49 protein-coding genes, 2 pseudogenes and 1 riboswitch (1 of these 52 only partly in view) are annotated in these 57671 nt (G+C 43.0%); of the genes and pseudogenes, 43 read left to right on the top strand and 8 right to left on the bottom strand.

Going from position 1 to position 57671, the window contains the following annotated elements; genetic code table 11:
* The 19 genes from BLQ82_RS18890 to BLQ82_RS32085 all read left to right on the top strand — a co-directional run.
* Positions 1–557, top strand: partial view of a CpsD/CapB family tyrosine-protein kinase gene (locus BLQ82_RS18890; protein ID WP_020430232.1) — the 3' portion only. Its footprint begins 130 nt before the window's first position; only the last 557 of its 687 coding nucleotides appear in the window; its start codon lies off the left edge, out of view; it ends in the stop codon at positions 555–557.
* Between the two features lie 39 nt (positions 558–596).
* Positions 597–2429 carry a polysaccharide biosynthesis protein gene (locus BLQ82_RS18885; protein ID WP_062523325.1) on the top strand — a complete coding sequence of 611 codons (1833 nt, stop codon included), beginning with the start codon at positions 597–599 and terminating at the stop codon, positions 2427–2429.
* A 24-nt stretch (positions 2430–2453) separates the two neighbouring features.
* Positions 2454–3164: a hypothetical protein gene (locus BLQ82_RS18880; RefSeq protein WP_062523324.1), complete on the top strand. Its 711-nt coding sequence runs from the start codon at positions 2454–2456 to the stop codon at positions 3162–3164.
* A 2-nt stretch (positions 3165–3166) separates the two neighbouring features.
* Complete coding sequence (locus BLQ82_RS18875; protein WP_062523323.1) at positions 3167–4201, top strand: copper amine oxidase N-terminal domain-containing protein; 1035 nt, start codon at positions 3167–3169, stop codon at positions 4199–4201.
* Between the two features lie 103 nt (positions 4202–4304).
* A complete protein-coding gene (locus BLQ82_RS18870) occupies positions 4305–4901 on the top strand; it encodes a sugar transferase (RefSeq protein ID WP_062523322.1) in 597 nt (198 codons plus the stop codon).
* A gap of 41 nt (positions 4902–4942) precedes the next feature.
* Complete coding sequence (locus tag BLQ82_RS18865; RefSeq protein ID WP_062523321.1) at positions 4943–5794, top strand: NAD-dependent epimerase/dehydratase family protein; 852 nt, start codon at positions 4943–4945, stop codon at positions 5792–5794.
* A 17-nt stretch (positions 5795–5811) separates the two neighbouring features.
* Positions 5812–6645 carry a glycosyltransferase family 2 protein gene (locus BLQ82_RS18860; protein WP_062523320.1) on the top strand — a complete coding sequence of 278 codons (834 nt, stop codon included), beginning with the start codon at positions 5812–5814 and terminating at the stop codon, positions 6643–6645.
* A 58-nt stretch (positions 6646–6703) separates the two neighbouring features.
* A complete protein-coding gene (locus BLQ82_RS18855; RefSeq protein WP_074648405.1) occupies positions 6704–7576 on the top strand; it encodes a glycosyltransferase in 873 nt (290 codons plus the stop codon).
* Between the two features lie 7 nt (positions 7577–7583).
* Positions 7584–8516 carry an alpha-1,2-fucosyltransferase gene (locus tag BLQ82_RS18850; protein ID WP_074648403.1) on the top strand — a complete coding sequence of 311 codons (933 nt, stop codon included), beginning with the start codon at positions 7584–7586 and terminating at the stop codon, positions 8514–8516.
* Between the two features lie 44 nt (positions 8517–8560).
* On the top strand, positions 8561–9676 hold the full coding sequence (locus BLQ82_RS18845; protein ID WP_074648401.1) for a glycosyltransferase: 1116 nt from the start codon (positions 8561–8563) through the stop codon (positions 9674–9676).
* A gap of 24 nt (positions 9677–9700) precedes the next feature.
* On the top strand, positions 9701–10615 hold the full coding sequence (locus tag BLQ82_RS18840; protein WP_074648399.1) for a glycosyltransferase: 915 nt from the start codon (positions 9701–9703) through the stop codon (positions 10613–10615).
* Positions 10596–12062, top strand: a complete 1467-nt coding sequence (locus BLQ82_RS18835) for a lipopolysaccharide biosynthesis protein (RefSeq protein WP_074648397.1) — start codon at positions 10596–10598, stop codon at positions 12060–12062. Before BLQ82_RS18840 ends, BLQ82_RS18835 begins: the two co-directional genes overlap by 20 nt.
* A 734-nt stretch (positions 12063–12796) precedes the next feature.
* Positions 12797–13321, top strand: coding sequence for a hypothetical protein (locus tag BLQ82_RS31565; RefSeq protein WP_143013492.1), 525 nt, complete (start codon positions 12797–12799; stop codon positions 13319–13321).
* 61 nt (positions 13322–13382) lie between these two features.
* On the top strand, positions 13383–14549 hold the full coding sequence (locus tag BLQ82_RS18825; RefSeq protein ID WP_062521400.1) for a nucleotide sugar dehydrogenase: 1167 nt from the start codon (positions 13383–13385) through the stop codon (positions 14547–14549).
* A 28-nt stretch (positions 14550–14577) separates the two neighbouring features.
* Positions 14578–15456 (top strand): glucose-1-phosphate thymidylyltransferase RfbA, encoded by an 879-nt coding sequence (gene rfbA / locus BLQ82_RS18820; RefSeq protein ID WP_062521398.1) that lies wholly within the window; start codon positions 14578–14580, stop codon positions 15454–15456.
* 21 nt (positions 15457–15477) lie between these two features.
* Positions 15478–16038, top strand: a complete 561-nt coding sequence (gene rfbC / locus BLQ82_RS18815) for a dTDP-4-dehydrorhamnose 3,5-epimerase (protein ID WP_062521396.1) — start codon at positions 15478–15480, stop codon at positions 16036–16038.
* A 34-nt stretch (positions 16039–16072) separates the two neighbouring features.
* Positions 16073–17068: a dTDP-glucose 4,6-dehydratase gene (gene rfbB, locus BLQ82_RS18810; protein WP_062521394.1), complete on the top strand. Its 996-nt coding sequence runs from the start codon at positions 16073–16075 to the stop codon at positions 17066–17068.
* A 2-nt stretch (positions 17069–17070) separates the two neighbouring features.
* Positions 17071–17718 (top strand): YdcF family protein, encoded by a 648-nt coding sequence (locus BLQ82_RS18805; protein WP_062521393.1) that lies wholly within the window; start codon positions 17071–17073, stop codon positions 17716–17718.
* Positions 17719–17848: 130 nt separating this feature from the next.
* A complete protein-coding gene (locus tag BLQ82_RS32085) occupies positions 17849–17998 on the top strand; it encodes a hypothetical protein (RefSeq protein WP_157243774.1) in 150 nt (49 codons plus the stop codon).
* A 118-nt stretch (positions 17999–18116) separates the two neighbouring features.
* Here the strand turns inward: BLQ82_RS32085 and fliB are convergent, their stop codons facing one another.
* The 4 genes from fliB to BLQ82_RS18790 form a co-directional block, all read right to left on the bottom strand.
* A complete protein-coding gene (gene fliB / locus BLQ82_RS18800; RefSeq protein WP_244280875.1) occupies positions 18117–19322 on the bottom strand; it encodes a flagellin lysine-N-methylase in 1206 nt (401 codons plus the stop codon).
* Between the two features lie 95 nt (positions 19323–19417).
* Positions 19418–19573, bottom strand: coding sequence for a hypothetical protein (locus BLQ82_RS32080; RefSeq protein WP_157243773.1), 156 nt, complete (start codon positions 19571–19573; stop codon positions 19418–19420).
* A 55-nt stretch (positions 19574–19628) separates the two neighbouring features.
* Positions 19629–21104: a Kelch repeat-containing protein gene (locus tag BLQ82_RS18795; RefSeq protein WP_074648393.1), complete on the bottom strand. Its 1476-nt coding sequence runs from the start codon at positions 21102–21104 to the stop codon at positions 19629–19631.
* Between the two features lie 420 nt (positions 21105–21524).
* The gene (locus tag BLQ82_RS18790) at positions 21525–22640 is read right to left on the bottom strand and encodes an acyltransferase family protein (RefSeq protein ID WP_062521387.1); all 1116 of its coding nucleotides are present in this window, start codon (positions 22638–22640) and stop codon (positions 21525–21527) included.
* Between the two features lie 281 nt (positions 22641–22921).
* On the opposite strand from BLQ82_RS18790, the gene BLQ82_RS18785 reads away from it, so the two are divergent.
* The 16 genes and pseudogenes from BLQ82_RS18785 to BLQ82_RS18710 all read left to right on the top strand — a co-directional run bounded on the left by BLQ82_RS18785 (position 22922) and on the right by BLQ82_RS18710 (position 43416).
* Entirely contained in the window at positions 22922–24022 is a 1101-nt protein-coding gene (locus tag BLQ82_RS18785) for a hypothetical protein (RefSeq protein ID WP_062521384.1), read from the top strand.
* On the top strand, positions 24009–25046 hold the full coding sequence (locus BLQ82_RS18780) for an acyltransferase family protein (protein ID WP_074648391.1): 1038 nt from the start codon (positions 24009–24011) through the stop codon (positions 25044–25046). Before BLQ82_RS18785 ends, BLQ82_RS18780 begins: the two co-directional genes overlap by 14 nt.
* A gap of 38 nt (positions 25047–25084) precedes the next feature.
* The gene (locus BLQ82_RS18775; protein WP_074648389.1) at positions 25085–26263 is read left to right on the top strand and encodes a WD40/YVTN/BNR-like repeat-containing protein; all 1179 of its coding nucleotides are present in this window, start codon (positions 25085–25087) and stop codon (positions 26261–26263) included.
* Positions 26264–26546: 283 nt separating this feature from the next.
* Entirely contained in the window at positions 26547–27131 is a 585-nt protein-coding gene (locus tag BLQ82_RS18770; protein WP_062521378.1) for a CueP family metal-binding protein, read from the top strand.
* Between the two features lie 658 nt (positions 27132–27789).
* A pseudogene (locus BLQ82_RS33225) lies at positions 27790–27992 on the top strand (response regulator); the annotation flags it as partial.
* Between the two features lie 28 nt (positions 27993–28020).
* Positions 28021–28119, top strand: a complete 99-nt coding sequence (locus tag BLQ82_RS33220) for a winged helix-turn-helix domain-containing protein (protein ID WP_425281081.1) — start codon at positions 28021–28023, stop codon at positions 28117–28119.
* Positions 28109–28561: a histidine kinase dimerization/phospho-acceptor domain-containing protein gene (locus BLQ82_RS32710; RefSeq protein WP_074648387.1), complete on the top strand. Its 453-nt coding sequence runs from the start codon at positions 28109–28111 to the stop codon at positions 28559–28561. Before BLQ82_RS33220 ends, BLQ82_RS32710 begins: the two co-directional genes overlap by 11 nt.
* A gap of 139 nt (positions 28562–28700) precedes the next feature.
* Positions 28701–29144, top strand: coding sequence for a sensor histidine kinase (locus BLQ82_RS32705; RefSeq protein WP_244280864.1), 444 nt, complete (start codon positions 28701–28703; stop codon positions 29142–29144).
* A 119-nt stretch (positions 29145–29263) separates the two neighbouring features.
* Positions 29264–30874 carry an RHS repeat protein gene (locus BLQ82_RS18745; RefSeq protein ID WP_062521372.1) on the top strand — a complete coding sequence of 537 codons (1611 nt, stop codon included), beginning with the start codon at positions 29264–29266 and terminating at the stop codon, positions 30872–30874.
* A gap of 346 nt (positions 30875–31220) precedes the next feature.
* The gene (locus tag BLQ82_RS18740; protein WP_062521370.1) at positions 31221–32261 is read left to right on the top strand and encodes an RICIN domain-containing protein; all 1041 of its coding nucleotides are present in this window, start codon (positions 31221–31223) and stop codon (positions 32259–32261) included.
* Between the two features lie 91 nt (positions 32262–32352).
* A complete protein-coding gene (locus BLQ82_RS18735; protein ID WP_163704273.1) occupies positions 32353–34335 on the top strand; it encodes a PA14 domain-containing protein in 1983 nt (660 codons plus the stop codon).
* A 38-nt stretch (positions 34336–34373) separates the two neighbouring features.
* Positions 34374–35792, top strand: a complete 1419-nt coding sequence (locus BLQ82_RS18730; protein ID WP_244280863.1) for a GBS Bsp-like repeat-containing protein — start codon at positions 34374–34376, stop codon at positions 35790–35792.
* A gap of 98 nt (positions 35793–35890) precedes the next feature.
* A complete protein-coding gene (locus BLQ82_RS18725) occupies positions 35891–41461 on the top strand; it encodes an RHS repeat domain-containing protein (RefSeq protein WP_244280862.1) in 5571 nt (1856 codons plus the stop codon).
* Positions 41462–41471: 10 nt separating this feature from the next.
* On the top strand, positions 41472–41840 hold the full coding sequence (locus tag BLQ82_RS18720; protein ID WP_062521364.1) for a hypothetical protein: 369 nt from the start codon (positions 41472–41474) through the stop codon (positions 41838–41840).
* A 209-nt stretch (positions 41841–42049) separates the two neighbouring features.
* Positions 42050–43165 (top strand): hint domain-containing protein, encoded by a 1116-nt coding sequence (locus BLQ82_RS32700; protein ID WP_062521362.1) that lies wholly within the window; start codon positions 42050–42052, stop codon positions 43163–43165.
* Positions 43166–43167: 2 nt separating this feature from the next.
* Positions 43168–43416 (top strand): CPCC family cysteine-rich protein, encoded by a 249-nt coding sequence (locus BLQ82_RS18710; protein WP_039832911.1) that lies wholly within the window; start codon positions 43168–43170, stop codon positions 43414–43416.
* A gap of 85 nt (positions 43417–43501) precedes the next feature.
* On the opposite strand, the pseudogene BLQ82_RS18705 reads toward BLQ82_RS18710, so the two are convergent.
* Positions 43502–44721: pseudogene (locus tag BLQ82_RS18705) on the bottom strand (IS256 family transposase).
* 687 nt (positions 44722–45408) lie between these two features.
* On the opposite strand from BLQ82_RS18705, the gene BLQ82_RS18700 reads away from it, so the two are divergent.
* The 4 genes from BLQ82_RS18700 (at position 45409) to BLQ82_RS18680 (ending at position 48962) form a co-directional block, all read left to right on the top strand.
* Entirely contained in the window at positions 45409–45684 is a 276-nt protein-coding gene (locus tag BLQ82_RS18700; RefSeq protein WP_062521360.1) for a hypothetical protein, read from the top strand.
* Positions 45685–46024: 340 nt separating this feature from the next.
* Positions 46025–46918, top strand: coding sequence for an RHS repeat-associated core domain-containing protein (locus BLQ82_RS18690; RefSeq protein WP_157243772.1), 894 nt, complete (start codon positions 46025–46027; stop codon positions 46916–46918).
* 40 nt (positions 46919–46958) lie between these two features.
* On the top strand, positions 46959–47474 hold the full coding sequence (locus BLQ82_RS18685) for a hypothetical protein (RefSeq protein ID WP_062521354.1): 516 nt from the start codon (positions 46959–46961) through the stop codon (positions 47472–47474).
* A gap of 441 nt (positions 47475–47915) precedes the next feature.
* On the top strand, positions 47916–48962 hold the full coding sequence (locus BLQ82_RS18680; protein WP_062521352.1) for an HD-GYP domain-containing protein: 1047 nt from the start codon (positions 47916–47918) through the stop codon (positions 48960–48962).
* A gap of 66 nt (positions 48963–49028) precedes the next feature.
* Here BLQ82_RS18680 and hpt read toward each other — a convergent pair whose 3' ends face one another.
* From hpt to BLQ82_RS18665, 3 genes are all read right to left on the bottom strand, one after another.
* The gene (gene hpt, locus BLQ82_RS18675; protein ID WP_062521348.1) at positions 49029–49559 is read right to left on the bottom strand and encodes a hypoxanthine phosphoribosyltransferase; all 531 of its coding nucleotides are present in this window, start codon (positions 49557–49559) and stop codon (positions 49029–49031) included.
* A gap of 75 nt (positions 49560–49634) precedes the next feature.
* Complete coding sequence (locus BLQ82_RS18670; RefSeq protein ID WP_062521345.1) at positions 49635–51149, bottom strand: IMP dehydrogenase; 1515 nt, start codon at positions 51147–51149, stop codon at positions 49635–49637.
* Between the two features lie 33 nt (positions 51150–51182).
* Positions 51183–51743 (bottom strand): phosphoribosyltransferase, encoded by a 561-nt coding sequence (locus tag BLQ82_RS18665; protein WP_062521343.1) that lies wholly within the window; start codon positions 51741–51743, stop codon positions 51183–51185.
* 150 nt (positions 51744–51893) lie between these two features.
* A riboswitch (purine riboswitch) is annotated at positions 51894–51996 on the bottom strand.
* Positions 51997–52169: 173 nt separating this feature from the next.
* Here BLQ82_RS18665 and BLQ82_RS18660 point away from each other — a divergent pair.
* The 4 genes from BLQ82_RS18660 to BLQ82_RS18645 all read left to right on the top strand — a co-directional run bounded on the left by BLQ82_RS18660 (position 52170) and on the right by BLQ82_RS18645 (position 57420).
* Positions 52170–53012 (top strand): protein phosphatase 2C domain-containing protein, encoded by an 843-nt coding sequence (locus BLQ82_RS18660; RefSeq protein ID WP_074648385.1) that lies wholly within the window; start codon positions 52170–52172, stop codon positions 53010–53012.
* Positions 53013–53281: 269 nt separating this feature from the next.
* Positions 53282–54673 (top strand): glutamyl-tRNA reductase, encoded by a 1392-nt coding sequence (gene hemA, locus BLQ82_RS18655; protein ID WP_062521339.1) that lies wholly within the window; start codon positions 53282–53284, stop codon positions 54671–54673.
* A 5-nt stretch (positions 54674–54678) separates the two neighbouring features.
* The gene (gene ccsA / locus BLQ82_RS18650; protein WP_062521416.1) at positions 54679–55500 is read left to right on the top strand and encodes a cytochrome c biogenesis protein CcsA; all 822 of its coding nucleotides are present in this window, start codon (positions 54679–54681) and stop codon (positions 55498–55500) included.
* Between the two features lie 1272 nt (positions 55501–56772).
* Positions 56773–57420 carry a precorrin-2 dehydrogenase/sirohydrochlorin ferrochelatase family protein gene (locus BLQ82_RS18645; protein WP_062521337.1) on the top strand — a complete coding sequence of 216 codons (648 nt, stop codon included), beginning with the start codon at positions 56773–56775 and terminating at the stop codon, positions 57418–57420.
* The last annotated feature ends 251 nt before the right edge of the window (positions 57421–57671 follow it).

Below are 57671 nucleotides of genomic sequence, written 5' to 3'. Positions count from 1 at the left end.
TTATGGTTACCTCCTCCGGCCCTGAAGAAGGAAAGTCTACGGTTACAGCCAACCTTGCGGCAGCTTATGCCCAAGCGGACAAAAAAGTTTTGCTGATTGATGGGGATTTGCGCAAGCCTACAGCTCATAAAACATTTTCGTTAAGCAACCGTGCTGGACTGTCTTCGCTGCTGTCGCAGCAGGCTGATCTGGAGGATGTCGTTCAGGATTCAGGTGTAGCTAATCTCTCCATCATGACTTCAGGTCCAATTCCCCCAAATCCGGCAGAAATGATGGCCTCCAACCGGATGAGTGCTGTGCTGCAGGAGCTTCGTCAGCGCTACGATATGATTTTGTTCGATACTCCGCCCCTTTTGGCTGTCACAGATGCACAAATTATCGCCTCCAAAAGTGACGGAGTCATTATGGTGGTCAGCTATGGCAAAGTGAAGCGGGATATCGCAGCCAAGGCCAAGGCTAACCTTGACCGAGTTGGTGCGAAGATGCTAGGGGTTGTACTGAACAATGTGAAGCGCAAAGCCAGTGAAGGTTATTATTACTACTACTACGGGAATTAAGTTGTTTAGAGAAAAATGTTATTTTTGGAGGCACTGAAAATGACAGCGAAAACCAGAGTTTATTTATTATTCCTCATTGACCTTGCGATCATCTGGTTCAGTATCGTGACTTCTTATATGTTCCGGTTTTCCAAGGGCATACCTGACGAATATACGCTTCAGATGCTGGTGTTCGGTCTTATTGCGACAGTAACCTTTGGAGGCAGTCTGATCTATTTTGGCTTGTACCGCAGATTATGGCAGTATGCCAGCATTGATGAGATCATTTCTGTATTCAAAGCGATCGTTGTAGGAGCTGTTCTTTCTTTTGTGGCGGCATTTATCATTTTGCCGGAACGGGTCCCTCTCAGTATTGAGGTACGCGCGATGGAAACGATCCTGCTCCTGGTGGGCGGAGTCCGCTTCTGCTGGAGAATTTTCCGCAATGATCGAATTAACTCCAAGGATACAGAGACTCATACCCTGATTGTGGGTGCCGGTGACTGCGGAATACTGATCGCCCGGGAAATGATGGGTCCTTCATTTGCCCATACGCGAATTGTCGGCTTCATTGATGACAGTGCAGATAAATACCATCTGTCTATCTTGGGGGTACCCGTTCTCGGCAACCGTTATGATATTCCCCGGCTTGTGAAGGAACTCGAAATTCATGAGATTATTATCGCTATGCCTTCTGTATCCAGAACGGAAATCTCCGAGATTATTAACCTGGCGAAGGCCACCGGGGCCAAGCTGAAGATTATTCCTGCACTTAATGACTTGATTGCCGGCAAAATTTCGGTAAAAAAGCTGCGTGATGTCAGCGTAGAAGATTTGCTCGGACGCGAACCGATTGTGGCTGACATGAACAGCATTCTCGGGTATGTACATAACAAGACGGTATTAGTCACCGGAGCCGGAGGCTCGATTGGCTCAGAGCTATGCCGTCAGATCTCCCCTTTTGCACCAGACAAGCTGTTAATACTCGGACACGGTGAAAACAGTATTTACACGATCGAGATGGAACTACGGAAGAGCTTCCCGGATCTGAACATTGTTACCGTAATTGCGGATGTTCAGGACCGCACGCGGATGATGGAAGTATTCCAGAGTCATAGCCCGCAGGTAGTCTTTCATGCGGCAGCGCATAAACACGTTCCTCTGATGGAACGCAATCCTTCCGAGGCCATTAAGAACAATGTCTTCGGGACCCGTAATGTTGCTGACTGTGCTGACAAATATGGAGCGGAACGGTTCGTGTTAATCTCCTCGGACAAAGCCGTTAACCCAACCAGCGTGATGGGAGCGACCAAACGTATCGCAGAAATGTATGTGCAGAGCCTCAACACATCCAGCCCAACCAAATTCTCAGCAGTACGTTTCGGCAATGTCTTGGGCAGCCGGGGCAGCGTCATTCCAGCTTTCAAGCAGCAGATCGCTGCGGGCGGACCGGTTACCGTGACCCATCCCGAGATGGTACGTTATTTTATGACAATTCCGGAAGCGGTACAACTGGTCATACAGTCTGGATCATTTGCGAATGGCGGAGAAGTCTTTGTCCTGGATATGGGCCAACCTGTGAGGATTCTGACACTGGCGGAAGACCTGATTACCTTGTCCGGCTATGAGCCTTATAAGGATATTGAGATTACCTTCTCCGGAATACGGGAAGGCGAGAAGCTGTATGAAGAACTGTTGACAGCCGAGGAGAATCTGGGTTCCACCCAGCATAACCGGATCTTCATTGGCAGACCCAACGTCCTCAGCCAGAATCAGCTGGAGTTGGAGTTCAAACGCTTGGAACGTGTACTGTCCGAAGACGGAGACGCTATTCGTGAAGTCATTAACCAGATTGTACCGATGCAGCCGGTAGCTCAAGCTGCGATTAGCTAATTCAATCCTATGGAGGTACCTGAAGTGTTCAACAAAAGATGGAAGAAAGTATTGTTCTGGACGCTGTCGGTGATTGTCGTGTTAGGAGTTGCGGGCCTGTTCGCAGCCAACTATGCAGTAGATAAGCTAATGAATTCAATGGCTGACGGCTTCGATGTAGAAGCAGACGAGACTACCAGTAATGTAACCCAAGGAGAAGTTGTTGAACCTCCTGTAGCTGCGGGTGATCCGACTGCGGAACCAACGGCTTCAGCAGCGCCAGGATCCAAAGTGGAGCCAACATCCGCGGTATCACCTTCGAGTACTCCGGCCTCAGATGGTGCCGGTGATAAAAAAGCGGATAATGGAGAGCAAGCGGCTGCTAGTACTAATAAGCCTGCAAGCAGCCCAGCCCCAACACCAGAGGGTAAGGATGGAATAGCTCATATTTCACCAGACAAGGCGAAGGAAGTTCAAGGCAGTGTATCGATAAAAGATAAAGCTGACGTTGCAGCTATAGTGGCACAACAACTGAGTGTATCAGATATCAAAAAGCTTCAAGAATTAGCCGCTGGTGGACTGACTAACGAAGAGAAACGTGAAGCACGCAGCATCATTCTTGGTAAAGTTTCAGAAGAACAATATAACGAGCTGGTACAGGTCGCTAAGAAATATGGTCTGAGCCAAGGAAAGTCACGTGACCAAGTTTTAGCTGAAGAAGAAAAAGCAAAAGCTCAAGAAAAAGGAAGTGAATAATCGTGTCTAAAGCGAAATTTCCAGCGGCGGCGTTGCTGCTGCTTATGCTGGTAGGAATTGCACCATTAACAGCATCGGCGCCATTGTCCGCATCAGCATCTACAATCAGTGATTCGATCAAAGTTCCCACTATGGATGTGAAGATGGTCTTTGACGGAGTCACAATACAGCCGCCTCCCGGACAATATGTATTCATGCATAACAATACTACGTATGTACCTCTGCGTTTCATGTCGTATGCCTTGCAAAAGAGCGTGAGTTGGGACGCCAAGAATGTAAAAGTTACAGTGGCTGAACCAAGCAGCTCGGAATTGGTAGTGATCAAGGAGTACTTAATGAATGCCGGGAACGGAAGCAGTGCAGTTACTACGGGCAAAAACATCGTATTAGGTAAAGTAAAAGCCAGCTATGTATTTAGTGGTTCAGCTAAGGCGGTTCCATCCGGTCAAGGCAGCTATTTACTGAATGGATCGTTATATGTCCCTCTTCGCTTTTTATCGGAATCTGTAGGTAATTCCATTAGCTGGGATCAGAAAAATAAGACGATCACAGCTGCTTCCAAAACTTATCAAAAGCAATCGGCTGGGAGTGCTAATGGAACAGGCCAAGGCAATCCTGGAGCAACAGCAACCCCTGTAGCCACTACTATGCCAAATGCGACATCCACACCAGCTGCTTCGGCTGCACCTGGTGCTGCGGGAGGAGCCACAGGCGGTGGATCTTCCAATGGTAAGGTATCTTATGAGGCTATCACCAGTGAAACTGAAGACAAGTTGAATGCATTGAAATCCGAAGCCCAATCCTCACTTGGCGGTCTTGCTTTTGAATATTTGGCAGCAACAGATGATGCCACAAGGAATGCACTAATTGCCAAAGGCAAGGAACAACTCGCCTCATTTACATCCAGTTTTAATAGTATAGTTGCTGACGCTGAACAAAAACTAAACAATAATGGCTATAGCACAGCGATCATCGCTGAGTATAGAAAAGCATTTAATGCGTCAGTGCAGCAAGGATTGTCAAAGCTTGGGGGATAAGTCACAAGAGTTACCTTTGATTAATTACTGAGTATCTCCCATCACTTCATCGGATAAGTGATGGGAGTGCATAGTGAAGAGTTCTTAAGGGTTAGGTGAACAAATGAGACCTTATATCGTAATAAAACAACTCGTAGATTTTATGATGGCTCTAATCGGAATACTCCTATTATGGCCTTTTTTCTTGATAATTGCAGTGGTAATCAAGTTCACTTCAAAAGGGCCAGTACTATTCAAACAAAAGCGGCTAGGGAAGAATAAGAGTGAATTTTATATTTTGAAGTTTAGAACCATGCGTACGGATACACCAAGTGATATGCCTACTCATTTGCTGCAAGATCCTGACTTTTTCATCACTTCAGTCGGCAAATTTCTTAGGAAAACAAGCTTGGATGAACTTCCTCAGATTATAAATATACTTAAAGGCGAAATGAGTATTGTTGGTCCGCGTCCTGCATTGTGGAATCAGTATGATCTTATAGCTGAACGTGATAAATATAAAGCAAATAATATAAAACCTGGACTAACTGGTTGGGCGCAAATCAATGGCCGAGATGAACTGCCTATTGAAGAGAAGGCTAAGTTTGATGGTGAATATCTAAATCTTTTATCTTTATCTTTTGATTTTCTAGTTTTTTTTAAGACGATATACAATGTTGTTAAGAGAGAGGGAATTATCGAAGGTAACAAGCAATCTTAGAACATTATAAATAAATAGATTCAATGATTCGGAGATCCTATATGAAAATACTTGTAACAGGTCAAAATGGTTATATAGGGAAGAAATTTGCAGCTTGGTTAAAACAGTGGCCAAAAGAATATGAAGTGGATTTTATATCTGTTAGAGACGATGAATGGAAGAAACATAAGTTTTCTGATTATGATGTTCTATTTCATACGGCTGCACTAGTGCATAAAAAAGAAAAGCAAGCAATGAGCGAATCATATTACAAAGTTAATAGAGATTTGACAGTTGAACTTTCTAAAAAAGCAAAAAAAGATGGGGTTAGCCAATTTGTATTCCTAAGTACAATGGCAGTTTTTGGAGTGGAGGGAAGCACTAAAAATGTGGTGGTAATTGATAAACAAACTGTAGAGAGACCAAATACTTTATATGGAAAATCAAAGTTTCAAGCTGAGAATGAAATTAGAAAAATGGAAGGAGAGAATTTCAGAGTAACAGTCATTAGGCCTCCTATTATTTATGGACCAGATTGTCCTGGGAATTACTCGAAATTAAAAAGATTAGTGCTTTGGTCTCCGCTATTCCCTGAACTTAATAATAAAAGAAGTATGCTTTATATAGATAACTTATGTGAGTTTATTAGGGGAATAGTAGATAGAAAAGAAGCTGGTGTCTTTCATCCCCAAAATAAGGAATACGTTGATATTCAAGTGCTTGTTAAGCATATCGCATCAAATAATCATAAACAAGTAAGATTTTCGAGGAGTTTAGCTAATATTTTGATTATTATTCCTGAATTCGGAATTCTTAGAAAACTATTTGGTTCATTAGTTTATGATTATGAATTGACAGGAGATTACATGGTTGATGTTGAGGAATTTGAAAGTTCAATTAATAAAAGTAACTAATAATTGGAGTACGTGCTATGAAAAATACAAAGTATTCTGTACTAATGTCTTTATATTATAAAGAAAATCCCAGTTATTTGCGTGAAAGTATAGAAAGTATGCTGCAACAGACTCTTAAGCCGGACGAAATAATTATAGTTAAAGATGGTACTTTAACACCATCACTTGAGCAGGTTTTGAATGAGTTTGCTAACGAGCCTTGTTTAAAAACTATACCGTTAAGGGAAAACAAAGGACTGGGCGAAGCTTTAAATATAGGAATGAATTATTGTAAGAATGAACTTATAGCTCGTATGGATACGGATGACATTTCTAAGAAAGATCGATGTGAGAAACAAATAAAAATGTTTGAAGAAAACGAATTACTCTCAATAGTGAGTTCATCAATCATGGAATTTGAGGTTAATACTGATAAGGTCAAATCAATAAAAAGACTTCCATTAACACACGAATCAATTCTTAAGTTTGCAAAAAAAAGAAATCCCTTTAACCATCCTGCTGTAATGTACAAAAAATCAGTAGTCTTACAAGCTGGGGGATATAAGCATTTTGAGCTATTTGAAGATTACTATCTATGGGCAAGGATTCTTATGAATGGAGCGATAAGCGCCAATATTGATGAACCTTTACTTTATATGCGTGCTAATAGAAATATGTATAAAAGACGAGGGGGCGTTTCGTATTTTAAATGCATTATTCTCTTTAAGTGGCATCTTAGAAAAATAGGTTTTTATTCACTTTTAGACTTTTTTTTGTCAGCTTTAGCTCAAGGGGCGGTAGCTGTGTTACCAAATGGTATTAGAATGAAAATTTACAAGGTGTTTTTGAGAACTGATGCTCAGGGGAATTAATATCTTTGGTATTTAGATGATTTTATCGTGTTTTTGGATGAATGTGAGGGGATAATAGATGGAGCTATGTTTGGGAGTTGTTTTATATTATCCCAGCCAAGAAAATATAAACAATATACTATTGTATTCAAAATTTATTAATAAGATATATATATATGATAATACAGAGGAGCCAGATTCAAAAATTCCGGAGGCATTTTCAAATGAAAAATTTTATCATTATATGCCTCAGAGAAGCAATATGGGAATGGCAAAAGCATTAAACGATTTATGTAATAAAGCAATTAAAGATGGATTTGATTATATCATAACTATGGATCAAGACAGTGTTTTTGAAAATTCGAGTTTAAATATTTTAATGGAGTTTATTTCAAATAACGATTTAACAGATGTTGGTATTATAGCACCGAAGATAATATTCTTAAATTGGAAATCTAACAAATCAAAAAAAGATTCCATGGCAAGTTTAGGCACTAATTTGTCTAATAACGTTAAATGGGTTATTACCTCAGGTAGCGCAATCAATCTTAAATCATACTTATACACTTCAGGGTTTGATGAAAACTACTTTATTGACAGATTAGATTATGATTACTGCATGCAGTTGAACACATTAGCCTTAAAGATAGTTGTTTTGAATAATTCTTTCTTGAATCAAAGTTTAGGTGAAGGTACTAGGAATTTATTTGGGTTTCAATATTCGGAACATAATACATTGAGGAACTATTATATTTTCAGAAATAGACTTTATTACTCAGATAAATATCTTAAAGGATTAAGAAGGTTTTCTTTTAGGTTCCTGGGAAGCTTAAAACAGATTATTTTTATTATATTTTTTGATAAGAATAAATGTCAGAAAATCAAAATGATAAATAAAGCATATCATGATTATGCACAGGGGAGAATGAATAAGTATAATTCAACTAGGTGATGATGAAATGAAAGGGTCAGTGAGTGAGAACAAAAAGATAATAATCCGAGTTATGGGTGGATTGGGAAATCAATTATTCCAATATGCATATGCAAGATATTTACAAGAAATATATAATGCAGATATTTATTTAGATTTAAGAGGATATCGAAATTATAAAGTAAGAGAATTTTCATTAAATAAATTCCAACTAAATGATAAAGTTCATATTTTTAGCGCGGCTATGGTCCCTTTGAATGATAGATATAGGTATGGTTTAACTAGGAGAATTTATCATATTGTACAGTTTATGATCAAAAAAATCAGACGGAAAAATAAAATGGGAACTCTACTGTTTCATTTGATGGCTAAGTGGGGATTTTTCTATAATTTTGATGCTTTTTATTACCCCACTCCAAAGTATAAGGGGGGGGGGGATTTATTTGTATATGGTTATTTTCAAAGTCCTTTTTACTTTGATGCAGTTAAAGATGTACTGCTGAAAGAATTGGTGGTTAAAAAAGACTTTCTGATTAAAACTCAAAATATCGTTGAGGAAGTAATGTCGGTTAACAGTGTTGCAATCAGTATTAGATGTGGTGAAGACTATTTAAATAGTAATTTGAATGTTTTTTCTGAGGGGTTCTTTTATAAGGGAATAGATTATATAAAAAAACGAGTGAATAATATTAAAATATATATTTTTAGTGATGATATAAATAAATGTAAAGCCCTTTTTTCATTTGGTCAGGAAGTAACATATATTGAAGACGCGTCTGACTATGAAGGAATAACTATTATGAGTAAATGTAAACATTTTATTATATCTAATAGTTCATTTTCTTGGTTTGGTGCTTATTTGTCAAATTATGAAGAAAAAATAGTTATTGCACCTGAGAAATGGTATAAAAACAAAAAAGAGGGAGAGGATATTTATTTTCCTAATATGATAAGAATGTAGTCATTTTCTATATTACTATCAATCTTTTGAAAGGGAACATAAAAATGAAAAATGCAATATATATTGTTTATGATTTTGAAAGTTATAGGAACAAAATATTAGGGCAAATGAGTTCTCTGAGGAATTTTGGATATGATACTTATCTATTAACAATTTGCGAGAATGGAAGCTGCGAGTTTAGTAACTTCACTAATGGAGAAATGATGACTTTAGAAACCTTCAAGCTTCAGAATTACTCAAAATATACTTTGAAACCAAGATATGAGTTGAGTTCTTATATAGATCGGTTAATAAGCAAGTACGACTTTAAATTATTCTATTTTAGAAGACTTGGTTTAGATATAACAGGTTGGTCGCTAATCTTTAAAAAAATTAAAAAAAATAACTCAAGGGAAATATTATATGAAATACCTACGTACCCCTTTGATAAAGTCAATAGAATTAAAAGTATTATTGCTACTTTTGCTGAAAATTTCTATTTTCAAAGGTTTATTTACAAGTACATAGATCGAATTCCAGTAGTCGTACAAAATGATTGTGTATTAGATCATAAAATGGTTGAGTTTAACAATGCGATAGATATATCTTCTATAAAACATTTATATGCAGAGCCGAAAAAGATTGGAAAGGAATTCAATGTTATGGCTCTGGCTCATGTTAATTACTGGCATGGTTATGATAGAGCTTTACGAAGTTTAGCTGCGTATAAAGGAGAAAAAGAAATTTATCTTTATATCATTAGCAATGAGACTAAGGAACTCAATAACCTAAGAAAACTATCTTCTGATTTGAATATTGAAAAAAATGTGATTTTTAAAAAATATAGAGACGTTGAAGATATTCAGTCGGAAGTAAGGAATTATCATGTAGCACTAGGAGGCTTAGGTTACTATAGGAGAAACGCTAAATATGATACCTCCATAAAAAATAAAGAATATTGTGCTTTTGGGTTACCTTTCGTGATAGCAAACCCTGATAAATCTTTTCCTAAGGATTTCAAATATCAATATAAGGTATTGGAAGATGAGAATATATTTGATTTTAATAATGTTATTAATTGGTTTAAAGAAATATCAGCAGAAGATTACAAAAAAGAGATGATTAAATATGCATGTGAGAATCTAATATATGATTTACAAATGGTTAAATTACTTAAATAATTTTTGAGGCAATAGGAGACTGAAATGGATAAGGTATGTTTTGTAGTACTGCATTATAAAGATGAAAAGGCTACATCAGATTGCATTAACTCATTGATCGATAATATCTTACGAGAAAATGTTCATATTATTATTGTTGATAATGGATCTAGTGATGGTTCGGGAGAATTTATTAAAAAAAGCTTTGAGGCTTTTGATAATATCCACACTATAATTAATAAAGATAACATTGGGTATGCAAAAGGCAATAATATAGGGTATTGCTATGCCAAAGAGGAATTGCAGGCAAATTACATTATAATACTTAATAATGATACATTGATAAAGCAATCTTTGTTTGTCGAGAAAATAATTCAATTATATAACGAGAAGCAATTTTATGTTATGGGACCAGATATTCTTTCATTAAGTAGGAGTCTTCATCAAAGTCCCTTAAGGGCCAAACCGTTATCTAGTAAAGAACTGAGAGAATATTTGAAGGTTTGGGATGACTTTGAAAATAAAATAATTAGAAATAGATTAAAATATATAATGAAAGGAATAGTTGGGAAAAAATCACTTCAATTTTATAGGAAGGTTAAGAATTCAAGAAATATGAATGATAGTGATATTTTGTATAAATACGAACAAGAAAATGTAGTGCTTCATGGAGCTTGTGTTGTATTTTCACCATTGTACGTGTCTAGAGAAAAAGAGGCTTTTTTTTCGGAAACTTTTTTGTATTTTGAAGAAGATATTCTGACCTATCTTTGCAACAAAAAAAACATGAAAATAATATATTCACCTATAGTACAAGTATTGCACTATGAGGATCAATCAACAAATAAAGTAGTAAAAAAGGAGTTTGATAAGGAATTATTTAAAATAAACCATCAACGGCATTCAGCAAAAGTTTTTTTGAATTTGATGGGATTAAGTCATGGGGAGAAAGGTATTTGATACTGTGGGAAAACTTCGAAATGGAATAATAGTAACAATTATCTCTAAGTATTTATATATCATAATCATGTTTGTTGTAACCATGATCTTATCTCGAGTGCTCAGTCCAAGGGATTTTGGAATAGTGGCAGTGCTTACAGTGTTTACAAATTTTTTTCTTGTAATTGGAGACATGGGTATAGGAGCAGCAATAATTCAAAAAAGGGATTTATCTGATCGAGATATTTCCAATTTCTTTTTTATAATGATTATTCTGGGTTTACTATTTGGTATAGTTTTTATAGGGATTACTGAACTAATTGTATTGATATATGATGATTCTGTTTATCGTTTAATAGGGCATTTACTGACTTTTTCTGTTGTGTTTAGTATATGGAATATTATACCTCAAGCTGTATTACAGAAAAAAAAGGAATTCAAATTAATGGGTTTTATTACTATTTCAACCACTCTGTTGAGTGGAACAATAGCAATAATTAGTGCGCTATCTAAAGTTGGCTATTTTTCAATAGTCTATCAATCAATTTTTTACGCAATGCTCTTATTCATTTTTAATTTGTATTATAGCAAAGTTAAATTTAAGTTAGAATTTAATGCTAAACCATTAGAAAAAATTAAAGAATATTCAATGTATCAAATGTTGTTTAACCTGATAAATTATTTTGCTAGAAATCTTGATAGCTTTCTAATTGGAAAATCTATCGGTGAAGCGGCTTTGGGTTATTATAATATGGCATATAAATTGGTATTGATGCCAGTACAGTACTTAACTAATGCTGTTACACCAGTTTTACACCCGGTGCTCTCTGATTATCAGAACAATTATAGTATGATTTATAAACAGTTTCTTAAAGTTGTAAGAGTACTGGCTGTATTAGGAGGATTCATTTCGATTGTATGCTTTTCATGTGCAACTGAAATTATTACAGTGTTGTACGGATCTCAATGGAGCGGAAGTATTGTTCCCTTCAAAATTATGTCCTTGTCGATTGGCTTTCAAATGATAATGTCAGCGAGTGGTTCAATATTTCAAGCTTCAGGAAACACGAAGTATTTATTTCTTTCAGGTTTAGCATCTTCTACATTAATTATTAGTGGTATAGTATTTGGAGTTCTAAAAGGTGAAATAGTTTATGTTAGTATTGGAATAACCATTGCCTATATAATAAATTTTTTTCAAACCTTTTATGTACTGATAAACGTAGTACTAAAGCAAAGTTTAAGAGAATTCATAGTTGTAATTAGATGGACTGTGATTTCAGTATTTATTACTTATATTGCAAGTGGGAATTTCAAATTATCGGGTACCCCCTTATTTACTTTGGTTTTAAAAATTACGCTCATAGGATTGGTTTACTTAGGAATACTTTTAATTTCTGGTGAGCTAAAGAGAGTAATAAATATATTAGTGCCCCAAAAAAGACCTGAGAATATGGTGAAACAATGAAAAAAATATATCAATTTATTGTAATTTTCCTACTTTTAATTGAAACAAATTTCTTTTCCTTGATTAAATTGCCGACCTTCATTAGCGCATTGACATCGTATCACACAAAGCAACTAACTTTAATCGTGTGCCTTTTTTCATTTGTTTTATGGTTTTTATTTGAAAAAATGTCACGCCATACTGTGTCGAGGTATTATAATACGCCGATTGTCATTTTTTTATTCTCAACGATAGTTATTAGTATTATGAGCATGCTTATTTACAATCAATCAATTTTGAGTGTTTTAAGAGTTAGCTACTTCTACTATATTATATTGTTGTTTTATTTTTTATCTTATTTTTGTTGGAAAGATAAAAAAAACTATCATTTTCTGATAAATAGCATTATTTTGTTTGGTACTATATACAGTATTTTGCTTATAGTTCAATACTTATTTTTTAAAAGTGGGTTAGATGCATTTCTAATCTTCAATGATGAAAATTTAGTTGTATTATCCAAAAGTATTAACCCGAGGATCGCACGTCCAGCGGATTTTATAGCGTTTTCTTCCGTGCTATTATTTTCTAAGATAGTTACTGGGAATGCGTTTAGTATAAATAAATCGAAATTATGGATACTATTGTTAATCGAATTAATCTATATTCTTTTGGTTTCACAAACACGTATGTATATAATTGCGTTACTGATTTCTTTCTCTATATCCGTTTTATTCATTAAAAGAAGAAATCAAGGCATGAGCATAGTTGTCTATATAATCTTGGTGCCCGTTATATTTCTAATGGCTAATGATTCTTTATCTAAATTTTTCTCCTCATTTATGACAGGTGATAGAGTTAGTAGTACTCTTATAAGAAGCCAAGAAATTTTGTTTTATTCTAGACAAATATTTAGCAATGGAATAATTGGTAGAGGATTTATAGATATATCTTCTCCAGATTATGTTCTCTTAAATCATGGGCCTTTTGGAACTTATAACACTTCTGATATTGGAATAATTGGATTTTTATCTATTTATGGACTTTGTGGAGGCTTATTTCTTGTATTTACAATAAGGAAAATTATCAGAACTTTAAAGAATAACAAAGAAAATGCATTACAATTAAAAAGTATTGAACTTATCACCCTCTGTCCATATTTTTTACTTGTTTCCTTAACGTTATTTTATACTGATATTCAAAGAATTATTTATTTACCTATTATATTGACTATTTTTGAATTTGCTCATAAGGAATCAATTGAAAAAGCAAGGGATTCTTAAAGCAGAGTTAGGACTATCCCAATCCTACTAGTGTATATTATGTTATAAAGGTGGTTAAAGCGTGAAGATAACAGTTGCTGGCACAGGTTATGTAGGACTTTCAAATGCTGTATTATTAGCTCAGTATAATGAAGTTATTGCAATTGATATAATTCAGGACAGAGTTGATATGATTAAAAAAAAGAAATCACCAATAGCAGATAAAGAAATTGAAGAATTCCTATCTTCAAAAAGCTTGAATCTCGAAGCTACTTTAGATGAAAATAAAGCATATAAAGATGCTGAATTTGTTATTGTTGCAACACCTACAGATTATGACCCGGAAAAAAATTATTTCGATACAAAAAGTGTGGAGAGTGTTATCTCTAAAGTATTAAGAATTAATCCAAAAGCAACTTTGGTGATTAAATCCACTGTTCCAGTAGGGTACACAGAAGAAGCCAAGATAAAATTTAATACACAAAATATTATATTTTCACCTGAATTTTTACGTGAAGGTAAGGCACTATACGATAATTTGTATCCTTCAAGAGTAATAGTAGGAGAAAAGTCAGAAAAAGCAGAAAGATTTGCAAATTTATTAATTGATGCCGCTTTAAAAAAAGACATACCAATCTTATTTACTAATTCAACAGAAGCTGAAGCAATTAAGCTTTTCTCTAATACTTATTTGGCGTTACGAGTTTCTTACTTTAACGAGTTAGACACATATGCTGAATTAAGAGGTTTGAATACCAAAGAGATTATTGAGGGGGTAGGACTTGATCCTAGAATAGGAAATCACTATAACAATCCTTCTTTTGGGTATGGGGGATATTGTCTTCCAAAGGATACAAAACAATTAAAAGCAAATTATCAAGATGTTCCTAACAACATTATAGGAGCGATTGTAGATGCCAATAGAACTCGAAAAGATTATATCGCATCAAAAATAATAGAAAAGAATCCTAAAATTGTAGGTATATATAGACTTACTATGAAAACTGACTCTGATAATTTCAGAGCTTCATCAATTCAGGGAATAATGAAAAGAATTAAAAGCAAAGGCATTGAAGTTGTGGTATATGAACCGGTATTAAAGGATGAATTATTCTATGGTTCAAGAGTAGTGAAGGACTTAAAAGAGTTTAAATATTTAGCTGATGTTATAGTGTCAAATAGACAGTCAAGTGAGCTTTCAGATGTTATAGGAAAAGTATATACCAGAGATATATATAATACTGATTAAAATTACTAAATCAAAAGGAGGAAGCATTTTGAAAGGCATAATCCTAGCCGGAGGCAACGGAACCCGCCTCTACCCATTAACCATGGTAACCAGCAAACAACTGTTACCTATTTACGACAAACCTATGATCTACTACCCTTTATCCACTCTAATGCTGGCGGGAATTAATGATATCCTGATCATCTCCACGCCAGAAGATACGCCTAGATTCGAAAGTCTCTTAGGGGATGGATCTCAGTTCGGCATATCCTTACAGTACATAGTGCAACCAAGTCCTGACGGGTTAGCTCAGGCTTTTCTTTTGGGTGAGTCTTTTATTGGAAATGACTCGGTGGCTATGATTCTTGGCGACAATATATATTATGGCAACGGTATCCGGAAAATGCTGAAACGGGCTTCGGACAAAGCGCAAGGTGCGACCGTATTTGGGTATCATGTGCAAGATCCTGAGCGTTTTGGTGTGGTGGAGTTTAATGAAGATGGTAAGGTGCTCAGTGTGGAAGAGAAGCCTGCACAGCCTAAATCTAATTATGCTATTACTGGTCTGTACTTCTATGATAACCGGGTAGTCGAGATTGCGAAGAATGTTAAACCCTCCTCTCGGGGCGAACTTGAAATCACCTCAATTAATGAAGCCTATCTCAACCTAGGTGAACTGGATGTTGAATTATTGGGTCGCGGTTTTACGTGGCTGGATACGGGAACTCATCAAAGTCTTGTGGATGCAACTAACTTTGTTAGAACCATCGAGGATCATCAAGGGATTAAGATTGCTGCTCTTGAAGAGATTGCCTATATTAATGGCTGGATCACTAAAGAGCATTTATTGAACTGCGGACAGAAGTTGAGTAAAACAGGGTATGGCCAGTATTTAATTAAGGTGGCTACCGGGAAGATCCAATATTAAGTTTCGAAGGTGTGAAGAGAAATGAAATTAACAGAAACGGCTTTGCCTGGCGTTTTTATCGTTGAACCTGCGGTATTTGGCGACCATCGCGGATGGTTTATGGAAACATTTAGTGATGCGAAGTTTAAGGAGCAAGGAATAGATATTACTTTTGTCCAAGATAACCAATCCTATTCTGCTGTAAAAGGAACCCTTAGAGGGCTCCATTATCAATTGAACCCTAAAGCGCAGACGAAGCTTATCCGCTGTACACGTGGAGTAATCTACGATGTAGCTGTAGATATTAGAAAAGGCAGTCCTACATACGGTAAATGGTTTGGTCTTGAGTTAAGTGCGGAGAACAAGAAGCAGTTGCTGATCCCGAAGGGTTTTGCACATGGATTCCTGACTCTTACTGAGAATGTTGAAGTTCAATATAAATGTGATGAGCTGTATGCTCCCGAATGTGATGGTGGTATTCTGTGGAATGACCCCGCCATTGGTGTTGAATGGCCAATACACGTGGTTCCTGTACTATCTGCTAAGGATGAGAAGGCTCCTTTGTTGAAGGATGCGAATTTGAATTTCACATATGGCGGCTAGGGGATTATTAATAGAGAGTTCTGAGGTGTAGATAATGAGTAAGAAAAAATTGCTGATTACTGGTGGTGCCGGATTTATCGGCGGAAACTTTGTCCATTACATGGTTGATAAATATTCCGATTACGATGTAGTTAACCTGGATTTGTTGACCTATGCTGGTGATCTGACCAAGCATAGACAAATCGAGAACAAAGCGAACTATCGTTTCGTACAGGCAGATATTGCAGATCGGGAGGCAATCTTTGCTCTTTTTGAACAAGAGAAATTCGATTATGTGGTGCATTTCGCTGCGGAAAGTCATGTGGACCGCTCCATTACCGATCCGGCTGTATTCGTTCGTACGAATGTTATGGGGACACAAGTGTTGTTAGATGCTTCCAGAAAGATAGAGCTGACTAAATTTGTTCATGTCTCCACGGATGAGGTTTACGGTGAACTGGATTTTGATCCGACTGTGTTCTTTACCGAGGAAACTTCCTTGCAGCCGAACAGCCCTTATAGTGCAAGCAAAGCAGCTTCAGATCTGCTAGTCCGGTCTTACCATGAAACATTCGGCTTGCCGATGAATATTACCCGCTGCTCTAACAATTACGGCCCTTACCATTTCCCAGAGAAGCTGATTCCGCTAACAATCTCTAAGGTTCTGAATGGACAGAAGGTTCCCGTTTACGGCGATGGCAAAAATATTCGTGACTGGCTTCATGTCTATGATCACTGTGCTGCGATTGATCTCGTATTGCACGAAGGTGTAAGTGGTGAAGTGTATAACGTAGGCGGCCATAATGAGCGCACGAATCTGGAAGTGGTAAAGACCATCATCCATACTCTGGGTAAGTCTGAAGATTTAATTGAATTCGTTGCAGACCGGTTGGGGCATGACAAGCGTTACGCTATCGATCCTACCAAGCTGGAAAAATTGGGCTGGAAGCCTACGTACACTTTTGAGACTGGAATTGCGCAGACGATACAGTGGTACACGGCAAATGCAGCGTGGTGGGAGCAAATTCTTAGCGGCGAGTACCGGAAGTAGTTATGAAGAGTATAGATGTTAAAAAGACGGGCAAGCGTAGAAAGAGAATTCTTTTTCTTTACTTGCCTGTTCTGTTAGTTCTTACTTTGTGCTTCTTCGGTGCAGGGCGTTTTCTTCTATTCAATCAATCTCCACAGCAAGCAGAGGTAATAATTGTGCTTAGCGGTGGGGGCACGAATAGGATTGAGAAAGGAATCGAGTTATATAAAAATGACTTTGCCCCATATATTCTCCTTTCTAACGCTAAGGAACCTGCGGGTACCCCTGGTGATATGCTTCAAACTACACTTGCATTAGGAATTTCACAAGAAGATGTTTTGACGGAGAATGAGGCTCAAAGTACTTACCAGAATGCAAAATTCACTCTGTCTATTATGGAGAACAAAGGCTTTACGTCTGCTATTGTTGTTTCTTCCGACTTCCACATGAGAAGAGTGAGGTTTCTTTTCGATCATGTCTATAAGAACTCCGGGATTGAACTTACTTATGTAGGATCTATTTCAGGCTATGATGCTAATCATTGGTGGAGGGGGAAGTACAATCGTGAGGTAACGATTACCGAATACACTAAAATGATAGGCAATACCTTCGGTTATAATGGTTCTGAGGCAAAAAAAGTGCTTGAAAAATTCAAGAGTTGGTTGCCGTAGAGTTTATTATCACGACTCCCAACAAAACTACCAATATTTCACCCCCCCTCCCACAAACCGACAAACAAACTAGGTATCCCGGTCTATAATTAGGGTCAAATCTATTTTGTTACGGTAGGAGAGAAGTCCCATGCCGAATTATTATTTTAAGGAAATCTGGACGCCTTTGCGATGGATACATATTTGGTTCTATCGGGATGATGCGGGGCGGTTGTGGGTGAAGCATGGATCGAAGCGGCGGCGACTGGTGGGGAAGCAGGAAAGTGAGACGGAGGCCTAAGGGCCTCCGTTTTTTGGAAATAAGAATTTATGTGCTTCCCGCCATACACTATTCTTCTATTTCTCGCTGAAACGGCTACCTCAAATTCTGATAGTAACACTCCCGACTTGTATATCGGCTACTTTACCAGTAAGGACATTCCCCCGAGGGTATAATATCCCTGATCTTTTAGATCTCTAAGTATTGCGCTGAGGAATTTGTTGGAGAACTTGTAGTTTTTCGTATACGACTGGATAAGCTTGACGACCATATCATCATTTAGCTCTTGTCTGTTCGCCGCCATTCCAATGAGGTGAAGCCGAATGAAGGAATAATCTGCAACGAGCTTCACGAAGAAGTCGAACAGGCTGTCCCCTGCATAGATATCAGTCATGAAATTCTGGTACACATGATTAATCGTATAATTCTCAAAAATGAACTCCTTCTCCCGGAGGTAGGGTTCATAGATTTCCTCGCGTACACTACGGTAAGTATGTAACGATTCACTCAAGCTGCTCCCGTTGCTCTGTATGCCTTTGAGGTATTCATTCTTGCATTCATTGTAGCGGGCATTCCATAAAAACTCACTTAGGTGCGCCATTAGGGTATTGTTCAGAACCTGGAATTGGATCTGATCGTTTGAGGGAAATACATCATAGTTGCGCAGTTCCTCGTTAGTAACCAGTTCACCTCTGAATTCATCCACGAAAGAGAGAACATTATCATATGCACCCGAACGAAGCAGTTCGTCAGTATTATCCAATAGTACTCCAATTATAATTAATCGGTGCTGAAGAGAGAACTGGCGATCGCTCAAAATCTCCAGCGTGATATCCCGCAAGTTCCGAAGGCATTGTTTTTTCTTGTCGGTTAGACTAGCTAGTGGGTTGATGCGCAGATTCGGTGTATGCAGTTCATTGGTCCGGGTAAAGTTCATGGCGTCTTCTGAGAGAAGCACCAAGCGGGCGATCTCCGGACAGGACAAGAGTGCAGATACTTCAATCTCATCGGCCTCATTCAGAATTCGCGGGTAGGTCGAGCAGGTCTGTGAGAGGAAGGTCTCTCCTATCTTGGCTTGAATCGTGCAGAGGCCGTCACAGAGCATGGAACAATTGCCGGTTTTTTGGTTCATTTTAAAAGAAGCGTATGACTCTCTGCTTTTTTTATTACGCACAAGATTCTTGTTAATCTTTGCGTGAAGGCTTGTGTCAGGAATCTGCTTGTACTTTTCATAGGTTGATTGGTCTATGGTTATTTCCCATAAAGAGCAGCAAGTGTCTTCGCAGGCCGCCCCCGTACATTGGAATTGCCGTATATATTGAGGAGTCAGATACTCCTTCTGCATGACCCGCAAAAAAAAACCTCCTTGTGTCTCTGCTATAAGCAAGTGCATCACTTACTATATCGGGAAGAAGGAGGTAAATCTTTAATTGGCTAAGACTAGGAAACGGCCCTCTCTACATAGCTCCATGGAGGCGGAACTTTCTTTCTTGTCCTCCCCAGCACAAACCCCATTCCCGGCACCCGCTTAACCACCATACTCAGCAGCAGTGACCCCGCCACCGCAATGACTGTCGAAGACGTATTATAGGCCATGATTTCCTGACCTCAAAACAAGACCCCACCAGCAATCGCCGCGGGGTCTTTATAATTATTCAGCTACTTCATACTCATTTACTTCAAAGGTTAGTATCTTATCAAAGACCAAATAATCCTTCCTGCTCTTGAACGGTCCTTTGTTGTTATCATGCTTGTCAATGGTAAAGGATGCTGTGCCGGTTCCCGCAGCCCTAACTTCGTACCAAGAAATAAAACTATTTATTTCTTCCATGGAGAGATCAAATTCTTTTTCCAGCCCTGTGTTAAGGGTTACTACTAAAATAGCACGGCCAGTTTCAGGCTGTTCAAATGGACCTTGTGGAGTTGCTGAAGCTTCATTCGAATTAGCACTCTCCCCTGCTGTATTCGTTGCTGTGATTACATAATAATAGGTTGTTCCATTTGTAACTGAATTATCGATGTATGAATTGCCCGTTACACTGGTAATATCAGTATAAGGACCTCCAGGTGATGTTGATCTTTTCACAGTATAACTCGTTGATCCAGTTGCGCTTTCCCAGGTTAATTTATTCATAGAATCCCCTGGAGTTGCAACAAGATGAAATGGAGAAGCTGGTGTTTCATTTACTGTTAATGTTTCTGATGTTAACGTAAAATTGGAGAATGTTGTTCCTCCACCAAATACTGTTATTTTTCCTCCAACTAATGCTGCTTCGCTCCCCCATCTAGGCAGGTTTAAATTAGGTCCAGTTGTCCAAGTATCCGTTTTAAAATCATATTGTTCAACTACATTGGTTATTGAACCTCCACTAATTCCTCCAATAGCATAAATCTTACCGCCGCTATAGATTGTAGATAATGAATCTCTTGGAGTATTCATACTTAATTTTTGATCCCAAGTATTGGTTGTTGGATCGTACTCCCAAAAAGTATTTTGTTGGTGGTATCCAGTATCCCCGCCAATTAAATAGATTTTATCATTGGCTACGACACTGGATGGAGAATGTAACGCCATAGGCATAGTTTCACTTGACCAAGTATCATTTGTGGTATCATAGATATCTAAAATGTTGGTTGCATTTGAAGATGCCGTAAGTCCACCAAACACATAAATCTTTCCTTTGTAGGCAACAGCATTAGTCCAACTCCGTGCTACAGGTAAAGATGCCTTAGTTGTCCAAACATCATTGATTGGGTCATATTCCTCTACTGTAGACAAATGGCTTCCGCCACTTAGATTAACTGCATCCCCTGAATATCCACCAATGGTATATATTTTACCATTAACCACTGCTGTTCCGAATGCAGCTCTGGCAGTTGTCATGCTGGCTTTTGTTGTCCACTTCTTTGTGTTCGAATTATAAATTTCTACCTTGTTTAAAGCACTCGAATTTTGACCACCGATTAAATAAATATTACCATTGACTGTAGCAACTCCAAATGCTGCCCTTGAACTAGTCATTTCATCCGAATAAACCCATGAAGATTGGCTTGCAGACACAGAGTTTGGGACAATAACAACCATTAAAATTAATACGCTAAATAATACTGATGTTAACTTATTCAATTTACTCTCTCCTATTAGTTTGAATGAATATTATCATACATTTAAGGAATGATATAGTCTAAACATATATAGGATAATTATGTAATTCATGTTTATTAAAGTTTAGTGCACAAAATGATCACAAATATAGAACATTATACCTGATCAAATCAGTGGGGCGTTTTGTTTCATTTAAAACTTCTTGACCGGATGCCTTCCGGAGTTCATCAGCTAATTATGCTGCCAATCCCTGTGTCACACCGGCACCAAGTAAAGAATACTTTACAGTTGTCCATGTAGTTGGAGTACACATAACATACCGAACGGCGGAGCAGAGAATATTTCTGTTCTGCCGTTTTTTGGGCCGATGATAGAGGGGAAGAACAAAGTTAGCAATGAACTCGTGGGGTTGAAAAGGATTAGGGACTAGATGCTGCTGGCTCAAACCTTCCCCATAGCCAACTGCTCCCTGGTTGCGTTTTTTGCAGGTTGTTTTCTTGTCCTCCCCAGCACAAACCCCATTCCCGGCACCCGCTTAACCACCATACTCAGCAGCAGTGACCCCGCCACCGCAATGACTGTAGTCGGAAACCAGCCCAGGTAGCTGTCGAAGACGAAGCGTTCCACGAAGTTCAGCAGGAGGATGAAGATGCCGTAGTGGAAGATGAGGATGGCGAGTGATTCCTGGCCGATGTAGGTGAGGGTGGCGGCGAAGAATCTGGATGTGGAGAGAAGCTGGGTCATTTTGATGGCGAGCAGGCTTCCGGCGATTCCGGCGGTGTAGAAGAGGAACAGATTGCCGTATTCTCTGTTGTTCATGTCGACATAGCTGTTGAGGTAAGCGGCTGTGAGGAAAAGCGCCATCCATACCAGGGTGCCCAGGTTGAAAACGCGGATCTTGCCGAGCAGTTGACGCTGCTTGAGCTGGTAACCGATGAACACGAAGAGTTGGGCGACGAGCGCAACGTCAATGTTCCAGGGCAGGAAGACCACGGTGCTTAGAGCATAACCGGACAGGCTTAGGCCGAGCATGGCAGCAAACTGCAGCAGCAGCGGGCGTCCGCTCAGGTAGCGCATGCTGAGGCAAAAGATGATCTGGGTCACGAACAGGCAGGTCAGAAACCAGATGGGAATGTTCAGCAGAAGTCCGCCGGAATAGGTGCCGTTGGCGATTGCCAGCAGAGGTTCGTGCCAAGCAATATCTGGACTGTGATTGATTTCGATGCTTCGGAGAATGAGCCAGAGCAAGTAGCTTAGAAGTCCGGCAGAGAGATAGGGGATAACGAGGGTAAGGATACGGGTACGAAGCAGTGCAGTGAAATTGTCAAAATATTTGGAGGCGCTGAACAGATAACCGGAGACGATGAAGAACAGCGGGAGCCGGAAATCTCTGAACATATCGTTCAGCACGACCGGAGTCAGACCGGCATGTCCCACAACGACGAGCAGAATGGTAATGCCTCTTACCATGTCGATTACTTTGAGCCGCGGGGTCCTGGAGATAGCGGAAGCTGATTCCGCTGCAGTTGTCACTGAAGTCGTATCTGGAGCTTGCATGGCTTGGCGGCAGCCCCCTTCCCTATAAGTTATCAATAGGTTATAGGAAATAATAGGCAAGAACAATGGTACAAACTAGTTATTTCAATATACTACCTTAGTTGGTTGATATAATTTAGTGATAGTAATATAAAGAAGGGTAGTTGGCACTGTACGTACAGAATAAATTGCATATACATGCAGAATTCATGTGAAATCTTACACTTTAGAGGGGTGGGAGATCGCAGGATTCATTTTATAATGAAGTGAAATCCATAAGAACGGAAAGGAAAGTGAGGGGAATGAAGGAATATGACTATTCATTGGATGCGATTAAGGGGATTAGCTGTATTTTGATGATCATGGCGCATATTCCGCTTTATTTTAACGGCAATGAACGGGTGTTCCAGATTGTTGCCGGTGTGGCCCCGGTCCTTTTCTTTGCGGTCTCAGGTGTGACTACCACCCTGCAGGTGCGAAGGCGCAGTTTCGGATCGCTTTTCGGTTTTTACGTGCTGTTCGCTCTAATCGGGTTTTCCTACAATCTGATGTGGAGGCCGGAGATTCAGGCTTTTCGGATTATGGACGTTCCCCAGATCATCGCGCTTGGAGTGCTTAGTGTGTACCTCTTAGAGAAATATCTCAAACCTCCACTCTATTTATATCTCCTGTTGTCGCTGCTGGTATTTGCGGTACATTCGTTCATTGGGCACCGTTTGCCGGACTTTCCGCTTCAATCCATTTTGTTCACAGAAACGGTCGGGTTTACGTATTTCCCTTGGATGTTTGCGTTTGCGGCGGGGGTCTTTGCCTATCGGTGCAACAATCGGGTGAACCTCATGGCGGCTGTAGCTGCCGGGGTGCTGCTGGCCATCGTCAGTTATGGGGAAGTGCGCGAGACGGATTTTGTGAAATACAATATGTCCATGCAATATCTGCTGCTGTCTCTGTTTGTGCTGTTTGGGGTCTTTTACCTCTTCAGAAGTAAAAAAAGCTACTCTCCCTCCAATCTGATTTTGTATTTCGGCAAGCATTCGTTTTTATTTCTGTTTACCCATCTGTTCCTGATCCTCGCTTTTGACCGGTTGGGTCTGGGACGCCTGTATATTGTGTGGATGTGGGGGCTGGTGCTGGTCTGCACTTATGTGGGGATGAACGTTCTGCTGTGGATTAACCGTTTCATAGCGCATTACTTGGAACACCCGGTGTCTTGGGCGCTTGTCGTCATTGGTGTGGTTGCGGTTCCGCTGGCAATCCCGAACAGAGATCTGATTATTCTCGCGGAGGCTGCGCTGGGTATGCTGTTCGCGATGAATTACAAACAGCTCTCCAGCCTGATGTCTGCCAAACCGTCAGCCAGCCGTCAGCCGCCCCTTCCGGAGGTTGTCCATGAACAAGTTTAATTACAAAGCGGTCAGCACATACCGCACCCAGCTCATGGGACTGGCGATTCTGTGGGTGATGCTGTATCACTCGACGGTGAGTTTCTCCTCTGTTCCAGTGCTGGGCACTTTGCAGGCCTATGGATACGGCGGGGTGGATATCTTTCTGCTGGTGTCGGGCTTGGGACTGTATTACGCATATCGTAAAAATACTGGTACAGTTACCTTCTACCAAAGAAGGCTGCAGCGGATTCTGCCCACGTACCTTCCGGTTGTGCTGATCTTTTGCCTGCTGTATTGGGGGATGGGGGAGATGCCCTTTACGGACGTGCTTCTGAATCTGTCTACACTTAGCTTCTGGCTTGGGCTGGACAGCCGGTTTGACTGGTACGTCCCTGCGCTGCTGGTGCTGTATTTGCTTACGCCGCTGTTTATGTATTTTTTCAGGGGGCCAAACAAGTTGGTTACGGTTGCTGGGGCCAGTTTTATCGGGCTGGTCATTAGCGTGGTTCTATCGGGAACGTCGCTCGCTTATTTGCTGATTTTTACGATAAGAATCCCGATATTCTTCGTTGGCGTATGGGTGGGTTACCTGATCGACCAGAAACAGACCATCTCGCGGGTGAATGGGATGCTGTACCTGGGGATGCTTCTGTCCGGTGTAGTGCTGCTGGCAGCAAGCCAGCAATATATGAGCGAATATGTGTGGACCTATGGGCTGTGGTGGTATCCTTTTATGCTGATTACATTGCCTTTGTGCCTGCTCACGGCGGGGGGGCTGAATGGGATCGGCGAGCGCAAATGGACCCGGTATCCCTTCCTTACATTCTGTGGCACGCATAGTCTGGAAATATACCTGATTCATGAACGGGTGTTGAAGATATTGGCGGATCTCCGGCGGAGCCTGGAGCTGCCTGTGAACGATTTTGTCCTGAATGCGGCGGGCATCCTGCTTACCTTGGGACTGGCCTTTGTATTGAAAAAAGCAGTCACCGGGTTCAGCGCCCGGATAAAATCCGGCACGACAGCGGCCGCCGCTTCGTGATTGCCGGGAAGGGTAAATATACCCTAGGAGGTGTAGCAATGAACTTTACTAGAAAATTGCAGCAAAGAGCTGTAACCATTCTCTCTGCGGGTCTGCTCGCCTTTGCGGGCTGGGGAACCTTAGTGTCTCCGGCACAGGCGGCAGCGCCCGCCACACCGGCATCGTCCTGCAGTACGGGAGATCACGGAATTCTGCAGGATTTGCAGAAGAAGCAGACGGCTAAGGGGGAGGACCCGCTTACTCTTACCACAGTGGACTTTCTCAGCGCAGATACGGGACGGGCGGCCGGCAACGGCTTTGTGATTGGGACTTCGGATGGCGGATGCCACTTCCAGGAGATTTATCAGGGACAGTGGAGCTTTCAGCAGATTGAGTTTCCGGATAATGTGTATGGCTGGGCCCTCGCCTCCGTGAAGGGTGGTCAGGCCAAATATTTGATCCGTACCACAGATGGGGGTTCCACCTGGAAGCGGCTGAGCCAGAGTCCGGCAACCTTTGAGCGTATAGAATTTGTAGATGGTACAACCGGATTCGCTTATAACCGCACTTCTGCCTATTATACAAAAGATGGCGGAAGCACCTGGACCCGGATTCCTACTCCGGCCAATACGCGCGGGGCGGACTTCACTACCCGGAGCAGCGGCTGGGCGGTCGTGGTTGCTCAGGGCAGCGGCTACCAGATCATGAGAACCACCGATGGCGGGGCAAGCTGGAAGCAGCAGAAAAAGGTGGCCTATCCAAATCCGCTATACGCCCAGGTCTACGCTAACGCCTCTCAGGTATATACGGTGCTCTATGGCGGTTCGGGAATGTCGCAGACCTCGTACTCCCTTTATGGCAGCTCCGATGCAGGCGGCAGCTGGACCCGGATCATTGCCCAGGCAACAGCCGGCGGCGGTCCGGCTCCCGGAAGCGGAGCAGCCGAGCAGGAGAAGGGGCCGGCTTCAGGCAGTCCCGGAAATATGCAGGTCATCGGCAAAACCACAGCCTTCCTGGTCGGCTATCAGCCCGCAGCCCAGATGGTCGGCACCGGCATGACCCAAAACAACGGCCGGACGTGGAGCAACTCCAAGACGGTCCTCGGTTTTGAAGGCGTGATCTCCTTCACCGATCCTAATCAGGGCTGGTTGGCAGTACGGAATATGAACAGCTCCACCCTGTATGCCACCAAAGACGGCGGCGCGAGCTGGAAGGCTAAGTTTGCTTTTGAGTTCTGAGGTGCAGGTTGAAGAAGACAAGGGCAAGTCTCTGAATGGCGGGGGCTTGTCCTTTCTTTATGATTAAGGAAATTTTCCCGAGAACATATGATATAGCTTAGATAGAACATACAGCAGCAACTAAGGCAGATTTCCCGGTCATACAAGGGGTTCGCTTTTTTTGCGTATGGCGTACTCTTTGGCCGGCCGTTGCCTGCTTGGCACATTTGTCACGTTTTCGTCTTGTCTACCATTGTATGGGCTAGATTATAATAGGGAAAGAAACAGGAGGAGGATTGCCCGGATGAGAAATAAAGTACTTGCAGCTGCCGGAATAGTGGTTGTGATTGCCATGGGAACATACATGTTAGCAGGAACCAATGACTCAAAAGAGACTGGGAAATCAGATACGGCAAGTGTTGAAACGGATGCACAAAGCATTAAAATGGACACGCAAGGCCTAAAACAGATGGTGCAGAGTTACAGTATGCGTACTGCAAAAGCGGAGTCTGCGTCCATTTCATCCACACAACTGATTGTGAAGGAGAGCGACGGCAAGTCGGCAGCCTACGCATTGCCGGCCGATGAATTTTTTGTCTCTATCGCGCCTTATGTGGACCAGACTCATCCGTGCGCCACACATAGTCTGACCGGCTGCCAAGGGGAGATGGTGGAGGAAGCGTTCAACGTCTCAGTTACAGACGCGGATGGTAAGGTAATTATGGACAACGAAACGGTGAAATCCCAACCTAACGGCTTCATTGATCTCTGGCTGCCGCGGGACCAGACCTATCAAGTTACCATTGAACATGACGGCAAACAAGCAGAGTCCGAGATTTCCACGTTTGAGCAGGATGATACTTGTGTGACTACTATGCAGTTGGGGTGAAGTCCGACCCTGGCAGCGAGTGGAACAACGGTCTGTTTGCGGACAACCACATAAGTTCCGAAGTCTATCCTACTCAATCCAACGAGGGTTGTCCCGAGCCAGCTCATGGCTGCAGGGATAACCCTCATTTCTATTATTTAGGATACTATGATTTCCCTTTCTTATGAATAAGATGAGCACCAACCTTTTTCCAAGTAGCACTTGGGAATAAGCAGGTAAGCAGTGTTAGTTGGAAAAAGGGAGCTTATTTCTTCCGAAAAACAGCATTTATGAGGTTTAAGTGGAAAAAGGAAACTTAATAGGGTCATATTCCCTCGTCAGGAGCGAAATGAGCTGAATTAGTTACCCTTTTTCCACTTAGCTTGCGGCGAATAGGGTGTACGAGCAAATCAGTTATCCTTTTTTCACTTGGTATGGCCGAAGGACCGAAGGATTCGTAGTAAGGAGTTCTCTAGGCAACGTCGAAACTGAAATTCACAACAGCTACGTTGTCCGGTGAGGGACGGCCCAGCCGTTTCTACTTATGGGGTACTGCGTAAGGGGAGTTCAGGATATTTTAGGATAATCTTAAGAATTTAACAAGAAAAATACTACATATATACCTGGGGTTTTCTGATACAATGGCTATATTTCATGCAATAAAGGAAGGTGATACCACATGATTGAAAATATCCTGGTGGTGGATGACGAGCAGGCCATCGCCGATCTAATCGAAATCTACTTAAAAAATGAAAATTATAAGGTTACGAAGTTTTATAACGCGCAGGATGCTCTGAAGTATATTGAAAGCGAAAAGGTGGACTTAGCCATTCTGGATATTATGCTCCCGATATGAACGGTTTTGCACTGGGGCAACGAATATTACAATAAAAATAACAATACCATCACTGTGCATATCAGGCATCTACGGGAAAAAATGAATGACTCGGTAGATCAGCCGAAATGGATCCGGACGATATGGCGGGTGGGGTACAAAATTGAAAAGTAATAAACAGATCAACATGAATTATGCAAAACTTAGAATGGAAGTGATCATCATGCTGATAGCCATATCGGCTTTTTTTCTTATTTTCTTCTACTTTTCGTTATCGTGGTTCACCAAATATTTTAATGAAGTCAATGCAGGAATTGATGCCTTAATTAAGGATGAAGCAGACATTAAGCTGTCGCCGGAGATGTCCTCGATGGAGCAGAAGCTGGTATTCGTTAAGCAAACCCTCCAAAAACGTGAGCTGGAGGTACAACTGTCGGAGCAAAATAAAAGAGATTTGGTGATGTATCTGGCTCATGATATAAAAACGCCGCTTACCTCCGTCATTGGCTATTTGAGTTTACTTCACGAAGCCCCTGATATGCCTAAAGAGCAAAAAGAGAATTATACGAAAATAACCCTTAGAAAAGGCGTATCATCTGGAGCGTCTGATCAATGATTTTTTTGAAGTCGAAAGATATAACCAGCAAACGATCCAGCTTAAGAAACAGAACGTTGATCTCTCCTATATGCTGATCCAAATGCCGGATGAATTTTATCCCTCTCTCACGCCTGCCGGAAAAAGGATGATTGTTAACGTGGAAGATACTATAACTGTGTATGGTGATTCCGAGAAGCTGGCGCGGGTCTTTAACAATATTCTCAAAAATGCAATTGCCTACAGTGATGATAACAGCACCATTGAGGTGTCGGTAAAAGTTCAGAAGGATATGGCAACCGTTACCTGTACGAATACCGGAACAACGATACCGCTGGATAAGCACAATCAAATATTTGATAAGTTCTACCGCTTGAATGATGCCCGTTCGACGAATACGGGAGGTGCAGGTCTGGGCCTTGCCATTGCCAAGGAAATAGTTACACTGCATGAAGGACAAATCGACATGCAGAGTGAAAACGGAAAAACCGTATTTAGTGTAAAGCTGCCGCTTATTGCACAAGGAGGTCACCATGCCTTCGACAAAACATATTTCGATTCGACAAAATACGGCCGTTTGAAAAAAATAGAACGTGACTTATGATTGGTAAGAAGATTGTCTTAGAAAATCAGAAAAATCGAAAGGTAAATGTAATTATATTGAGGGCTGTAAGAATGATTTATAAAAGAGTTTCTATTTGAGACATAATGAGGAGTTGTAATATGAAATTCACATTTAATCGATGTATTTTTATTTTTGGCATTGCATTGTTTATGTTTTTAGATGTTACCTCAAATTCTGCATTGGCTATGAAGTCATATTTTTACGATACGAATGGAAGGTTGGTTCAAGAAAGCGCTCTAACAGGTGAAACAATTAGATATTCATATGATCAGAATGGAAGTCTTATATCTAAAAGTTCAGGGGAATCTTTCTTTCAATATCTTTCAGCCTTCAGCTCAGAACAGGGGCAAAGCAATTGGTATTACCAAATATGGAACGGTACACGTTACGAAGATATGACATGGGATGCTGTAGAATCAAGATGGAAAGGGAAGAAGGATTGGGACATCATCAGCAAAGAGTGGATGCATCCGGACGGTAATGATGTAGCGCTGAAATGGGTCGCACCACAGACCGGCTCAATACGGATAACGGGGAAAGTAGCTAAACATCCTATCAACCTGCAAGGGGACGGTGTCCGGGTAAAAATAATGAAAAATAACACGCAAGTTTGGCCAGCATCGGGGTGGCAGAATATAAGTGGCAATGATTCTGTTGGAGTTACTCCCACTGTTAACGTGAATGTAACAATAGGAGATACCCTCTACTTTATTGTTAACCAAAACGGTAACAATGGGTACGATGCTACGACATGGAATCCAGTAATAACCTATATCGAAAAATTTTCATCTGCCTTTAGCTCACAACAAGGCAGGAATAATTGGTATTATCAAACTTGGAGCGGTATGCGTTACGAAGACATGGCTTGGGATGCAGCCGAATCGAGATGGCAGGGTGGAAAGACTTGGAACATCATTAGCAAAGAGTGGATGCATCCGGACGGTGATGTAGCGCTGAAATGGGTCGCACCACAGACCGGTTCCATCCGGATAACGGGGAAAGTAGCTAAACATCCTATCAACCTACAAGGGGACGGTGTTCGGGTAAAAATAATGAAAAACAGCGCGCAAGTTTGGCCAGCATCGGGGTGGCAGAGTATAAATGGCGATGATTCTGTTGGAGTCGCTCCCAGTATTAACGTGAACGTAACGATAGGAGATTCCCTTTATTTTATTGTTAACCAAAACGGTAACAATGGGTACGATGGTACAGCATGGAATCCAGCGATAATTTATATCGAAAAATTCTCATCCGCCTTCAGCACAGAACAAGGAAGAAACAATTGGTATTATCAAATATGGAACGGTACACGTTACGAAGATATGACATGGAATGCTGTCGAATCAAGATGGAGAGGGAAGAAGGATTGGGATATCATCAGCAAAGAGTGGATGCATCCGGACGGTAATGATGCAGCGCTGAAATGGGTCGCACCACAGACTGGTTCCATACGGATAACGGGGAAAGTAGCTAAACATCCTATCAACCTGCAAGGGGACGGTGTCCGGGTAAAAATAATGAAAAATAACACGCAAGTTTGGCCAGCATCGGGGTGGCAGAGTATAAGTGGAGATGATGCTGTTGGAGTTACTCCCACTGTTAACGTGAATGTAACGATAGGAGATTCCCTTTACTTTATTGTTAACCAGAATGGAAACAATGGGTACGATGGTACGACATGGAATCCAGCGATCAATTATATCAACTAAATTAAAAAACTAAATATGTTTTTTACTTTCAGTTATAAAATAAAATCACAAGCCCTTGGGATATCTCAAGGGTTTTGGTTTCCGGAAAAACAGTTTTTTTACTCATAAATACAAAATATTGATGTTCTATTTAAGATGTGACTAACTTATTGACGAATTCGACAAAATGAATACTATTTCGACAAAATACAGCTATTTTAAAAGATGGGAGAGTGACTTATGATTACTGAGGAAGAATTTGAGATTTATTTTAGAGTGCGCTTAGGAGTGTGAATATCAATTGAAAAGAACTAGAATTTCTAAGGTTCTGCTGCAGAAAATATAAAAAAATTAGAGGATGCATTTTATGAAAAAGTATATATCATTTCTATTTATTCTCATTTTAATCATAGTTAATTCCCAGACAGCAGCTGCCATGAAATACACCTATACCAAAACAGGAGCGTTAAGCCTGGTGAGTATATCTGAAGGTAAATATGTGAATTTTCAGTATGATAACAACGGCAACCTGATCGGGAAGAAGAATCTAAGCTGCAAGCCTTCAGAATATAAATTAATGAATGTGAACAGCAACAAGGCTCTGGATGTTTTTGCGGGAAATACAACCAATGGCACAAAAATTCAGATCGAATCAGATAACGGAACAGATGCACAGCGGTGGTTGCTGTGTAATACATTGAATAATTCCATTAAGCTTATCAATGTAAATAGTGGAAAAGCCCTCGATGTGGCCGGGGGAGGAACTACGGACGGGACAAACATCCATCTATGGAATGATAACGGCACAGAAGCTCAGGCATGGAACATTGTAGATAAGGGTGACGGCACATATGAGCTTGTAAATATACATAGCAACAAAGTACTTGATGTAACAAACGGATCAACAACAAATGGAACCCCTGTGCAGATATGGACCCGGAATGGCACAACCGCTCAGAAGTGGAGACTCGTCAAGGCGATTTCAAATGGAGCTGAGTATAAGCTATTAAATGCTGGTAATGGAAAAGCGGTGGATGCCACAGGAGGAAATACTGCAGATGGAACACCGGTACAAATTTGGACAGATAACGGGACGACTTCTCAAAGATGGCAGGTTTATGATAAAGGCGGCAATAAGTATAAATTGATTAATGTGAATAGCGGGAAGGCTCTGGAAGTATCAGGTGGCGGCACAGACAACGGATCAGCCGTTCAAATCTGGACAGATAATGGAACAACATCGCAGGAATGGATTTTTAGAGAGAATGCAGATGGCTCAATGAGCTTAATAAATGTTAATAGTAACAAAGTACTGGATATACCCGGAGGAAGCACTGCGGATGGTACGCGCTTGCAGATTTACACTGACAACGGAACAAGCTCGCAAAGTTGGAAGCTGGTCAAATAATAGAATTGGAGAAATATGTACTAAAATGGCCATCATCAAGTGCCAAAGGAGATTCCATGCGAGAATACAAGTTGGCTTTATACGAGGGAGAATGAGTAAATTGAAACTAATAAAACGGACATCTGGGTTAGTAATTATGCTTGTCCTGCTTTTCAGTTTCATGGATATTTTTCTTAATCAACATTATTTAAGCACTAATAAAGGGATAGCTTCAGCAGCGGAGAGCAATGGGTTAAAAGGGGAGTACTATGATAATCTGGATCTCAATGGACTTAAATTAACACGAACGGATGCGAATATCAATTTTAATTGGGGTGAAGGTTCACCAAACTCTGCAATTGGAGTAGATACATTCTCTGCTCGGTGGACAGGCACCATTAAGCCCAAATATAGCGAAACCTATACGTTTTATTTGGTTGCAGATGATGGTGTCAGACTTTGGGTGGATGGCCGATTAATACTGGATAAATGGGTGCCGCAGGCCAGTGAATTAACCAGTCTGCCGATTGCGCTAACCAGTGGGAAAAATCATGATATACGGATAGAATATTTCGAAAATGACGGAGGAGCGACAGCCATTTTACAATGGTCGAGTACCAGTCAAAATAAACAGGTTGTGCCTCAAAGCCAGCTGTATACTCCCGCTGAATCTCCTGGTATGGGTCTAAAGGGAGAGTACTATGACAATCTGGATCTCACTGGACTTAAGTTAACACGCACGGATGCCAATGTTAATTTCAGCTGGGGCTTAGGTTCTCCAAACTCCACTATAGGAGAAGATACATTCGCAGTAAGATGGACAGGGACCATTAAACCTAAATATAGCGAAACCTATACCTTTTATGTGGTTGCAGATGATGGTGTCAGGCTATGGATCGATGGTCGATTGATTTTGGATAAATGGGTGCCGCAGGCCAGTGAATTAACCAGTCTGCCAATCACACTGACAGCTGGACAAAACTATGATATACGCCTCGAATACTTTGAAAATGATGGAGGAGCAAATGCAATATTACAGTGGTCGAGTGCCAGTCAGGTCAAGCAAATCGTGCCCCAAAGTCAATTGTATCTTCCAGCTGAAGTTCAAGGGACCGGTCTTAAAGGGGAGTATTACGACAATCTGGAGCTAAATGGATTAAAACTGACAAGAACAGACGCTATCGTTAATTTTAATTGGGGAACTGCTTCGCCGGATAGTTCTATGGAGCCGGATACTTTTTCTATTCGGTGGACGGGAAAGATTAAGCCAAAGTATAGCGAAACCTATAGATTTTATATAAATGCAGATGACGGAGCACGTGTATGGATTGACGGGAAGCTTATTTTGAATCGCTGGTTGAACCAAGCTGGTCAATTTGAAAGCCAGACTATTAACTTAGTTGCAGGCAATCAATATGATATCCAAATCGAATATTTTGAAAATTTAGGCGGTGCAGCAGTTGGACTGTTATGGGAAAGCCCCACTCAAGTGAAAGAGTTCGTGCCTCAAAGCCAGCTGTATTCATCAGCTGTTGGATTTCAAGGTGTGGGGCTTAAGGGAGAATACTATGACAATACGGGTTTAACAGACTTTAAACTCTCACGCACGGATGCCAGCATCAATTTTGGATGGGGTGAAGGTTCGCCGGATGCCTCCATAGGAGCAGATACGTTTTCAGTCAGGTGGACAGGAACCGTACGGCCGAAATACAACGGAACCTACACTTTCTATGCAGAATCAGACGATGGCGTACGCCTTTGGGTAAACGGCCAATTACTTATCGATAAATGGGTGCCGCAGGCCAGTCAATTGACATGTCTCCCTATTAACCTGATCGCAGGACAAAACTACGATATACGCATTGAATATTTTGAAAATGGAGGCGGTGCTTCCTTTAAATTGTCCTGGTCAAGTGAGGCTCAAGTGAAGGAGGTCATTCCACAAGCCCAGTTGTATTTGCCCGTAAGATCTTATACTCCAGAAGAGTATCATTATGATGCTAATGGGCGGTTGGACTATGTACGAGATTCAGATCCTACTATTGTTCGCTACTATTATGATAGCAATGGGAATCTACTTAAGAAAAGTCAATAAAAGAAGGGACAAATGAGCCTTTTATGCGGTCTTTAATTATGAGCAAAAAACAATTAGTGACTATGTTGTTCAGTGGTGCATTAATCTATTTGGTATTGGGTTTGCATTCTCCTGCTGCCTGGGCAGAGGAAACGAAAACCTCCAGCTACATCATTGCCGATATGGCAGGAACCGCTCAGAAACAGAAAATCTTTGTCTATAACCAAGGCAGACTCGAAACAGAGATCTTGCCAGATAACTCCATGATTCAATATACATACGATGCAAATGGGAATCTACTCAAGAGATCGAAGGGGGATTCCGTACAGCCTTATATAATTAGTACTTCGGCAGTCTCCTATGATATTTATTTAAAAAATGTTCCGGATCGTGTACGGGAAGTCTTTTTTCCAACGTGGACGGAATTAAATGGTCAGGATGATATTGCCTGGCTCGTCGGTGAGAAAGTTGCTCCAGGTTTGTGGAAATGCACAGTTGTCCTCTCCAAGCATGGCGGAATCACCGGTACTTATATTACACATATCTATGCAGATGGTGTAGGCGTTGGAGGTTTGACGGCACAGATTCAAAACACGCTCAAAGTCACTTCTCCTCAGGCAGCCTCGCTCGCCGATGGAGCTTATGAGGTAAGAGTGGAAGGTGTGGCCAGAACCGTCAGTGAGGTGCGTTTCCCCACATGGACCGAAAATAATGGACAGGATGATTTGGAGAATCCCTGGATTATGGGGGAAAAGGTTAATGATACCACATGGAAGATTCGGGTACCGTTTGCCAAGCACAATTTTGAAACCGGCAATTATTTCACTCATTTTTATTACTTTGACAAGTATGGGACGATGGCTGGCATTGGTGGTACGACCGTTACGGTTAAAGGGGGCACAGGGGGCTCCAAAGAAACGGATATTTCCGGTGTGTCCTATGATGTCTTTATTTACGGGGTGGATTCCAAAGTCCAAAAAGTCCAATTCCCGACGTGGACGGCCTATAAAGATCAGGATGATATTGAGTGGATTGATGGTGTAAAGGTAGGGAACGGGGTATGGAAAGCAACGATAGTCTATTCCAAGCATCACTCAGAACTGGGGAGATACATCACCCATATCTATGCAGATGGGAAATTTGCGGGGGCATGGGAATTTACAGTGGTAGATGCGTTGAAGCTTACGTATCCATCCGTCGCTTATCTAAGCAGTGGATTCTATGATGTTACAGTTGAGGGGACTCCTTCCAATGTAACATCAGTACGCTTTCCCACCTGGACGGAAAGAAATGGTCATGATGACCTGGAGAATCCATGGATTGAGGGAGAACGGTTGAGCAGTACAAGCTGGAGGATTCGCATTCCATACTACAAACATAACAATGAGACGGGGGCGTACACCACTCATATTTATACCTATGATACTTACGGGAATAGCCGAGGAGTTGGAGGATTGACGGTGGAGGTACGGAATTAAAAATAGATAAAGTATTTAACCCTTACTGTTAGAAATTAATTGTGTTTTCTCAATTCGATAGTGGTATTTTATTATTCATAAAGACAGGGGAGTTTACATTGGAATATTTCAAGAAGGTAAAATCTTTTCTATCAATCATTTTAACAATTGCCTTGTTATTATCATGTTTTCCAACGACTTATGGAAGAGTAGCTGCTCAAGGATCTGGTCAGGAATCGTATGCTAAAACTACCCCAAACGCTAGTGATACACCCAGTCCCACTCCATCACCGACTCCAGATCCATTGAACGATCTCCTTTCAAATTCTAAATTCTTACCTGAGCCTACACCTGGATATTCAGAGCGTAACGCCAAGACCGCATTAAAAGTGAAAGTCCCTCCTCTAGAAGTGGAAGCTTCGGTTCAAGGGGCGGTGTATGGACAAGACCAGCCGCCGCTGTTCCTCGTTCCTAAAGCCCTACTGTTGGAGAAGCAAGGACTCTTGAGCAATGCCTTGTCCCGTCCAGCTGCTTTGCAGCCTGAAGGTGGAGACGTAATCCAATCCTCACACGATTTGAGTACAGAAGTGATCAAAACGTTGATGCAGGCAGGAGCGACAAAAGAAGATCTGTACTGGGTGAATCTGTTGATGCTGGATGCGCCTCCTGAGCATACCCCGTTAGAACTTCTGAAACTCCATCAGCAGGGGAAGTTGAGTTGGGAGAGAATTCAGGGGCAGCTTGCCTCCCCTCATGCGGAATTCAACGCAGATGCACCCGTCACTGATTCTGTATACCGGGAACCTGTGGCATCTTCCTTGCAGCAGCGAAGCACAGTAACTTCGGAAGTTTATGGTGCCCCTCCAGTCGCGGGAGAGAAGATGAAGCAGGCGGCAGCTGTAGTGACCTCATTTGATATGGCCGTTTCCAGTGTAATTGACGGGATCAAAATGGCCCAAATCAATCAGACAAATAAACCACAATTCGAAGATCGAAGCAGCACCAATGAAATGGTGGACCCGGTTTCAGGTGGCTTAACCTGGAAACAGAACCTGATCCATTTACCTGGACGGGACGGACTGGATTTGGATCTGGGCTTAACGTATACCTCCTCTTCCTTATATGCATTCACCAGAGAGTACAGCGACTATTACGGGTATAGGACTCGGGGAGGATCGTATTCTTCCCTGGGACTGGGGTGGTCGTTCCAACTCCCTCATCTGAGCGGATCAGTACAGGAAAACAATTGGTATTATCATGATGGTAAAGGCAGTGCGTATCAAATTTCTAATGAAGGTCCTCTTGCTTCGTACACCAATCTTCGAAACTACAACGGCAAGGATAAACGTTTTGAATATGATGGATCAGGAACGTTCAGTAATGGTCAGAAAACAGGCATTTATTATTTGGAGTACGCAGATCACAAACGGGAATACTTTTCAGCTACAGGCCAATTAGTCGGGATCGTAGACCGATTCGGGAATAGCCTTACTTATAAATATGTAACCGAATCCCCGCTCCCCAATGTAGGACGTTCCAATACGCTCTCGTCAATTACAGACTCATTGGGCCGGGAAATACGATTTTCGTATGAAAACAGCAATCTGGGTGAATCGGCTAGTTTCAACGGAGAACATGTCTATATTCAAGTGTTCGATGGCGGACGAGAGGTTGAGAAGGTTACCTTAAATAAAGGCCGGGTGCAGGCAACAGTCAATGAACTTCAAATGTATGTGCCCTTTTTGTCATCCATTACGAATCAGGCAGGCGAGACGACTTTTCTGGAATATCAATTCGCATTTGGCAAATATAATCCGCATAGTTTGTTTTATGGGGAACAGGATTATAATATGTTCGGATTGCTCAAGAAAGTGAGTTATCCGCACTCCACGACGAATTATGAGTACAATGTAGTGGTTCGGCATATTTGGCCTAATGAGACGATGGAAGAATATCAGGTAACTGGGCGCAGTGATCAGACGGGGAATACACTCTATAACCAAAAGAAATACACATACATCGGAAATTACACCGGAGCCACACTTCAGGATTATCCAGCGGTAGTATTTGAAAGTTATCACTATAGCTCTATCGTTACCACGCAAAGCACGACGAATGAAAATGGGAAACAAACGACCTACAATTTTGACGGTAAAGGCCGGTTACTGTCCTTGGATGTTCAGGCCGCAAACGGAGAACGGAAAGTTGAAAATTATTCAGGATTTCATCCTTTGTTTATTTATTCACCGACTAGAACGACCTTACTTGAGTATGGGGTAGGAGATAGCGAGGCAACCGCGAATCAATTGATCACAGAAACGAGTTATAATGATTGGGGATACGTGGCTTCACAAACGAAGCCCATGCCCATTGATCAGTTCAATAATGCAAATTTGCGGCAGCATTACACCACAAGCTACACGTATGAACCCAATTTTCATTTTCTGGAATCCAAATCGTGGTACCAGAATGAGAGTGATGCAAGTCCGCTTACGGAGCGCTATACGTACACCGGGAATGGCCGTCAAGAGACTGTGACCAACGCCAAAAATGAGCAGACATTGTATACCTACGGCTACTTTGATGGATTAGGCAAGATTGAACGAGCAACCGTCGAAACATGGGCAGATAATCGTCTTGCCGCTAAGTCTGTGGTTCGGTATGGCAGTGAAAATGACTACGCTTATCCAACGGAACAACAACAGTGGTTCAATGTTGGTACTGCAGAGGAAAAAGTCGTCAAAACCTTGATCGCATACGATAGAGGAAATGGTCGAACTATCCAGAAAACGGATGGAAACAACCAATCGGTTACCTATGAATACGATGCTGGGGGCCGTCTAAAAAAAGAAACACATCCAGTCCGAACCAATGCCAACGGGGAAAGATATAGTGAAGTGATCGATTACAATTACTATAACCAGACCTCCGTGAACTTTGATGCTGTGAATGCAGGAACGTTTGTTTTAAAAGTAAATACCATAAAAACCGTAACTAACCTAACCACTCACGATGCCGTTATCACAAATTCAGATGCGTTATATAATGGACTAGGACTCGTTCTGTTGGAAGAGCACTACGATGATAATGCGGGGAAATGGGTATACCAGCAATATCATTATGACGACATGGGGCGCCCAGTGTATTCCATCGACCCCGCTGGAAACACACTGACCGTCAGCTACGATGCCTGGGGCAGACAGAACCGGGCGACGAATGCCAACGGGGATCTCATTGTCAGCGACTATTCACTCAAAGCGCGCACCAACACAAGCTACATTCAGGATAAGAACACGGGCGAAAAGCTGAACTATGTCCAGGACAGCTATGATGCCTGGGGAAATAAAATTTCGGCCTCCACCTATAAGGATTGGCCAACGAATCAACAGCAGATTACCGAATCCTATCGATATAATATCGCGGGAAATATCACAGGTTACACTGATCCCAATCATAATGTAAACGAAGACGGGGTTACGACCACCTATGCCTATGATGCCTTAGGCCGTTTATCCGCCGTAAAAGATGCGCTGAACCAGACCACCAACTACAGCTATGACGGGAATGGGCAGGTATCGAAAGTGACGATACAGGCCAAAAACGGTTCGCCGCAAACTCTGAATACCAAAACGTATAACGAACTGGGCCTGCTTAAAGTGAAACAGGACGGAGCTTCACAAAACGAAAGCTACACCTACAACAGTGCAGGCCAATTGGCAGCGAAAACAGACCGCAATGGCAGCACGTTTGGATATACGTATGACGAAAGCGGCCAACTGAAAAAGAGCACGATCAGCGGGATGGTCAACAACGTGGCGCAAACGCAGGAAACGAATGTGATTTTCGGCAAGGATAATCCGAGGACTCAGGTGATTCAGACCCTTACGAATAACGTGGTAACCGCCACCCAAACGCAAGTGATGGATAGCTTGGGCCAAGTACGTTCGACATCCTCCGTTGCGGGCAACCACTCGGCGTACATCGGGAATCAGAGAGACGTACTGGGGCGGATGACACAGATCAATGACAACTACATGGGCTTTTATACGAATTATCTATATAACAAACAGCGATTGGATAAAGTACAAACCAACGGGGGTTCTACGGTCACAGGTGCTGCTTCGGCCAATGTACAGTACAGCTACTTCGCGAACGATTTGGTGAAGTCGATTACGTACCCGACGCTTACAGATGGCAGCATTCTCAAGACGGAATATACGTACAACAAAGCGTTGGGCTGGACCGAGAGCATTTGGAACACCAAAGGGAGTGAAGTGCTTTCGGGATACAGCTACGGTTACGACAATAACGGGAATCGCGTCTCCGTAAGAGAGGTGCGCAAAGGCAGCAGCACCGCGCAAACGACAAGCTATGGGTATGACGCACTGAACCGCTTGGTGTCCATTACCCGACCGGATGGCGGGAAAACGACGTATACCTATGATGTACGGGGCAACCGGCAGACGTTATCGGACAACAGCAGTACGAGTCTGGACACGGTGGATACAAGCTACACCTATGACTTGCAGAACACCTTAACCTCCGTCAACAAGGGAGGAAGTACAACCAGCTTCAAGTATTATGCGGATGGCATGCGTTTCATGAAGACGAATGGCAATACCCAGACCCAGGTGAACTATAACCTGAATGGGGAAGTGATCTCGCAAGAGAAGATCGTCAGCGGTGTGTTCGTGGAGCAAGCGAATTTTGTCCGTGGGGACCGGGTACTGGTGAAGAAGGACAAAAAGAACAATAGCGTCACGGATTACTATTACCTGTACAATGGGCACGGTGACGTCGTTCAGATCGTAGATACTAGCGGGGCGGTAATCAACAACTATACCTACGATGAGTGGGGGAACATCACCAGCCAGGAGGAGGGAACCTCCAACTCCTTCAAGTACACAGGAGAAGTGTACGATGCTGAAACCGGGCTTTACTATCTGCGGGCGCGGTATTATGATCCGAGTATGGGGCGGTTTTTAAATGAGGATACGTATGAGGGGCAGATTGATAATCCGCTGAGTTTGAATTTGTATACGTATGTGAGTAATAATCCGTTGATTTACAATGACCCTACAGGACATAAAGTTAATGAAATAGAGGTGAATGTGTACCTTGATTTAGCAATTCAAGAGGGTAAACAATCATATGCGTGGTGGGAAATCAGAAGTATTTTAGGTCAGGAAGCAAAACATATACCATTGCAGTCTGGTGTGGACAACAATTACTTTAAGTATCTTTATAATATGGCAACTGGAAATCATTATGAAGAAAGTACACCTGGTAATATGGCTTGGGCAAGAGGGGAATTGCAACAACTTCTTAAAGATAGTGCAATAATGCAAGATATGATGGATTCATTAGCTATGGGGCTTATCGGTGGTACTGGGAAAGTAGCAAGCCTAATAAAAAATGAAGCAAGACTTGTAAAAGCTGCTGAGCAAATGGGAAAGAATCCTAAAGTACAAAAAGAAGCCGATGACCTTATAGCGAAGTTTCTCCAAGGGAATGTGAATCCAGGACTTGGAAGTAAAAGTTTGACAAGTGAGATAAATTATTTGAGAGGAAATGAGGGGGCAAGAGTATTCTATAGAATGAATAATGGAGAAATGCAAATTTTAGCCAAAGCAAACAAGGCAAACGAGCAAACAGTCATGAATATTTTGTATAAAATATATGGGAAATAGGGAGGCTGCTATGAATATTGTCAAGTTAAGTTATCCTACTCCATTATCAAGTATAGTTGATAACCAGAATGACAACATTGACGTTTTTATTGAACTTGAAGATGGAACAAATATCACTGTTGTCGTTAGCACTCCCCAAAATTTACTGTGTCAAATGGAAAGGGAGCAAGAAATCTTTGTTCCCGCCCCTCACCCAGAAATAATAGTTAGATCATTAACTCATGAAAATATACAACATGCAATTGAGCAGTATGCTAAAGAAGATGCATTTTGGTTGAAATTATTATATGTAGCATCCGTTGATAGAAGTGCAGTAGATATGAATCGAATCAACCGATCTTTAGAAAAAATTAAAACATTAAATAATGAATTAGAATAGAATAATTGAAAAGCTATGTGCGAGCCCTAAAAACTCCATGTGGCTTTTTGTTAGGTTTGTCTTTTATTAGGTTTGTCTTTTATTTTCTGAGTATGGCAGTGATGAAATGATAGGATTACAACCTATAGTTACTGTTTCACATGAGTACAAAACGGTAGCAGATAGAATCGGCGTTTCCAAACAGCTGTACTATCTGCTATGATCCGAGCATGGGGCGGTTTTTAAATGAGGATACGGTTGAGGGGCAAATCAATAATCCGCTGAGTTTGAATTTGTATACGTATGTAGGTAACAATCCGTTAATTCGATGGGATCCGTCAGGTAACTCATGGATTGGTGATCAGTGGAATGCTTTTGTGATTCAAATGAAGACCGTTCATGCATCATGGGAAACTGCCATGAGTTATTGGACGATGGGATTTACAGATCCGTTCTTTACCTCAGCCAAAGTACCAATGAACTCAAAAGAATATTGGTACGCTCAAGCGGAGGTCACATTCAATACAGCTTTATTAGGAGTAGGAACTGTAGAAAAACAACTGATCAAGCAGGAGAGCAAAGAAGTAGCTTCAGTTGTTAGGTTAGCCAAGGCTGGATGTAACTGTTTCACAGCAGGGACTAAGGTTCATACAGACGAAGGGGAGAAGAATATCGAGGACATTAAAGTCGGAGATAAGGTTCTTGCTAAATCTGATGAAAACGGAGAAGTGGCGTATAAAGAGGTCGTGGGCCTGTTCAAAAAGCAGGCTGATGAAATCTACTACGTACATATCGGGAATGAAATTATTGAGGTTACGGGAGAGCATCCGTTTTGGTTGGATGGTAAGGGATGGACGTTTGTTAAAGACTTGAAAGTTGGCGACTTGCTTGTTTTGAGTGATGGTTCTAAACTGGCAATAGATAAGATTGAGAAAGGGCCGAGAGAGGCAACAGTCTATAACTTTGAGGTAGCTGATTTTCATTCATATTTTGTGTCAAACCTTGGGATTTGGGTGCATAATTGTGCATGGTCTGCAAATACGTTTGCAGCCGGAAAACTTGATGAGCATTTTACTAAGCATGTTGTAAAAAAACAAGAATGGGCTGATCTAGGTTACTCGCTTACAAAAGAAGGTTATTTTAATAGGGCCCAAAATTTATTGAATAGCAGTATTGGTGGGGACGTACGGGGATTTACATCGAAGAATGGCTACGTTTTTCGATATAATTCAAAAACTAACGAGTTTGCTACAGCAAAACCTGATGGTACAATCGAAACATTATTTAGACCCAAAGATGGGATGAAGTACTGGGAAGATCAAGTTAAGATGTATGGGGGGAGCTAGATATGCCAAGAAAATATGCCTGCCCTTGTTGTGGTTATTTAACATTGCCTGATGAACCACCGGGGACTTTTGAGATTTGTCCTGTCTGCTACTGGGAGGATGATAACCTACAGCATGCTGAACCGGAACGAGAAGGTGGAGCTAACTCTATTTCACTGATAGAAGCGAGAGAGAACTTCAAGAAACATGGGGCGATGTCTCTAGAGTTTTTGGATGTAGTACGATTACCGTTGCAAGAAGAACAACCATGATCGTTTGGTGACGGTTATTGGGGTCTGTCAATAATTTTGTGTAAACTCTTTTAAGTATAGATTCCCCCGAGGGGGAATTTGCGATTTAACGCAAGTGTTGACCGACCCGATCGGGAAAAAAGACGGAAAGCTGGAGCAGCATTTGGCCCCAGTTTTGGACACGTCCCGTCCATTTCCGGGTGACGTCTACGGTGGCCAGATAGAGCATCTTCAGCAAGGCTTCATCCGTAGGAAAGATGCTCTTTCCCTTCGTCACTTTACGAAGCTGACGGTGGTAACTCTCAATCATGTTGGTGGTGTAGATGAGTTTGCGGATCTCAGGCGGGTACTTAAAAAAGGTAGCAAGCTCGTCCCAATTTGTTCGCCAAGAACGGATAATTAAGGGGTATTTCGTTCCCCAGACTTCCTCGAAACGATCGAGTTCAAGTAAGGCGCCTTCCTCGGTAGCTGCCTTGTAAATGGGCTTTAAGTCGGCAGTTACTTTCTTAATATCCTTGTACGACACGTACCGGGTGGAACTGCGAATTTGGTGAATAATACACTTCTGAATTTCGGTTTGGGGATAGCAGGCTGCAATCGCTTGAGAAAATCCGGACAGGTTATCCACACAGATAATGAGGATGTCTTGAACCCCGCGATTCTTAAGTTCATTCAGCACACTCAGCCAGAACTTGGAGGACTCATTCTCACCAATCACATGCCCAGCACGTCTTTGTTTCCGTCCAGATCGATGCCAATGACCATGTAGGCAGCCTTGTTGATAATGGCCCCGTCTTGCTTGACCTTGAAGTGGATCGCATCCAAATAGACGACGGCGTAGACGCCTTGCAGAGGCCGATTCTGCCATTCTTTAATGAGAGGAACAATCTTATTCGTCACATTAGAAATGAGCGTAGGAGAGACCTCAATGCCATACATCTGCCCCAGGTGATCCTGAATTTCTCTGGTGCTGATCCCTTTGGCGTATAGGGCGATAATTTGCTCTTCGATGCCGGTTACATTCGATTGATGCTTCTTGACAACCAAAGGCTCAAACTCCCCCAGCCGGTCCCGAGGGACGGCGATTTCCTGTTCGCCGTATTCACTGACTACTGTTTTACGGCTCTTTCCGTTGCGGCTGTTTGGCGTGAGCTTCGCTTTTACCTCATGCTTTCCATAGCCCAAATGAGTATCCATTTCGGCTTCCAGCATCTCCTGGATCGTCTCTGCAAACAGATCTTTTAAGGCATTCTGTGCATCTTGAGCGGTTACCAGATTGTTCTCCTTTATGAATTCCCGAAGTTGCTGTTTTGACCAAAGTCCCATGTGTTCTCCCCAACCTTTCTCTTACTTCCATTTTAATGGGTTTGAGAGTTTACACAATATATTTTACAGACTCGGTTATTGAGACCTTGGGGACGTCAATCCTCAAGGTCGTTCTTTTTACCCCCACAACCAGTGCCGAATGAACTCATCATTCAACTAATAACGCACTTAACCCCTGCAATACCGATACAAGGATACCTGCAATTCAATGTACGCACACGAAGGCTTTAATTTTATAACCTAATTAATGCCTTAGCGTTACATCCAAAAGGTTGATTATGTTCAGATACCACCATGATTGACCCGTAGTAGTGTGGTTTTTTTGGAATTTATGAATGATTTTATCTTTTTCGCATTGAGATTTGGGCGGAAAAAATGTATGGAGATGCTGGATTGGTCATGGAATTTACTGTTGATGCTAGAGAATCTGCGCAATTCAAAGGTCTAGTTCTAAAATCTGCTAGTAGAAATTGGGAACGTTATGTGACCACTGGGCGACAAAAGAAATTAATCGACAATTGATATGTTGCTGGTCCATTTTTAGCAAATCCAAATGATCTTGGTAAAGGTAAAGCATTAATTCCAAAAGGAAACCAAATTGCGATTCGTTCTGTAAAAATGGCTGTATGGTTGTTTAAAGGTTTTGCTGGATTCGAATAATGATAGATGAATTAAAGGAGATGTCAAATGAAAAAATTTAGGTATGGAACAACAGAAGAAGCGCAGGAATTTTGTGAAGGAATTATGATTGAGATGATTAAACTGTTTAATATAAGTGAGGAAGAGGCGTGGGGGAGAGTGAATGATTTCTGGAAAAGCCCTTTTAAAGAAGATTACGACATAAGTTACCATGAGACATTTAACTACTGGGCAAATACCATATATTTTGGTAAGGAAGCCCGGTGGTGGAAAAGAGAAAGTGATCCAACATTAATGCCTGTGCCTTATCTATATCAGAACTAATAAAAGAAGTGCAGTGCCCTATATATAGTTATATGTGGGGCACTTTTTTTAACTATAATAATATCCAATTCTTACTTATTTGTTACTAATAACCCATATAGAGGCAGACGGTGTAAGTTGTCCTGCGGTTGACAGCCATACTCACCGCAGCAGAGTAGTAATGCGGGGGAATCAAGACAATTCTCCCTGAATCACGCGCTTCACCATATGGTCATTTTCAATCCGATGCTTGTTCTGCGCGCTGTAGATCAAGGCGTGGGTACAGAGCTTGTTTACAAACCAGGCGCGCCGTGAGCATATCATTATCTGTATAATGGTCACGGTGATATGATGCAGATTATTGACACCAACGGCTAGGTTAAGAACAATCATGTGTTTGATGGATTGGGGAATATTACTTCTAAAAAAGATGAGATTTGAACTCCTCAAGTATGCTGGAGAATGCTTTGGTCCAGAAACCGGGCTCTACTACCTGCGGGCACGATATTATGATCCGAGCATGGGGCGGTTTTTAAATGAGGATACGGTTGAAGGGCAGATAAACAATCCCTTAACTCAGAACATATATACTTACGTAGGTAACAACCCTCTTAAATATACAGACCCTTCAGGCAAATGCTTCTGGGATGCTTGTGTTTTGGAGGGAGCGGCCGCGGCGGCATTAGTTGAAGGGGCTATATTTGTGATAGGCGCTTCAAGTATCCTTATCTGGAATCATTCGAATGCTGCACCAGTGGAGGTTCCAAGAACTGATGCACCTCAACTTACAGTAATTCAGGGAGGGAAGAATAATAAAAGTAACAGTAATCAAACAAAACCTGTCGCTCCACCTGTTACTCAAACTGATAAGAATGAGGATCGAAATAAGGATAGGTTAATTCTCTATCACTATACCACTAAAAAAGGTTATGAAGGTATAATGAGTAGCGGGGTAATATATCCTTCCACTACAGCAAAAAGACCTAAAGATGCCAGACTAGGAGACGGAGTGTATTTCACTGATGTTGCACCTAATTCGATTTCCTATAAGGAATTATCTCAAATACTATATTTGAATGAAAATCAAACCCAAAATACTTTATATTATGTTGCTATTGATGTAACAGATTTGGTTTTGGAGTATGGAAGGGCTCATATCTTTGCAACTTTAACAGATACTCCTTTAAAAATAACTGGGCGTGTTGTATCAGGTGGATTCAATAATGGTACAAATTCTCGCAATTTAACTCCGTAAATGAAGTTTGCCATCAAAGTGAAAAGGGGTAAGTTCTTTTATGATTTATTTGAATGAAAAATCGGGGAGGAAAGAGTGGTACTTTGAGGTGGACGATGAAGGTACAGCATATAGACAGATTTTATTGGAGGAAGGAAAAGAAAGTAAGAGTTCCAATCTGAAGAAATTTGAATTCTTCCTGTCAGAAAAGGAATTACCCTTAAATAATCCGGAATTAAAAAGAATTCCTAAGGAAACATTTGAAAAAGTGTGGAGTATTGTTAATAAAGATCAACAGACAATATGGCATAAACAAAAAGAACTACTTACGCTCGGAGAAAAGATAGTCGGTTACATTGAAGTTTTTTATCCTCAAGGAGTTATTGTTAGTATTCCCGATAATGATGCTTTGGGGGTCGCTAACTATGAAGAATGCGCAGAAAACTCACAAAAACGCAATATGCATAAAGGATTGTTAGTAAACGCTGAAATCATTGGATATGATGAAATTAATTATTGGTTTATCTTGGGGGACCCGAAGGTTTTTGATTGCAGGTATCCTCTAGTATCAAAATAGATCGTTTAGAAAAAAATATGTATTACAATTTATAACAGATACGTTTTACATGGACTTCAAGATAGTAGCAGAAGACGTCGGTGTTTCCAAGCAAACGTTTCAGGACTGGATCAAAGAAAGACGCAAGATTCTGTAACCACGTCTTGAACAGTTATCCAAGCTATTTGGAATCAAGGATCAAATGTTACTCCAGAAGGAGATGCTTCCATCTGAAAAATCAGAAATTCTGATGGTTTACTTAATCAAAACAAATGGATATGAGCCTCCGCCTCCACAATTGAGGTGGAGGTTTCCTATTATCCCAATAATGGGAAAGTTTTCTTCAAAATGCGCTTTTAGTCATGTGGAATCGGTCAGAGAGGGGTGTTAAGAACTATTTATAAAACGCTGTGTTCTTACGATAGAATAATAAAGGCTTAATCCATTTCGGAGGGACACAAGGTGAGAATACATATTAAGAAACTGAAAATCGGAGATGTTCTGAAAACCGATATTTTTAACCGCCAAGGTCTTCATGTGCTGGCAAAAAAGACAAAAATCCGTCTTGAGGATATTGAATTGCTGAATAAGCACAGCATTAAATTTGTGGATGTTGAGGGCAGTGTAGAGGATCGTATAGCCAGGGAGGTATTTAATGGTACTGAACGTCCTCTGAGAGTCAAACCTAATTATGATAAGTCTCTTAGGGAATACCAAGCCTTTTTTTTGGAGGCTGTAATCTCGGGAGAGATTGACCGGTCGAAAATGGAATGGACGCTAATGCCTTTGCTGGAACAGCTGGATGAGCAAAAAGACGTGCTTACCCTTCTGTTCAGTTTCCAAAAAGAAGATGAGACCATTTACAATCACTCTTTGCAGGTTGGTTTGTTGTCATACTATATTGCTGTGTGGCTAGGCTATCCGAAGAGCGAACGGTTTGAAATCAGCAAGGCAGGATACCTCCACGATATCGGGAAGAGCCGCGTCCGGCTATCCATCCGTAACCGGGCCGGCCAATTAAATGATGAGGAAGAAAAGGAGCTTCAGAAGCATACTTCGGCAGGTTATCAGATTATCCGCAAATCGTTGAGAGATCATACATCTGCATTAGTGGCGCTGCAGCATCACGAGCGGGAGGACGGAACAGGCTATCCGCTCGGACTACAAAAGGATAAAATCCATCCCTATGCCCAGATAGTTGCTGTGGCGAATGAATTCATCAGCAAGACATTTGTTTCTGCAGAACAGCCAAGGCGAAACTTCTCAACAGTTTTGCAAGAAATTTATGAGCTTGGATTCGGGAAACTGAACGAGAAGCCCGTGCAAGCACTAATACATAATCTGCTCCCTAATATGATCGGGAAGAAGGTGCAGCTTAGCAATGGACACATAGGAGAAATTGTATTGAACAATCCTATGGATTTTTTCAGACCCCTGGTGAAAGTGAAAGAGACATTTATAGATTTGTCTAAAGAACGCAATCTGAACATTCGGGAAATTATAGTTTAGTTAAAAAAAGCCACATGCGAGTGTAAGTTTACTCCATGTGGCTTGTTTTTTTATCTGCTATAACTCTCACTCTTCCCCCGTCTTCACCACCCACACCTCCGGCAGGTTCCGGTATTGCTCCGCATAGTCCAGGCCATATCCGACGACAAATTCGTCGGGGATTTCGATGCCCGAATATTCAACTTCTACGTCGGCGAGGCGGCGGGAAGGCTTGTTGAGTATGGTGCAGATGCGCACACTGAGCGCGCCGCTGTTCAGGAAATGCTCCTTCAGATGCTTCAGCGTCAGGCCGGTGTCAATGAGATCCTCGACAAGCAGGATATGGCGGCCGCGGATATCGGTGTCGATGTCTTTTTTGATAATGACCGCTCCTGAAGTGGTGGCCGCTGTGCCGTAGCTGGAGACAGCCATGAAATCAATGCCTACAGGGAAGCTGATTTCACGCATCAGGTCAGCCATGAACACGGCGGCTCCTTTAAGGATGCCGATGAGGACCAGGTCCTTGCCCGCGTAATCACGGGAAATATCCGCACCCAGCTCCCGGACTCTCTGCTGCAAAGCTTCCTTATGAACAAGCACATTTTGTAATTCTGTCATCGCTTTTGCGCTCCTTAATCTGTCTGTTTCATCTCTGAGAAGCAAGCCCCGTATTCAGCAGCCTGCATTCAATGCTCAGGAGGATGATCTGTCCTTCTCCTTCAGCATAACATCATGTGCCCCTCCTTCGTAAATGGTGGTGGAGGAGACCAGGGTGATTTTGGCATGCTGCTGCAGCTGCGGGATGGTCAGTGCGCCGCAGTTGCACATGGTGGATTTGATTTTGCTGATGCTGAGATCGAGGTTGTCTTTGAGGCGTCCGGCGTAGGGAATGAAGGAGTCCACGCCTTCCTCGAACTCCAGCTTGCTCTCCTTGTCGGCATTGCCGAAGTCGTACCGCTGCCAGTTGCGGGCCCGGCTGGAGCCTTCGCCCCAATATTCCTTGACAAAGTTGCCGCCGACCAGCAGCTTGCGGCCCGGACTCTCGTCGAAGCGGGCAAAATAGCGGCCCAGCATGACAAAATCGGCTCCCATCGCCAGGGCAAGCACGATATGGTAGTCATGCACGATGCCGCCGTCGGAGCAGATCGGGACGTAAATGCCCGTCTGTTCGTAATATTCCTGGCGGGCTGCGGCAACTTCGATGACCGAGGAGGCCTGGCCGCGGCCGATGCCTTTTTGTTCACGGGTAATGCAGATGGAGCCGCCGCCAATGCCGACCTTGATGAAGTCCGCGCCTGCTTCGACCAGGTAGAGGAAGCCTTCTTTGTCCACGACATTGCCTGCCCCAACCTTTACATTATCCCCGAACGTTTCCTTAATATAGTGTATCGTTTCCGCCTGCCATTCGGAATACCCGTCCGAAGAATCGATGCAGAGTACATCCGCCCCTGCTTCCACCAGTGCCGGAACGCGTTCCTTATAATCTCTGGAATTGATGCCCGCACCGACGATTAGCTGCTTGTTGCTGTCATGAAGCTCCAGCGGGTACTCCTGGTGGCTGTCATAATCCTTGCGGAAGACGAGGTGCACCAGATTACCGCTGCTGTTCACAATCGGCAGACAGTTTAGCTTATGGTCCCAGATCATATCATTGGCTTCGGTCAGGGTGATGCCTTCCTGGGCATAGATCAGCGAAGACAGGGGCGTCATGAACTCGGTAATCCTGCAATCCGGCGGAAGGCGGTTCTCCCGGTAATCGCGGCTGGTGACAATGCCCATCAGTTTGCCTGTAGGCTTCCCGTTGCCGGTAATAGCGATGGTTGAATGGCCGCTGCGGGCTTTCAGCTCCAGTACATCCTTCAGCGTATCCTCCGGGCGCAGATTAGAGTCGCTGAGCACGAAGCCGGCCTTGAACTTTTTGACTCTGCGGACCATTTCGACCTGCTGCTCGACTGACTGGGAGCCATAGATGAAAGAGATCCCGCCGCTTTTGGCCAGGGCAATCGCCATGTTGTGGTCGGATACAGCCTGCATCACGGCAGAAGTTACAGGCAGGTTCATAGTTAGTGCGGGCGTTTCTCCCTTGCGGAATTTGGTCACCGGTGTTCTAAGATCCACATTTCCCGGAATGCATTCTTTAGTCGTCAGATTGGGTACCAGCAGGAACTCGCTGAATGTTCTGGACGGCTGATCATAATAGTAAGCCATTTGGGGTCACACCCTCTCTAAGTTTGTTTTTTGCTACACTTTGGATAAGCATCGTACGGGTACGCCAATGTCCGTTTCCAACTGTTTGTAATGTTCGCCTTTGGCCAGGATCGCCTGTACACCCACTAGCCCGATACCCATGTGAACCATTTGCTGAGCGATGCAGCGGATCGTAGCGCCTGAGCTGATGACATCATCCAGAAGGAGCACCCGGTCTCCGGCAGTGAAACCGTCAAAATAAATATAGTTCTCATTATACGCCGTCTCGCGTTTAATGCTAACTTCATAGTTGTCGTATAGTTCGGTGCTGAGACGCAGAATATTCATCGGCTTCATCAGCTTATATGCGGCAAGCATACCCCAGGTATGTCCACCCGGCTCGGGAGATACGATATAATCAAAAACAGGGAACTGTGCGGTGATGCTCTCTGCCAGGCTGTCTGTAATTTCGCTGATCAGCGCGGGATCGATATAGGTGCCCCGTTCACCGAAGGGGTAGAGCTTGAAATCATAAGCGGTGTCCTTATTTTTATAAATTCTTACATTCTTGGCCTTGCTGATGGATTCGTTGAGTCTCTCATAGGATGCGCTCATGGTCCTCACTCCTTAAAAGTTTGGTTAGCTATACTTCGTACGCCTGGCTGAATATACAAAAAAACCCGGGACACAAGAGACACCTGAAAGCCGGGCGGCATCACGGAAGAGCGCACATCAATCATGCGGACTCTGGCCTTGAAGATCCATCTGCTTTGCGGTGCCTCTTGTAGCCTGGGGCAATTTACGGTTGCCTGTAGAAACGCTCAAACCAAATTAATGAGCTTATACAAGAGCTTTAGGAATGAAGGGTATATGAATGGAAAAGTAACATCGGATGAGGAGCAATATGCTTTCGTTTAGGTTTTTGTGTTAGGAATAATGACTTTTATCATTTTTTATATGCTATCATCAGCAATAGTGTGTGTCAATCCTTGAGGTATATGTTAGGTTTAATGACAAAAGTGTTGTGGGGAGGATAATAGGATGCCAAAAGTTTCGCCAAGGCAAATAGACATGTATTCGCTTCAAGGTGACGGAGAGTGGAATGAGGATGCACTGGTCATCCATGATACAGCGTCTGTATATGGGGTTATGGATGGAGCAACTTCTCTTTCGGCTTACCGGAATCCGGAGGGGCAGACTGGAGGGTATATAGCCGCGCGGCTGGCTGCAGCCCATTTCATGGGGATGAACCCTAACCGGAAGCTGGAGCAGATTGCAGTTGAAGCCAACCAGGCCTTGCGGCAGCAAATGGCGGCGGAAGGTGTAGATACGGGGGAAGCGTCCAATCTGTGGTCGGCGGCATTGGTCGTCGTGCAGATCCATGAATACAGCATTGAATACGTGCAGGCCGGGGATTGTATGCTGCTGGCCAGATACAAGGATGGAACGGTCAGAGCGCTGACCCATTCCCAGCTCGCGCATGTGGACCGGAAGACGCTGGAGCAAATGGCCGAATTGCGCGCCGAAGGCGTAAGCGATCCGGCAGAACTGCGAAGACGGCTTACTCCCCATCTGATGGGTAACCGTGCCGCTGCCAATACGCTCGCAGGCTATGGGGTGCTGAATGGTGATCCGCGGTTCGCGCAGTTTTTGGAGAAAGGAACGTTCAACCGGGCAAATCTGGAGCGTCTGTATATGTTCAGCGACGGCCTCTACACGGAAGAAACTAACTGGCCGGACTTAACCGCCGCACTGGACAGCCTGGGAGCAGAGACCTACGCCCGGACATTGTATGCTAAGGAACAAGAGGACCGGATGCTGCTGGAGGTGCCGCGCCTCAAGGTTTCTGACGATAAGACCTGTATGGTGCTGCACCTGGAGTAAGCGGAGTTCACAATGTGGACTGCTGATAAAAAATTTTGAAATAACCGATCCTAACCATGTATTTAAGGACGACAAATCTGTGTCGCTTGATTATAATAATTATTATCTGGATTTCATAAATAGTTCAAAGGTTTTGTCAAAAGCCGTATTTTCATGTGATATACTTAACACAGCGTTTATAGAACTTGTGAAAGTGGTACCGGTAAATTTACAGGTGAGCAGCAAGAGTACCTGCACCAATGAATAGAGATTAGGATGGTGAACAAACGATGCATATTGTCGTGGTTGGCCTGAATTACCGTACGGCGCCTGTAGAGGTCAGGGAACAGTTTGCTTTTGCCGAAAAGGATCTGCCTGCGGCATTGCATCAGCTGATGCAGACCAAAAGCGTGCTGGAAGGCGTTGTCGTTGCCACCTGCAACCGGACGGAAATTTATGTGGTTGTGGACCGGCTGCATATGTGCGGGTATTTCATCCGCAGTTATATGGAGCAGTGGTTTGGAGTGAAAAGTGATGTATTTGCACAGCATATGTATATATATGAAGACGAGCAGGCGATTGCCCACCTGTTCCGGGTAACCTGCGGCCTGGATTCGATGGTGATCGGTGAGACACAGATTCTGGGACAGGTGCGCAGTGCTTTTTTGACTGCCCAGGCGGAAGGCGTGACGGGAACCTGGTTCAACCGGCTGTTCAAGCAGGCAGTCACACTCGGCAAACGCGCACACAGTGAAACGTCGATTGGCGAGAGTGCCGTATCCGTCAGTTATGCGGCTGTGGAACTGGGCAAGCGGATTTTCGGCATGTTCTCCGGCAAAAGAGTGCTGATTCTCGGTGCGGGCAAAATGAGCGAGCTGACGGTGAAGCATCTGTACAGCAGCGGTGCAGCAGAAGTGATTGTCGCCAACCGTACGCTGGCGCGGGCCGTAGAGCTGGCCGAGAAGTTCTCGGGCAAGCCAAGCACCATTGAGCACGCCCTGCAGCATCTCGACGAGGTGGATATTGTGATTAGCTCAACGGGAGCGGACGGCTATGTGCTGACGGCAGATCAAGTGGCCGACAATATGAAACGCCGCCCGTCGCGGCCGCTGTTCATGATTGATATTGCCGTGCCGCGCGACATTGATCCGGCGGCGGCAAGCGTGCCGGATGTCTTCCTGTACGACATTGATGATCTGGAAGGGATTGTCGAGACCAACCTGGAAATGCGCCGCAGCGAAGCCGCCAAGATTGAAGTCATGATCGAAGCGGAGCTGGCGGACTTCCAGATGTGGCTGAAGACGCTTGGTGTCCGGCCGGTCATCCGTGCGCTTCAGGACAAATCGAACGGAATTTATGAAGACACGATGGATAGCCTCTTTAACAAGCTGCCTGAGCTGGACGAGCATCAGCGCAAGGTGATCCGCCGCCTGACGAAGAGCATTGTCAACCAGATGATGCATGATCCGATCAATGTGATCAAGGAGCTGTCCAGCGGCAAGCAGGGGAATGAAGCCCTGGAGTATTTTACACAAATCTTCGCGCTTCAGGAGCAGCTTGGCTCTGAACCTGACGGAACCAGCCCCGCGAAGCCGGATCGGGAGGAAGCCGAACGCCCCTCCGCCAGTGAGTTCACACTGCCGAAGTCGGTGTTCGCCCCGGCAGGCCTGTTGGGCGGGTGAACAAGATGCAACTGCTGAACGGAATATATGATGCCGCTCTGCTGCTATATGCCCTGAGCCTGCTGTTTGTTTTCTCGGATTGCCTTAAGCGCAATCCGGGCGGGAAGCGGCTGGGCACAGGGCTTCTTGTTGTTGTGGGGATTTTGCAGGCTGCCGGGCTTGCGGTGCGTTTCTCCCAGGAGAAGGGTTTGCCGATTTTTACGCCGTATGACTTCCTGTTCTGGTTCTCCTTCATTATTGTGCTGACTTCGCTTGCGGTTGCCTATACCCGCGGGGGAGAATTTACGATTCTGCTGCTCAGCATGGCCGGCTTCAGCGTCTTCCTGCTGAACCGGGTCTGGCTGACCGCCGAAGATCATACCCTGCAGAGCTGGAGTGCGGTGCACGGATGGCTGGCGATGCATATTATTTTGGCCAACCTGAGCTTTGCCGCACTGACACTGGGGACGGTGTTTGCGATAATGTATCTGTTCCTGCATACCCGGCTGAAGCACAAAAAATGGGATGACCGCATCCGCCGCCTGCCCAGCCTGGAGACGATGGACAAATACTCGTATACCGCAATATTGGCTGGGGTTCCGCTGCTGCTGGCTTCACTGCTGCTGGCCGGAATGTCCATTGTCGCTGAAGGGCGCACGCCGCTGTTCCAGGATACCAAGGTATTGACCACGCTGATGGGGCTTGCGGTCTACATTGCCTATATCCTCCTCAAGCGCTCCGCCCGCCGCAGCGCTACCTCTATGGCCCGCTGGGCCATTGCCGGCTATGGTTTTATTATCCTGAACTTCCTGCTGAACTCCTGGTCCGAGTTTCATGGCTGGGGGTGATAGGGGAATTGGTCAGGGTATGGTGCTGGACGTTGCTAGTGTAAGGCGGCATGAGAGTGAGTGTGGTGGAGTATAAGGAGCGGTTTTAAATGTAATTAATGAAGCTAAATGAGTTGAACTGGAGAGCTTAAAAGCTTGGGAACCCTTGGGAATGCTTGGGGGCGCTTGGGAACGCAATAAAGCTCATTAGGAACTGAAACGAAGTGGAAAAAGTAAAACTAATTCGCTCAAATCCGGGATACAGAAGGTTTTAGTTGGATTTTCTACACCTAATTCATGCATATTCATCCCATATGCTAGCTTTCAGCCGGTATAGTGGTACTTTTTCCCACATAGGATATCCCATAAGCCGAAAGAGTCCGATTGGAGATACTTTTTCCAACATAGGATATCCCACAAGCCGAATGAGTCCGATTAGTGATACTTTTTCCCACATAGGATATCCCATAAGCCGAAAGAGTTCGATTGGAGATACTTTTTCCCACTAGGATATCCCACAAGCCGAATGAGTTCGATTAGAGATACTTTTTCCCACATAGGATATCCATAAACTGAATGAGTTCGATTGGAAGTACTTTTTTCACTAACAGTGACTCCATTCTTCACTGATTTATTTAAGCGGTAGAAGTTGCTGTATGAAAAGCTGTACGAGAATCCGAATGAGCAGTTCTATAAGATGCTGTTGTCATATTCTGGTATGATGTGTGAGACTGATTCCTCAAGTTTCCGGTCAGGCTTCGCTGACTGGTTAACGGGAAGATAAGTGTGTGGAGAAAGTGAGTGTTGCATTAGGGTAAGTAATAAATAGGAAAGTATTGGGCTGGGGTAAGTATCAGATGAAGTTAATCCCCTGGAGAAATTAAGTATAAGAAAGAGTGATAGGTTGAGGGGTTCTCTTCGGTTATAACAGTAGTAAAATTGAGGTTGTGTTTACGTTACACTCGCTGGAGTGGACCATCAGATTGCTGTGATGCTGAAACGGAATTGAAGGTGATCCCGGACACTAATCGGCTGGAATCGTGAAGCGAGAATGCTGTAAGATTGAGATGGAGTTGACGGTGATCCCGCCTGGAATGGTGAAGCGAGAATGATGTAAGAGTGAGATGGATTTGACGGTGATTCCGGCTGGAATGGTGAAGCGAGAATGATGTAAGCGTGAGATGGAATTGACGGTGATTCCGGCTGGAATGGTGAAGCGAGAATGCTGTGAGGTTACCGGACACTAATGCTTCCCGGACAGCAGATGTCAATGAGGAGTAGGGGCGTGGCTTCATGGTGAAGTATTTGCCTATTATGCTGGATCTGCAGGACCAGCGTGTGGTAGTCATTGGCGGCGGCGCTGTCGCGGAGCGCAAGGTGGGCGCGCTTGTGGAAGCCGGAGCGGCGGTGGTTCTGGTCAGCCCTTCGCTGACAGAAGCGTTAGCCGCACTGGCTGAAGCGGGGCGGCTGAACTGGATCAGCCGCCGCTATGCCCCCGGAGACATACGGGGGGCATTCCTGGTCTACGCCGCCAGCAATGAGGCGGCGGTGAATGAAGCGGTGGCCCAGGAGGCGCGCAGCCTGGGCCTTCCGGTGAATGTGGCCAGCCGGTCTGAGGCTGGCAGCTTCATTACCCCTGGCGTGCTCCGCCGGGGGCGGCTGACGGTCGCCGTGTCCACCTCAGGCGCGGGACCGTCGGCAGCTGCGAGGATTACGGAGCAGCTGGCAGAGATATTGGGCGAGGAATACGAGCCCTATCTGGACTGGCTGCACGACCTGCGCACAGAGATCAAGCGCAGGGAGTTGCCGCCGGAGCTGCGCAGAAGGCTTCTGCGCAGAGTCGGAAATCTCGATGTGTTGAATGAGATGCGACAGGGCACCTTTATAGAGTGGAGCGCGGACGACATCGATAACTGGATTACCCGCAACCTTGAAGTGTAGATAGGGGATGCCCGTAACCTGGGATAGAAGCTGGAACTGCTGGGTAGAAACTTGAGGGATAAGGATAGAAGTCGGAACTGCCGGCTACTTGAAAGGATAAGGATTAATGCCGACGCTACTGACAGCTTTGAGGTGGAAGTAGACAACTGATTTAGCTGGAACAGATTAATCAAAGGTAGAAATACCTTTTAATAAGGCCCAGAGGCTGGCAATGGCAAAATCAAAGGTAGAAATACCTTTGAATAAGGCGC

The sequence above is a fragment of the Paenibacillus jilunlii genome, from assembly GCF_900102965.1.
In the GTDB taxonomy this organism is placed as follows: domain Bacteria; phylum Bacillota; class Bacilli; order Paenibacillales; family Paenibacillaceae; genus Paenibacillus_AQ; species Paenibacillus_AQ jilunlii.
Note: the sequence above shows the minus strand (reverse complement) of the source record. Positions and strands in the feature narration are given on the sequence as shown.

Bases quoted from the DNA above. Each gene is read 5' to 3' on its own strand.
- BLQ82_RS18790 (WP_062521387.1), bottom strand. From the start codon at position 22,640: ATGCAAGCTCCAGATACGACTTCAGTGACAACTGCAGCGGAATCAGCT.
- BLQ82_RS18840 (WP_074648399.1), top strand. From the start codon at position 9,701: ATGGATAAGGTATGTTTTGTAGTACTGCATTATAAAGATGAAAAGGCT.
- BLQ82_RS18665 (WP_062521343.1), bottom strand. From the start codon at position 51,743: ATGAGCGCATCCTATGAGAGACTCAACGAATCCATCAGCAAGGCCAAG.
- BLQ82_RS18720 (WP_062521364.1), top strand. From the start codon at position 41,472: ATGAATATTGTCAAGTTAAGTTATCCTACTCCATTATCAAGTATAGTT.
- BLQ82_RS18735 (WP_163704273.1), top strand. From the start codon at position 32,353: ATGAGTAAATTGAAACTAATAAAACGGACATCTGGGTTAGTAATTATG.
- BLQ82_RS18850 (WP_074648403.1), top strand. From the start codon at position 7,584: ATGAAAGGGTCAGTGAGTGAGAACAAAAAGATAATAATCCGAGTTATG.
- BLQ82_RS32080 (WP_157243773.1), bottom strand. From the start codon at position 19,573: ATGGCCTATAATACGTCTTCGACAGTCATTGCGGTGGCGGGGTCACTG.
- BLQ82_RS18870 (WP_062523322.1), top strand. From the start codon at position 4,305: ATGAGACCTTATATCGTAATAAAACAACTCGTAGATTTTATGATGGCT.
- hpt (WP_062521348.1), bottom strand. From the start codon at position 49,559: ATGACAGAATTACAAAATGTGCTTGTTCATAAGGAAGCTTTGCAGCAG.
- BLQ82_RS18745 (WP_062521372.1), top strand. From the start codon at position 29,264: ATGAAATTCACATTTAATCGATGTATTTTTATTTTTGGCATTGCATTG.
- BLQ82_RS18775 (WP_074648389.1), top strand. From the start codon at position 25,085: ATGAACTTTACTAGAAAATTGCAGCAAAGAGCTGTAACCATTCTCTCT.
- rfbC (WP_062521396.1), top strand. From the start codon at position 15,478: ATGAAATTAACAGAAACGGCTTTGCCTGGCGTTTTTATCGTTGAACCT.
- BLQ82_RS18785 (WP_062521384.1), top strand. From the start codon at position 22,922: ATGAAGGAATATGACTATTCATTGGATGCGATTAAGGGGATTAGCTGT.
- BLQ82_RS32085 (WP_157243774.1), top strand. From the start codon at position 17,849: ATGCCGAATTATTATTTTAAGGAAATCTGGACGCCTTTGCGATGGATA.
- BLQ82_RS18660 (WP_074648385.1), top strand. From the start codon at position 52,170: ATGCCAAAAGTTTCGCCAAGGCAAATAGACATGTATTCGCTTCAAGGT.
- BLQ82_RS31565 (WP_143013492.1), top strand. From the start codon at position 12,797: ATGAGCATAGTTGTCTATATAATCTTGGTGCCCGTTATATTTCTAATG.
- BLQ82_RS18670 (WP_062521345.1), bottom strand. From the start codon at position 51,149: ATGGCTTACTATTATGATCAGCCGTCCAGAACATTCAGCGAGTTCCTG.
- BLQ82_RS18805 (WP_062521393.1), top strand. From the start codon at position 17,071: ATGAAGAGTATAGATGTTAAAAAGACGGGCAAGCGTAGAAAGAGAATT.
- BLQ82_RS18860 (WP_062523320.1), top strand. From the start codon at position 5,812: ATGAAAAATACAAAGTATTCTGTACTAATGTCTTTATATTATAAAGAA.
- fliB (WP_244280875.1), bottom strand. From the start codon at position 19,322: ATGCAGAAGGAGTATCTGACTCCTCAATATATACGGCAATTCCAATGT.
- BLQ82_RS18885 (WP_062523325.1), top strand. From the start codon at position 597: ATGACAGCGAAAACCAGAGTTTATTTATTATTCCTCATTGACCTTGCG.
- BLQ82_RS18845 (WP_074648401.1), top strand. From the start codon at position 8,561: ATGAAAAATGCAATATATATTGTTTATGATTTTGAAAGTTATAGGAAC.
- BLQ82_RS18835 (WP_074648397.1), top strand. From the start codon at position 10,596: ATGGGGAGAAAGGTATTTGATACTGTGGGAAAACTTCGAAATGGAATA.
- BLQ82_RS18710 (WP_039832911.1), top strand. From the start codon at position 43,168: ATGCCAAGAAAATATGCCTGCCCTTGTTGTGGTTATTTAACATTGCCT.
- BLQ82_RS18855 (WP_074648405.1), top strand. From the start codon at position 6,704: ATGGAGCTATGTTTGGGAGTTGTTTTATATTATCCCAGCCAAGAAAAT.
- BLQ82_RS18780 (WP_074648391.1), top strand. From the start codon at position 24,009: ATGAACAAGTTTAATTACAAAGCGGTCAGCACATACCGCACCCAGCTC.
- BLQ82_RS18730 (WP_244280863.1), top strand. From the start codon at position 34,374: ATGAGCAAAAAACAATTAGTGACTATGTTGTTCAGTGGTGCATTAATC.
- BLQ82_RS18770 (WP_062521378.1), top strand. From the start codon at position 26,547: ATGAGAAATAAAGTACTTGCAGCTGCCGGAATAGTGGTTGTGATTGCC.
- BLQ82_RS32700 (WP_062521362.1), top strand. From the start codon at position 42,050: ATGGGGCGGTTTTTAAATGAGGATACGGTTGAGGGGCAAATCAATAAT.
- BLQ82_RS18740 (WP_062521370.1), top strand. From the start codon at position 31,221: ATGAAAAAGTATATATCATTTCTATTTATTCTCATTTTAATCATAGTT.
- ccsA (WP_062521416.1), top strand. From the start codon at position 54,679: ATGCAACTGCTGAACGGAATATATGATGCCGCTCTGCTGCTATATGCC.
- BLQ82_RS18865 (WP_062523321.1), top strand. From the start codon at position 4,943: ATGAAAATACTTGTAACAGGTCAAAATGGTTATATAGGGAAGAAATTT.
- BLQ82_RS18645 (WP_062521337.1), top strand. From the start codon at position 56,773: ATGGTGAAGTATTTGCCTATTATGCTGGATCTGCAGGACCAGCGTGTG.
- hemA (WP_062521339.1), top strand. From the start codon at position 53,282: ATGCATATTGTCGTGGTTGGCCTGAATTACCGTACGGCGCCTGTAGAG.
- rfbB (WP_062521394.1), top strand. From the start codon at position 16,073: ATGAGTAAGAAAAAATTGCTGATTACTGGTGGTGCCGGATTTATCGGC.
- BLQ82_RS18685 (WP_062521354.1), top strand. From the start codon at position 46,959: ATGATTTATTTGAATGAAAAATCGGGGAGGAAAGAGTGGTACTTTGAG.
- BLQ82_RS18700 (WP_062521360.1), top strand. From the start codon at position 45,409: ATGAAAAAATTTAGGTATGGAACAACAGAAGAAGCGCAGGAATTTTGT.